General features: G+C 63.8%; 47 protein-coding genes and 1 tRNA gene. 28 read left to right on the top strand and 20 right to left on the bottom strand.

The window, feature by feature from the left end; genetic code table 11:
* Nucleotides 1–408: 408 nt before the first annotated feature.
* The 3 genes from GC162_11785 to GC162_11795 all read right to left on the bottom strand — a co-directional run bounded on the left by GC162_11785 (nt 409) and on the right by GC162_11795 (nt 5310).
* On the bottom strand, nt 409–2325 hold the full coding sequence (locus GC162_11785) for an ATP-binding cassette domain-containing protein (GenBank protein ID MBI1369319.1): 1917 nt from the start codon (nt 2323–2325) through the stop codon (nt 409–411).
* A gap of 6 nt (nt 2326–2331) precedes the next feature.
* On the bottom strand, nt 2332–3639 hold the full coding sequence (locus GC162_11790; protein ID MBI1369320.1) for a hypothetical protein: 1308 nt from the start codon (nt 3637–3639) through the stop codon (nt 2332–2334).
* Nucleotides 3640–3921: 282 nt separating this feature from the next.
* The gene (locus GC162_11795; GenBank protein MBI1369321.1) at nt 3922–5310 is read right to left on the bottom strand and encodes an AAA family ATPase; all 1389 of its coding nucleotides are present in this window, start codon (nt 5308–5310) and stop codon (nt 3922–3924) included.
* A 151-nt stretch (nt 5311–5461) separates the two neighbouring features.
* On the opposite strand from GC162_11795, the gene GC162_11800 reads away from it, so the two are divergent.
* Complete coding sequence (locus tag GC162_11800; GenBank protein MBI1369322.1) at nt 5462–6616, top strand: MFS transporter; 1155 nt, start codon at nt 5462–5464, stop codon at nt 6614–6616.
* A 256-nt stretch (nt 6617–6872) separates the two neighbouring features.
* Nucleotides 6873–9449 (top strand): hypothetical protein, encoded by a 2577-nt coding sequence (locus GC162_11805; protein MBI1369323.1) that lies wholly within the window; start codon nt 6873–6875, stop codon nt 9447–9449.
* Between the two features lie 19 nt (nt 9450–9468).
* Here GC162_11805 and tmk read toward each other — a convergent pair whose 3' ends face one another.
* Both tmk and GC162_11815 read right to left on the bottom strand, forming a co-directional pair.
* Nucleotides 9469–10134, bottom strand: a complete 666-nt coding sequence (gene tmk, locus GC162_11810; GenBank protein ID MBI1369324.1) for a dTMP kinase — start codon at nt 10132–10134, stop codon at nt 9469–9471.
* A gap of 137 nt (nt 10135–10271) precedes the next feature.
* Complete coding sequence (locus GC162_11815) at nt 10272–10919, bottom strand: hypothetical protein (GenBank protein ID MBI1369325.1); 648 nt, start codon at nt 10917–10919, stop codon at nt 10272–10274.
* Nucleotides 10920–11070: 151 nt separating this feature from the next.
* Here GC162_11815 and GC162_11820 point away from each other — a divergent pair, with 151 nt between their 5' ends.
* Complete coding sequence (locus GC162_11820) at nt 11071–13320, top strand: DUF4159 domain-containing protein (GenBank protein ID MBI1369326.1); 2250 nt, start codon at nt 11071–11073, stop codon at nt 13318–13320.
* Nucleotides 13321–13345: 25 nt separating this feature from the next.
* Nucleotides 13346–14050 carry a hypothetical protein gene (locus tag GC162_11825; protein MBI1369327.1) on the top strand — a complete coding sequence of 235 codons (705 nt, stop codon included), beginning with the start codon at nt 13346–13348 and terminating at the stop codon, nt 14048–14050.
* An 88-nt stretch (nt 14051–14138) separates the two neighbouring features.
* On the opposite strand, the gene xylA is transcribed toward GC162_11825, so the two are convergent.
* The gene (xylA, locus tag GC162_11830; GenBank protein ID MBI1369328.1) at nt 14139–15452 is read right to left on the bottom strand and encodes a xylose isomerase; all 1314 of its coding nucleotides are present in this window, start codon (nt 15450–15452) and stop codon (nt 14139–14141) included.
* A 199-nt stretch (nt 15453–15651) separates the two neighbouring features.
* Between xylA and GC162_11835 the strand changes: the two genes are divergently transcribed.
* A tRNA-Lys gene (locus tag GC162_11835) sits at nt 15652–15724 on the top strand.
* A gap of 43 nt (nt 15725–15767) precedes the next feature.
* Here the strand turns inward: GC162_11835 and GC162_11840 are convergent.
* Together GC162_11840 and GC162_11845 are read right to left on the bottom strand one after the other, a co-directional pair.
* Complete coding sequence (locus GC162_11840; protein ID MBI1369329.1) at nt 15768–18758, bottom strand: protein kinase; 2991 nt, start codon at nt 18756–18758, stop codon at nt 15768–15770.
* 78 nt (nt 18759–18836) lie between these two features.
* Nucleotides 18837–19574, bottom strand: coding sequence for a sigma-70 family RNA polymerase sigma factor (locus GC162_11845; protein ID MBI1369330.1), 738 nt, complete (start codon nt 19572–19574; stop codon nt 18837–18839).
* Between GC162_11845 and GC162_11850 the strand changes: the two genes are divergently transcribed.
* The 3 genes from GC162_11850 to murQ are packed head-to-tail and all read left to right on the top strand — an operon-like array spanning nt 19500 to nt 23223.
* Entirely contained in the window at nt 19500–21233 is a 1734-nt protein-coding gene (locus GC162_11850) for a sodium/solute symporter (protein ID MBI1369331.1), read from the top strand. The genes GC162_11845 and GC162_11850 overlap by 75 nt on opposite strands.
* On the top strand, nt 21230–22321 hold the full coding sequence (locus GC162_11855; GenBank protein MBI1369332.1) for a hypothetical protein: 1092 nt from the start codon (nt 21230–21232) through the stop codon (nt 22319–22321). The genes GC162_11850 and GC162_11855 overlap by 4 nt, the downstream gene beginning before the upstream one ends.
* Nucleotides 22318–23223 (top strand): N-acetylmuramic acid 6-phosphate etherase, encoded by a 906-nt coding sequence (murQ, locus tag GC162_11860; GenBank protein MBI1369333.1) that lies wholly within the window; start codon nt 22318–22320, stop codon nt 23221–23223. Before GC162_11855 ends, murQ begins: the two co-directional genes overlap by 4 nt.
* Here the strand turns inward: murQ and GC162_11865 are convergent.
* Nucleotides 23205–23909, bottom strand: coding sequence for a methyltransferase domain-containing protein (locus tag GC162_11865; GenBank protein MBI1369334.1), 705 nt, complete (start codon nt 23907–23909; stop codon nt 23205–23207). The two genes, murQ and GC162_11865, sit on opposite strands and share 19 nt — an antisense overlap.
* Nucleotides 23870–24475 carry a redoxin domain-containing protein gene (locus GC162_11870; GenBank protein ID MBI1369335.1) on the bottom strand — a complete coding sequence of 202 codons (606 nt, stop codon included), beginning with the start codon at nt 24473–24475 and terminating at the stop codon, nt 23870–23872. The genes GC162_11865 and GC162_11870 overlap by 40 nt, the downstream gene beginning before the upstream one ends.
* A gap of 51 nt (nt 24476–24526) precedes the next feature.
* Between GC162_11870 and GC162_11875 the strand changes: the two genes are divergently transcribed.
* Genes GC162_11875 through kdsA form a run of 3 tightly spaced genes read left to right on the top strand, consistent with a single transcriptional unit; the run spans nt 24527 to nt 27765 of the window.
* Complete coding sequence (locus tag GC162_11875; protein MBI1369336.1) at nt 24527–25810, top strand: hypothetical protein; 1284 nt, start codon at nt 24527–24529, stop codon at nt 25808–25810.
* Nucleotides 25811–25812: 2 nt separating this feature from the next.
* On the top strand, nt 25813–26943 hold the full coding sequence (gene proB / locus GC162_11880; GenBank protein MBI1369337.1) for a glutamate 5-kinase: 1131 nt from the start codon (nt 25813–25815) through the stop codon (nt 26941–26943).
* A 3-nt stretch (nt 26944–26946) separates the two neighbouring features.
* Entirely contained in the window at nt 26947–27765 is an 819-nt protein-coding gene (gene kdsA, locus GC162_11885; GenBank protein ID MBI1369338.1) for a 3-deoxy-8-phosphooctulonate synthase, read from the top strand.
* Nucleotides 27766–27767: 2 nt separating this feature from the next.
* On the opposite strand, the gene GC162_11890 is transcribed toward kdsA, so the two are convergent.
* From GC162_11890 to GC162_11900, 3 genes are read right to left on the bottom strand one after another with little or no spacing between them, the layout of a single operon-like run.
* Nucleotides 27768–28502: a peptidase M50 gene (locus GC162_11890; protein ID MBI1369339.1), complete on the bottom strand. Its 735-nt coding sequence runs from the start codon at nt 28500–28502 to the stop codon at nt 27768–27770.
* Entirely contained in the window at nt 28499–29434 is a 936-nt protein-coding gene (locus tag GC162_11895; protein ID MBI1369340.1) for an ROK family protein, read from the bottom strand. Before GC162_11895 ends, GC162_11890 begins: the two co-directional genes overlap by 4 nt.
* Nucleotides 29435–29437: 3 nt before the next feature.
* Nucleotides 29438–30412: an acetyl-CoA carboxylase carboxyltransferase subunit alpha gene (locus GC162_11900; GenBank protein MBI1369341.1), complete on the bottom strand. Its 975-nt coding sequence runs from the start codon at nt 30410–30412 to the stop codon at nt 29438–29440.
* Here GC162_11900 and GC162_11905 point away from each other — a divergent pair.
* Both GC162_11905 and GC162_11910 read left to right on the top strand, forming a co-directional pair.
* Nucleotides 30302–31387: a prephenate dehydrogenase/arogenate dehydrogenase family protein gene (locus GC162_11905; GenBank protein MBI1369342.1), complete on the top strand. Its 1086-nt coding sequence runs from the start codon at nt 30302–30304 to the stop codon at nt 31385–31387. The two genes, GC162_11900 and GC162_11905, sit on opposite strands and share 111 nt — an antisense overlap.
* Nucleotides 31377–32180 (top strand): pyrroline-5-carboxylate reductase, encoded by an 804-nt coding sequence (locus GC162_11910; GenBank protein ID MBI1369343.1) that lies wholly within the window; start codon nt 31377–31379, stop codon nt 32178–32180. Before GC162_11905 ends, GC162_11910 begins: the two co-directional genes overlap by 11 nt.
* Here GC162_11910 and GC162_11915 read toward each other — a convergent pair whose 3' ends face one another.
* Genes GC162_11915 through GC162_11925 form a run of 3 tightly spaced genes read right to left on the bottom strand, consistent with a single transcriptional unit; the run spans nt 32181 to nt 33902 of the window.
* Nucleotides 32181–33038: a DUF3472 domain-containing protein gene (locus GC162_11915; GenBank protein ID MBI1369344.1), complete on the bottom strand. Its 858-nt coding sequence runs from the start codon at nt 33036–33038 to the stop codon at nt 32181–32183.
* 28 nt (nt 33039–33066) lie between these two features.
* Nucleotides 33067–33636, bottom strand: a complete 570-nt coding sequence (gene wcaF / locus GC162_11920; protein MBI1369345.1) for a colanic acid biosynthesis acetyltransferase WcaF — start codon at nt 33634–33636, stop codon at nt 33067–33069.
* 8 nt (nt 33637–33644) lie between these two features.
* A complete protein-coding gene (locus GC162_11925; GenBank protein ID MBI1369346.1) occupies nt 33645–33902 on the bottom strand; it encodes a NifU family protein in 258 nt (85 codons plus the stop codon).
* On the opposite strand from GC162_11925, the gene argH reads away from it, so the two are divergent.
* The 4 genes from argH (at nt 33849) to tsaE (ending at nt 38205) form a co-directional block, all read left to right on the top strand.
* The gene (gene argH, locus GC162_11930) at nt 33849–35909 is read left to right on the top strand and encodes an argininosuccinate lyase (GenBank protein ID MBI1369347.1); all 2061 of its coding nucleotides are present in this window, start codon (nt 33849–33851) and stop codon (nt 35907–35909) included. The two genes, GC162_11925 and argH, sit on opposite strands and share 54 nt — an antisense overlap.
* Nucleotides 35910–36202: 293 nt before the next feature.
* Entirely contained in the window at nt 36203–36586 is a 384-nt protein-coding gene (locus tag GC162_11935; protein ID MBI1369348.1) for a hypothetical protein, read from the top strand.
* A 12-nt stretch (nt 36587–36598) separates the two neighbouring features.
* A complete protein-coding gene (gene thiL, locus GC162_11940) occupies nt 36599–37543 on the top strand; it encodes a thiamine-phosphate kinase (GenBank protein ID MBI1369349.1) in 945 nt (314 codons plus the stop codon).
* The gene (tsaE, locus tag GC162_11945; GenBank protein MBI1369350.1) at nt 37525–38205 is read left to right on the top strand and encodes a tRNA (adenosine(37)-N6)-threonylcarbamoyltransferase complex ATPase subunit type 1 TsaE; all 681 of its coding nucleotides are present in this window, start codon (nt 37525–37527) and stop codon (nt 38203–38205) included. Before thiL ends, tsaE begins: the two co-directional genes overlap by 19 nt.
* Here tsaE and GC162_11950 read toward each other — a convergent pair whose 3' ends face one another.
* Nucleotides 38206–38679, bottom strand: coding sequence for a transcriptional repressor (locus GC162_11950; protein MBI1369351.1), 474 nt, complete (start codon nt 38677–38679; stop codon nt 38206–38208). It lies immediately after the preceding gene.
* Between the two features lie 348 nt (nt 38680–39027).
* Between GC162_11950 and GC162_11955 the strand changes: the two genes are divergently transcribed.
* Together GC162_11955 and cyaB are read left to right on the top strand one after the other, a co-directional pair.
* Nucleotides 39028–40110, top strand: coding sequence for a hypothetical protein (locus tag GC162_11955; protein ID MBI1369352.1), 1083 nt, complete (start codon nt 39028–39030; stop codon nt 40108–40110).
* A gap of 1262 nt (nt 40111–41372) precedes the next feature.
* Complete coding sequence (gene cyaB / locus GC162_11960) at nt 41373–42197, top strand: class IV adenylate cyclase (protein MBI1369353.1); 825 nt, start codon at nt 41373–41375, stop codon at nt 42195–42197.
* Here cyaB and GC162_11965 read toward each other — a convergent pair.
* Nucleotides 42187–43500 carry a hypothetical protein gene (locus tag GC162_11965; protein ID MBI1369354.1) on the bottom strand — a complete coding sequence of 438 codons (1314 nt, stop codon included), beginning with the start codon at nt 43498–43500 and terminating at the stop codon, nt 42187–42189. The genes cyaB and GC162_11965 overlap by 11 nt on opposite strands.
* On the opposite strand from GC162_11965, the gene GC162_11970 reads away from it, so the two are divergent.
* The 5 genes from GC162_11970 to grxD all read left to right on the top strand — a co-directional run bounded on the left by GC162_11970 (nt 43499) and on the right by grxD (nt 46521).
* A complete protein-coding gene (locus tag GC162_11970) occupies nt 43499–43876 on the top strand; it encodes a hypothetical protein (GenBank protein ID MBI1369355.1) in 378 nt (125 codons plus the stop codon). The two genes, GC162_11965 and GC162_11970, sit on opposite strands and share 2 nt — an antisense overlap.
* Before the next feature lie 73 nt (nt 43877–43949).
* The gene (locus GC162_11975; protein MBI1369356.1) at nt 43950–44813 is read left to right on the top strand and encodes a hypothetical protein; all 864 of its coding nucleotides are present in this window, start codon (nt 43950–43952) and stop codon (nt 44811–44813) included.
* Between the two features lie 43 nt (nt 44814–44856).
* On the top strand, nt 44857–45834 hold the full coding sequence (locus tag GC162_11980; protein MBI1369357.1) for an alcohol dehydrogenase catalytic domain-containing protein: 978 nt from the start codon (nt 44857–44859) through the stop codon (nt 45832–45834).
* 86 nt (nt 45835–45920) lie between these two features.
* Complete coding sequence (locus GC162_11985; protein MBI1369358.1) at nt 45921–46202, top strand: BolA/IbaG family iron-sulfur metabolism protein; 282 nt, start codon at nt 45921–45923, stop codon at nt 46200–46202.
* Entirely contained in the window at nt 46195–46521 is a 327-nt protein-coding gene (gene grxD, locus GC162_11990; protein ID MBI1369359.1) for a Grx4 family monothiol glutaredoxin, read from the top strand. The genes GC162_11985 and grxD overlap by 8 nt, the downstream gene beginning before the upstream one ends.
* Before the next feature lie 121 nt (nt 46522–46642).
* Here the strand turns inward: grxD and GC162_11995 are convergent, their stop codons facing one another.
* Complete coding sequence (locus GC162_11995) at nt 46643–47851, bottom strand: hypothetical protein (protein ID MBI1369360.1); 1209 nt, start codon at nt 47849–47851, stop codon at nt 46643–46645.
* A 217-nt stretch (nt 47852–48068) separates the two neighbouring features.
* On the opposite strand from GC162_11995, the gene GC162_12000 reads away from it, so the two are divergent.
* Nucleotides 48069–48737, top strand: a complete 669-nt coding sequence (locus tag GC162_12000) for an HAD-IA family hydrolase (protein ID MBI1369361.1) — start codon at nt 48069–48071, stop codon at nt 48735–48737.
* 166 nt (nt 48738–48903) lie between these two features.
* Here the strand turns inward: GC162_12000 and uvrB are convergent, their stop codons facing one another.
* A complete protein-coding gene (gene uvrB / locus GC162_12005) occupies nt 48904–50997 on the bottom strand; it encodes an excinuclease ABC subunit UvrB (protein ID MBI1369362.1) in 2094 nt (697 codons plus the stop codon).
* A 310-nt stretch (nt 50998–51307) separates the two neighbouring features.
* Here uvrB and GC162_12010 point away from each other — a divergent pair, with 310 nt between their 5' ends.
* The 3 genes from GC162_12010 to GC162_12020 form a co-directional block, all read left to right on the top strand.
* A complete protein-coding gene (locus GC162_12010; protein MBI1369363.1) occupies nt 51308–53491 on the top strand; it encodes a glutamine synthetase type III in 2184 nt (727 codons plus the stop codon).
* A gap of 140 nt (nt 53492–53631) precedes the next feature.
* The gene (locus tag GC162_12015; protein ID MBI1369364.1) at nt 53632–54171 is read left to right on the top strand and encodes a sigma-70 family RNA polymerase sigma factor; all 540 of its coding nucleotides are present in this window, start codon (nt 53632–53634) and stop codon (nt 54169–54171) included.
* The coding region (locus GC162_12020) for a hypothetical protein (GenBank protein MBI1369365.1) at nt 54164–54756 on the top strand (593 nt) is incomplete at its 3' end. The genes GC162_12015 and GC162_12020, both read left to right, overlap by 8 nt.

The raw sequence follows: 54756 nt of genomic DNA on the forward strand, positions 1-54756 counted from the left end.
AAGGTGTGTTCCGATTCGGCGCCTCTTATCAATGCGAGTGCGGTCGTGGACTGACAAGATTCACCCCCACCCAACCCTCTCCCTCGGAGGGGGAGGGCTTCTGACACCCCGCCCTTGAGGGCGGGGCTGGGGGAGGGTGAGGCGCATCAGTTAATGACGGTTCCGATTCGGCACACCCTATCAATTCGATCGCGGCCATGGACTGACAAGATTCACCCCCACCCAACCCTCCCCTCGGAGGGGGAGGGCTTCTGACTCCCCGCCCTTGAGGGCGGGGCTGGGGGAGGGTGAGGCGCATCAGTTAATGATGGTTCCGATTCGGCACACCCTATCAATTCGATCGCGGCCTTGGACTGACAAGATTCACCCCCACCCAACCCTCCCCCTCGGAGGGGGAGGGCTCGAACATCACGCCGGGTTTTCGATCGTGTCGATATCGAATGCTTCGCGCTGGCGCTGGACCATCTGGGTGTAGAGGCCGGACTTTTTGATAAGTTCCTCGTGCGTGCCGCGCTCGACGATTTCGCCGGCGTCCATGACGACGATCATGTCCGCGTGCGTCACGGTCGAGAGGCGATGGGCGATGACGAACGTGGTGCGTCCGCGGAGCAGGTCGGTCATCGCGGCCTGGATGAGCTGCTCGGATTCGGTGTCGAGGTTGCTCGTCGCTTCGTCGAGGATAAGAATCTGCGGATCGGCGAGGAAGGCGCGCGCCACGGAAAGACGCTGGCGCTGCCCGCCGGAGAGCTTGACGCCGCGCTCGCCGATGATCGTTTCATAACCTTGGGGCAGATCACGGATGAACGCATCGGCGTTCGCCCGGCGGGCGGCGTCGATGATCTGTTCGTCCGTCGCGCCGCGCCGGCCGTAGGCGATGTTCTGCGCGACGGTGCCGTCGAAAAGGAACACATCCTGCTGCACGACGCCGAGGAGTTGGCGGTAGGTTTCGAGCTTGAAGCGACGCAGGTCGATGCCATTGCAGGCGATCGCGCCGCGGGTGGGGTCCTGAAAGCGGGCGACGAGGTCGGTGATGGTCGTCTTGCCCGCGCCGCTGGAGCCGACGAGGGCGATGACGCTGCCGCCGGTGACGTGCAGATCGAAATCGCGGATGACGGGGCGATCGGGATCGTAGCCGAACCAGACATGGTCAAAGCGAAGCTCGCGCACCTGTCGCGGGGCGGGGACCGCATCCTCCGCATCGGGCTTGTCGACCGGCTCGGCGAGCAGGTCGAAGACGCGCTCCAGCGCGGCCAAAGACTGCTGCGTTTCACTCATGGACTCGACGATGCGCAGCACCGGGCCGAGCAGGAAAAAGGCGTACCACTGAAATGCGAAGATTTGTCCGATGGTCGTCGGGCTCGCCGCCCCGGTGCCCGCATCGCGAATCACCAGGTATCCGCCGTACCAGACGACGACGATGCTGATGACGGGCATCATCACGCCCCAGCCGGCGCCGACGAGCGTTTCGAGCACGCGGGCCAGGAGCGTCTTGCGGACGACGGTGTGATGTCCGGCGGCGTAGTCGTGGCGTTCGTGGGCTTCGCGTCGGAAGGCGCGGACGACGCGGATGCCGCCGAAGGATTCGACGACGCGCCCGTCGACTTCCTCGCGGTCGCGCCGCATGGAGCGATAGATGGGGCGGATGCGCCGGACCCATGCCATGTGGATGAAAATCAGCGGGGGCACGCACAACGTCGCCGCCAGCGCCAGCCGCCAGTTCCATGCGAAGATGATCGCCAGCGCGACGATGACCTGCACGATCGCCACGCCGGGCGAGACGATGACGAGGTTCAGCAGCCGCGTCACGCTGTCGACATCGCCGGAGAGCCGCGACGTGACGCCGCCCTGTTTGGTGTTGTGCAGGACGGCCAGGGGCAGTTCGAGCATGTGGTCGAAAAGCCGCTGGCGCAGGCGGTGAATGATCGCCATGTTCAGGACGCTCATGCGGATGTTGCGCCACGAATCGAGCGCCTGCGCGATGAGGATCGTGACGATGATGGCGGACCCGAAGACATTGAGCCGCCAGATTTTCGTCGCGGCGTCCAGGTGATCGGCGAGGACGGCGTGATCGATGATCTGCTGCGTGAGGACGGGGCGGATCATGCTCAAAAGCGCCGACGCCACGGCGAGGATGAAGATGAAGATCAGCCCGCTGAGGAAAGGGCGAAGCCATTCGATGTACTGGCGCAGGTAGCGGCGGCGTTTGGCGCGCCGGTCGGCGGGCAGGTCGTCGATGACCCGGCCTTCCTCATCGAGGTGGACCCGCGTGCGGCGCTGCGCCAGAAACTGGGAATAGCGCTTGCGTGAACTGGGCGAGCCGTGCATGACGCATCATCCCTCACTGGGCGGCGATGCGTTGTCACCACCACCGCCGCCGTCACCGCCGCCGTCCCCCGAGCCGCCCGACGCTTCAGGCCCGCCGGGACCGCCGCCGCCGCCGCGCCGGCGACGTCGACGACGACGGCGCTTCTTCTTGGGCGCGCCTTCGCCGCCGCCGGGCTGACCTTCGGCGGGCAGCGTTTCGCCGGTTTCATCAACGGGCAGTTCGGCCGAGGATTCGCCTTCGACGGATTCGACTTCCTGATCGCGCAGCGGGGCGCCGGGCTGGGGACGGCGCGGCTCGCGCCGGGGGCGCTCGGGTTTGTCGCGGCCCTGCGGAACCTCGCGCGGCTTGTTGGGGTCGCGGCGATCGCCGCCGGGCGCGTCCTTGGCGATGCGTTCCAAACGCTCCAATGGATACGCCTGACGCACGCCGGTCGATTCGAGCTCCAGCAGGACAAGCTGCGTGAGAATCTGCGTGCTGATGACGAAGCCGGGCCCGTCTTCGCTCATCATGCGCGTGTTGCGATGCGGCAGGCGCTTGCGAAGCTCCTCGTAGGTTTCGTCCTCGTAGCGGAGACAGCACATGAGCCGCCCGCAACGCCCGCTGATCTTCGACGGGTCGAGCGTGGCTTTCTGCACCTTCGCCGATCGCATCGACACGGGCTTGAGCACCTTCAGGAACTGCTTGCAGCAGCAGTGCTGACCGCAGCGTTCGTAGTCGGCGACGATGCGCGCTTCGTCGCGGGCGCCGACCTGGCGCATCTCGACGCGCACATGAAACTCGGCGGCGAGGCGGCGGACCAGCTCGCGGAAGTCGATGCGGTTCTCGCTGGTGAAATAGAACACCACGCGATCGCGTGCAAACAACTGCTCGACATCGACGAGCTTCATCGGCAGGTCCAGATCGCGGATGATCTGCCGCCCGGCTTTGACGAACTTGTGCTTCTCGGCCTCGATGCGCGATTGCTCGTTGAGGTCTTCGACGGTGGCGACGCGGAGGATTTTGCCTTCGTTGGAGAAGGGGTACTGCTTGCCGCCGGAGTTTTCGATGTACTGGAGCATCTGGGAGCGCGAGATGCTCGACCCGCACCCGGAGTTGGGGCAGGTGACGGTGAGCATCTCGGCCATTTCGACGCCGCGCGTGGTGCGGATGATGAGCTTGGTGCCGCAGCCGAGGACGAGTCCGCCGTCGTAGGGGAACTCGCCGATCTGTTTGAGGTAGCCGTAGCGGACGACGATGCTCTTGGGCGGTTCGAGCTTGGCGATGGCTTGGGCCTCGGCCTCTTCGCTCATCACCTCAAGGGGATAGATGGGCATACTGCTGGATTCCGCATCGAGCGCGACGCATCACGCACCGGTTGCACGGCGGCGGGGGGTCGGGCTCGTTTGTCGTCAGGGCGTTTTTCAGGTCCGCCGGGCGCCTGACACGCTTCGGCGGTTCCAAACGCACGGGAAGAGCATTCATGGCTCAACGGGGTTGCTCGGGTGCCACGGCTTGGCTCTGCAAGCCGTGCCGTCCTGCGGGCACGGTTTGGTCGAAGACGCCCAAACCGTGGCACCCGATGCCGACGAGACCGTCATGCTCAGCGGGCCGGTCAATCATCGGCCCGCGGGTTGGCGTCTGCATTGGTCGGACCATTCTATCGCCAGATGATCGAGCAGCAAAGGCAGCGACACATTCGAGTTGAGATTCCGTTCGGCGATCTGGATCAGGTCGATGCCGACAAGCCAGGGATGGGCGGCGGCGTCGGTCAGCGGGGCGGAGCGATGATGAAGCGATTGGCGGCAGATTTCGCCGACGACGCCGAGCATCAGGCGGACGGCCATCTTGTTGGCGGCGTCCTTGGAGGCGTTGTCGTGGTTCTTGACCCAGGCCTTGGCGAATTCCTCGACGCGGGTCGCCATCGCTTCGCCCATGTCGGGGGCGCCGCGCCCGGCGGCGATGGCGTTGATCATCGGACTGATCGTCTGCTGCCATTCGTCGAGCCCGTATTCGGCGGCGAGGGCGGCGCGGCCGAGACTGCCGCGGGCGAACTTCGCCACCCATGACTTCTGGGCCGGGCTCATGGATTGCGAGAACGGCTGCTGATCGAGCCAGCGCTCGACGACTTGGTGATCGAGTTCGGCGAAGGCGACCCGCTGACAGCGGCTGCGGATCGTGGCGAGCAGGCGATCTTCCTGCGATGTGACGAGGATGATGAATGTGCCGGGCGGGGGCTCTTCCAGGCACTTGAGCAGGGCGTTCTGGCCGGCGTCGTTGAGCAACTCGGCTTCGTCGAGAATGAACACCTTGTTGTGATTGAGGGCGGCGGAGCGGTAGGCGGGCTCGATCAGGTGCAGGCGGACGATGTCGACGGGGATGCTGGTCAGTTTGCGGTCGCGGGTCTGTTTGTCGTCGGCGTAGAGGGCGAGTTCTTTGGTGACGATGTGCAGATCGGGATGGGCGGCCTGCTCGGTGTTGAAGATGCGACAGGATTTGCACACGCCGCACGCTTCGAGGCGGCCGGCAAGGTCGGTCTGCGGATCGTGACAGAGGAGGATTTTGGCGAGGGCGAGAGCGGTCGTCGCTTTGCCGACGCCGGGCGGGCCATGAAAGATCCACGCATGGTGCATGCGGCCGCTGATGAGGGCGGCTTGGAGGACGTCGATGGCGCGCTGATGTCCGAGGATGGACTGCATCGGGGCATTGTAACGGAAGCGACGGATGTGGTGCGCACCGGCGTGACCCAAACGCGCACGGGCGCGGCAAGGGGCGATGTAAGTCCTGTATCGACGCGCATCGGGACGTCGTCCGTCACCGCGCCCGTGCGCACCGTGCGCGCGGTCGGTGTGAAAGATGGTCATAAAGATGCGAAAATGACGGGGATATCGAGGGGCGCCCGCGATGGGTGAAATTCGACTTGTTGCCGCGCCGGTGCGATGCGGGCGGTTTGATCCGGTAGGGGGAACCCGCTGCGTTGAAGCGGGGCGGGCCGATGGGGACGGCATATCATGGTGGGCGATCAGGAATTGATCGCCCTGCCGTGTAACCCGCCGCGTGTTGGTTCATCGAAGGTTTCTCCGGTTGACGAGTTGCGAGTTGTTTTAGAAAGGCCCGATGATGGGTGCTGATGGTTCTGTTTGCGTGAATGAGACGGCGATGGAGCGGCCGGCGGAATTGAGCACGCTGGCGGGGATGGGCCCGCTGGTGTCGATCGTGTTTTTAGGGTTCATGGCGATCGCGATTCCGCTGGCGCCGCTGTCGCTTGAGGTGCATGACCACCTGGGTTTCGCGGCTGGGATCGTCGGCTTGACGATCGGATTGCAGTCGCTGATCACGGTGATGAGCCGGCATACGGCGGGGTCGCTGAGCGACCGGCTGGGGTCACGGACGGTGGTGTTGATGGGGCTGCCGATTGCGGTTGCGGCGGGCGGGGCGTACATGGTTTCGACGTATATGGCGGGGGCGGCGGCGCTGATGTGGATCATGGCGGGGCGCGTGCTGCTGGGTATTGCGGAGAGTCTGTTTATCACTGGGGCGATGACGTGGGGGATTGCGCGGATCGGGCCGCACCGGACGGGGCGGGTCATGGCGTGGCAGGGCATTTCGATGTACACGGCGTTGACGATCGGGGCGCCGCTGGGCTTGGCTTTGCAGAGGCATTTCGGGTTTGAAGCGGTGGCAATGGCGGCGATGGGAGCGCCGCTATTGGCGATGGCGATCGCGGGGATGACGGGGGCGGCTCCGATCGTGCCGGGCAAACGGGCGCCGCTGCATCACGTGATCGGCATGATCTGGCGGCAGGGCGTCGTGCTGTCGCTGGCTTCGATTCCCTTCGCGGCGGTGATGACTTTCCTGACGCTTTACTACACCTCGCAGGGCTGGGGCGGAGCGGGGCTCGCACTGGCGGGGTCGGGCGTGGGGTACATCGTGATTCGCCTGTTTTTCGCACATTTACCCGACAAAGTCGGCGGCGTGCCGGTGGCGAGCGTGTCATTGATGGTGCAGGCGGCGGGGCAGGTCGTGCTGCTCATCGCCCCGCATCCGGCCGTGGCTTTCGTCGGCGCGGTCATCACCGGCTGCGGCGTCTCGCTGATCTTCCCGGCGATGGGGGTCGAGGCGACGCGCCACGTCCCGGCGGCACAGCGCGGTCAGGCCGTCGGCAATTTCATCGCCTTCTTCGACATCGCCATGGGTCTGACCGGCCCGATTGTCGGCCTGCTCATCGCCACGCCCCTCGGTTACCACAGCGCCTTTCTCACCGGCGCCCTTTCCGCCGCCGCCGCGCTGATTCTCCTCAAAAAAACTCACTGATGCTCGCCCGCACCCGGCTGTTTCCCGCCGGAAAATTGTCGAGAAATCACCAAGATTTCTATTGCAAGCGGGCGCTGCCGCCGGTTAATCTGGTGGGTGCGGAACGAAACATTTTTTTGAGGCCATTGCAAATCCATGTTGCCGGTTCATCGGGCGTAGGGCGCACGAATGGTGTGTCGTCGCCGGTGTGTGCATGCTCGGCGGCTGGTGTGACGAGGTCCATGAGAAACCCTTGGAAGGCACAGGAGATTCAGACATGAAAAGCTCGCGGAAGTTCAAGGTGTCGCTGCTGGTCTGCACAGTGGCGTGCATGGGGACGTGGAATCTGCAAGGTGCGGTGCGGACATGGGACTCGGGTTCGACCGGCGACAATGACTGGTTCAGCGCCCCCAACTGGGACGGGCCGGACTCAATCCCCAGCTCCTCCGACACCGCCAACTTCGATGGCACCGCGACCGGCGGAACCGCCGGCGACTTCGCCTCCGTGACGGGGTTCAGCAACGTCGACAGCAGCGCGACCGTACAGAAGCTGACTTTCGGCGGCACCGGCGCAGGTTCCTCGACGACGCACAACCTCACCATCAGCTCCGGCCAAACGCTGACCGTCAACGGTGATGCGAACGGCTCGCTGGATCAAGCCGACTTCACCGTGGGCATGGACCTGTCCGGCGCCTTCACCACGCCGGACAACAACGTCAATGTGACGATCACCGGCACCGGCGGAAAACTGCAGGTCGGCGCTGTCGCGACCCATACCGCCGACGTCGTCATCAGCCGTCGCTTCGCCTCGACCGGCAACGTCAATACGACGCTGAACATGTCGGGCCTGAGCACATTCGAGGCCAACGTCGATGCGTTCTCCGTTGGCATCGCCGGCTCGACGTCCTCCGCGGCGAACTTCGCCGTGACGCTCGCCGGCTCCAACACCATCAACGCCAACCTCATCGACATCGCCAACAGCGATAACGCTGGCGCGGGCAACAGCAATACGTTCAAACTCGGCACGACCAACGTCTTCAACGCCGACAACATCTTCATCGGACACCGCAAGACCGGTCTGACCGCCAACTTCAACACCGGCCTGACCAACCCGACGCTTTCGATCAACAACACCGCCGGCTCCGGCGCGGCGAATCTGTTCATCGGCTACAACGATGTGAACACCGGCACGACACCCGTCTCGACCTTCGACACCTCCGCCGGGACCCTCACCGCCTCGCTCAATCAGGTGATCATTTCCCGCCACGGCAGCGCCGGCGGCTCGGGCAACTCGACCGCGACATTCAAGATGGGCGCCGGCTCCGTCACCGCCGGCAGCGTCATCCTCGCGCAGACCAGCGGCAGCTCGTCCCCCACCAGCACCAAGGGCACGCTCCAAATGGTCGGCAACGGCAGCACGTTCAACGTTACCGGCGATGTCACCGACGGCGGCGGCTCCAGCGAACTGTTCGTCGATCAGGGCGCGATGACCATCGGCGGCAATCTCTCGGTCGATACGCTCCGCGTCGGATACAACGGCACCGCCAACGGCAACTCCGGCTCCCTGACCGTCACCGGTTCGACCGTCTCCGTCGGTACCGGTTCGCAGACCCTCGACATCGGTCGGCGCGATGTCAACCTGGGTACAGGGACCAGCGAAGCCTTTGACGCCGTACTCGACCTTTCCGCGGTCACCACGTTCACCGCCAATGTCAATCAGTTCCGCGTCGGCACCAACAGCGACAGCGGCGGCGGACAGCGTCGCCCCAGCGCGACGGTCTCGCTCGCTGCGAACAGTACCGTCACCGCCAATTCCATGACAATCGGCTACAGTCAGTTCGTGGGCGGAACGAACGTCGCGATGCACCTGGGCGCATCGACGACTTTCAACGTGGACACCATCGACTTGGGCGGGTCCAAGTACACAAGCGTGATGGACTTCCTAGCGGGCGGATCCACCGTCACCATCAATGGCAAGGCCGGTGCGGGCAATCGCGCCAATATGTTCATCGGTTGGCAGGATACAGTCACCGGCGGCGGCGCCAGCGGCAACTTCAAAGGCGCCGGCAGCAACATCAACGCTTTCCTCAACAACCTGACCATCGGTGAGAAGCCCAATTCCGCCACCGGCACCACGCAGGGCACGATGACGTTCGCCGCCGGCCTCATTGATGTGAACACGCTGACCCTCGGCAAGCGCGATGACGCGGGTTCGAGCGGCATTATCAAAGGCACTTTCAACTTCACCGGCGGAACCCTCAAGGCCGGCGTCATCACGCGCGGCAACGGCAACGGCAACAACGCCTCCGACGTCGCCGCCTTCAATTGGACCGGCGGAACGCTGCACGCCGACACGTTCGGCTCCGTCGCGCTTCCGTTTAATCTGGTCCAGAACGGCGGCATTCTCGCGCCCGGCAACAGCCCCGGCATGACCGCCGTCTTCGGCGAATACCACCTCAACAATGCCAACAGCGCGACCTACGAAGTCGAAATCAACGGCTATGACCAGGGCGACCAGACGCTCGCCGACGATATCGGCTATGACTTCGTGTCCATCAGCGACATCGCCGTCCTGGACAGTATCGTCAAGGCGGTGCTCACGGACGGGTTCAACCCCGTGCTCGGCGATCAGTTCGATGTGCTGACCGCTACGTCGGTCACGATCGGCAGCAACTATTCGCTCGACACGTCGATGGCGCAGCTTACGCCGGGCCTGTCCTGGCAATGGGGCGTCATCAGCGGCGGCAACGGCGAGATTCTGCGGCTGGTGGTCGTGCCCCTTCCGACGGCGGGTCCGATGGGGCTGGCGCTGCTGGGCGCGGTCAGTGCGATGCGCCGCCGGTCGCGGCGCTGAGGCATTTGCAGCAGGGCGATTATCGGGATGGCCACTTGCCGGCGCGGGCGGCGATGCGGCTGCACAGATGTTTGAACACCGTGTCGGCGTCGGGGCGGGCGTCGATGACGAGGTAACCGTCCGGGTCCGCCGCCGCCTGATCCAGGTATCCGCGGCGAACCTTGCGATGGTACTCGGCGCCTTTGAGCTCCATGCGGTCCAGCAGCGGATTGAGCCGCCGCGCCGCCGTCGGCTCGTCCACATCGAAAACGACGACAAGGTCAGGCCAGTGATTGCCGACGGCGACCTGGCCCACGTGCATGATGTCCGCCACGGGAATCCCGCCGGCGGCGCCCTGATAGGCGAGCGTGGACGAGATGAAACGGTCCGCCAGCACGCAGGCCCCGCGCTCGATCGCCGGGCGAATGCGCTCGGCCATGAGTTGAGCGCGGCTCGCCATGTACAGCATCATTTCGCAGCGCAGATCCATCATGTCGTGCTCGGGATTGAGGAGCACGTCACGGATGTGCTCGCCGATGAGCGTGCCGCCGGGCTCGCGCACTTCAACGACCGGGACGCCGCGCTCGTCGAGAAACGACGAGAAACGACGAAACTGCGTGCTCTTGCCGGACCCGTCGGGCCCGTCGAACACGAGGAACTTGGAGGCGAGCATCGATGACCAGTCCGGGTCACTCATGGCGGGCATTGTAGCGATCGGTCATCCGATGAAAAGCGCCGCCTCGCCCCCGATTAGCCGCGAGCCGACGGCGAGCGCTCCGTCTTTATCGGCGTCTGAATCGCCACATGCAAACCCCGCCGCGAGCGACGCCGCCAAACGAGGAGTCATTCACCGAGTTTTTCGACTTCCTTCATCGCGCGTCGCGCGCCGTCGAGATAGGGCAGCCCGCTGAGGATGGTGGCGATGACGGTGGCGTAGACGAAACCGTCGCGGGTCCATGCCGCTGCGGGATTGTTCGTCGGGTCGAGCCAGATGATGAACAACACGGTGGGGATCGTCACGGATTGAAGCACCATCTTGAGCTTGCCGAAGATGTTGGCGCCGAACTTGGCGCCTTGTCCTTCCAGTTCGCCGCGGACAGAGGTGACGAACAGTTCGCGGGCGAGGATGACGACGACCATCCACGGATACACGCCGCTGATCATGGTGAACAGTTCGCCCTGGGCGGCCCTTTCGGGGATGACGAAGTGCGGACCGGCCAGAAGCATGAACGCCCCCATGACCAGCACCTTGTCGCAGAACGGGTCCATGATCCGGCCGAATCGGCTTTCGACCTTCCACCGACGAGCCAGAAATCCGTCGAGCCAGTCGGTGATGGCGGCCAGAATGAACAGGATGCCCGAGGACCAGAGCACCAGCGTCGCCTCGTCGGCGACGGTGTCGGCGAAATGGTACTGATTGAGGACGACAAAAAAGACCGTCGCCAGTACGAGTCGCAGTAGCGTCAAGAGATTGGGTAATTGGCGGTACATCGGGGAACCTGGGGCAATGTCAAGCGTCTAGGGGAGTATACCCGCTGTACTGTACCCGATTTCCATTTTGGGTGGTGGCGGTTCCGACGTCTTGTCGTATAATGGGTTAACTGGATACTCATCCCGGTACTTCGACCACGATTGGGAAGCTATGAACCAAAAACTCGTCGCCAGCGTGATGCTCGTCGCCGCTCTTCTTGCCGGTCCCGTCCACGCTCAGCTTGTCACCGACGCGCAGATTGCCGACGGCATCGAGAAACTCAAGCAGCGACTTTACGCATCACAGAACAAGAACGGTTACTGGGACGGCGACCAGCCGGGCAATGATCACGTCACGGGCATTAACTACGGCGGCACGACGGCACTGATCACGTATGCGCTTCTGACGAGCGGCGAAAGCTATCAGAATCCGAAACTGCAGCGCGCGATCGAGTTCCTGGAAAAGTGCGACATGAAGGGAACCTACGCCGTGTCCTGCCGGGCCCATGTCTGGTCGCATATCCCCCCCGAATTCAACAAGTACCTGCAGAAGGACCTCTACTGGCTTCAACAGGCGTCGCACGAAGTGAGCACCGGCGGCATCAGTTGGCGATACCAGATCGACTCCAAGGACTGGGACAACTCCACGCATCAGTACGGCACGCTGGGCTGCTGGGAAGCGGCCAAACGCGGCAACGCGGTCGGGCAGGCGCTGTGGAGCGGGGCGGAAAAACACATCATCGCCTCGCAAAATGACGACGGCGGATGGGGCTATCAGCAGGGCGATACCCGCACCTCGATGACCACCGCCGGTCTCGTCACGCTCTACATCACGCAGGATTACCTGCACAGTCAGGACTTCCGCACCGTCGGACGCGCCCGGCAGCACCCGCTTCAGGCCATCATTGACAAGGGCCTCGCCTGGCTCGACAAGAACTTCAAGCCCGGCGTCAACGTCGGCGGCAACCAGGAAGCCTACACCATGTACGGCATCGAACGCGTCGGTCTCGCCTCCGGCCGCAAATACCTGGGCGATCAGGACTGGTATCAGGGCGGCGCCAATTGGATTCTCAGTCACATGGGCTCCGGGTCCAACGCCGCCTTCCAGTTGCTCTTCCTCGTCCGCGGCCGCGTGCCCGTGTTCATCAACAAACTTGAAATTCCCGACGCCGACTGGAACAACCGGCCCCGCGACATCGCACGCCTGACCGAATGGGTTTCCGACGAAGTCGAAAAGGAAATGCTCTGGCAGGTCGTGCCCATCACGCGCGCCCCCGAAGACTGGCTCGACGCGCCGATTCTCTATCTCGCTTCGCACACCGCGCTGGACCTCAAGCCCGAACAGATCGCCAAGATCAAGCGCTACATCGACCTGGGCGGCATGCTTGTCACCACCGCCGACAACAACAGCGTCGAGTTCACCACTTCGATGCGCAACATGTTCAAGCAGATGTACCCCGAGTATCCGCTTCAGGCGCTGTCGAAGGAGGATGAGCTGAACGACGTGGTGTTCCAGGTCGATGCGAATCGGCTGGGCGTGCAGGCGGTGGACAATGGGATTCGCCATCTGATTCTGCATCTGCCGCGCGACGTGTCTTGGACGCTGCATTCGTCGAGCATGGTCGATCCGACGCCGTGGCAATTCTTCGCAAACGCTTATTACTACGCCACGGAAAAGGGCCGCACGCGCAATCGCCTCGAGCAGCACTTCGTCAAGAAGGAAGGCGGCAACGGCGGGGCGGAAATCGTCGTGGGCCGCGCCAAGTATGCCGGCAACTGGGACCCCGAGCCGCCGGCGTGGGAAGTGCAGACCAACTTCATGCACAACGCCTCCAAAGCGACGATCAAGTTGCAGGTCGTTGATCTGGACAAGCTCCCGGACCGCAACACCGTGCCGTTCGTGCATGTCGTCGGCACCGATGCCGTGCAGTTCTCCGATGCACAGGCGGCGAGCATCACCAGCTACGTCAAATCCGGCGGCGTGATCTTCTTCGAGAACGCCGGCGGACGCGGACCCTTCGCCGATTCGGTCATGCAGATGCTCACCAAGGCCTTCCCCAACGATCGCGTGCGTCCGATCAATCTCGACTCGCCGGTCATCAAAGGCGGCGGCATCGGCGGCTTCGACTCCTCCGTCGTCGACTATCGCGCCTATGCACTGCTTCGCATGGGTAAGGTCGAGACGCCGCGCTTTCTGGCGATCAATATCAATGGTCAGCCCCGCGTGATCGTCAGCGGCGAGGACCTCACCGAAGCCATGCTCAATCAGCCCGTCTGGGGCGTGTTCGGCTACAACACCGAATCGGCACAGAAGCTGATGACCAACCTCGTGCTCTACGCCAAGGCCGGTCCCCAGAACGCCGAACCCGCGCCCGCCGCCCCTGCCAAGTCCGAAGACGGCACGAAGCCCGCCAGCAAGTGATTGCGTCTGACGAAAGGTAGCTCCCATGCCCCGGACGTTCCTGTTGATGTGCGCGCTTGTCGCGTGTCTGCTTCTGGTGACCGCTGCTCATGGTGCCGGCAAAGATCCGCAGACGCGCCTCCAGATGTTCCAGAAGCAGCTCAAGGATGCGCAGGAGGAACTTGACCGGCTCCTCAAAGAGCAGAAGGATCTCCAGAACGGCGCCAACAAGCCCGCCGCCAAACCGGCGGACACCGAGGAAGTCACGCGGGCGACGCAGGAAGTCGAGAACGCCAAGAAGGCCTACGAGGACAAGCGTCGCGCCATCGCCGATCAGGCGATGACCACGGACGAGTACAAGGCCGCCGCCAAGGAAGCCGCCGCCGCGCAAGCCAACTACGACAAGCTCAAAGCGGATTCGAATGCGAAGCCGGCGGATGTGGCGGAAGCGATGCGGCTCTCTCTGACCGCTTCCGGCAAGGCGAACAAACTCATCGACGCCGCCATCGACGCCGACCCCGATGCCAAGCAGACCATGGAGAACTTCGCGCTGGCGCGCGCGAAACTGAACACCGCCAAGCGCCACGCCGTCGCCGACGCCGTCCAGAACTCGCCCGCCGCGCGTCTGAAGGATCTTGACCGCCTCATCGAAAACAAGCAGACCGCCGTCGAAAGCTACCAAAAGAAAATCGCCACCCTGGAAAATCAGTTGAAGGCCGGCGGCAACCAGGCCAAACAGAAAAAGAAGTGATCTGCCGCATCGACCCCCAATGACAACCCTCCGATGAAGCCGCGCCGCGTCTTCATCGGAGGGTTGTGGCATTCGGACGATCCGCCGTTCAGCGGATGTATTCGTTGATGACGTTCTCGATGAGTTCCTGTCGGCCGGACGGGACGACGACGTCGTTGTGCTTCATCGCATGGGCCTCGAGCTTGTCGAGCGAGAGCTTGCCCTTCTCAACCTGTTTGCCGAAGGCCGTGTCCCACGCCTTGTAGCGTTCCTTGACGAAGCCGTCGATGACCTTGTCCTTGATCAACGCCGCGGCGATCTTCAAGCCGCGGGCGAAGGCGTCCATCGCGCCGATGTGGGCATGGAACAGATCGACCGGCTCGATCGACTGGCGGCGGACCTTGGCGTCGAAATTCAACCCGCCCTGTTTGAACCCGCCGCTCTTCATGATCACGTACATCGCCATGGTCGTCTCGTACAGATTCGTTGGGAACTGGTCGGTGTCCCAGCCCAGAAGCGTGTCGCCCCGGTTGGCGTCGACGGAGCCGAGGATCTTGTTCTCCGCGGCGTAGACCAGGTCGTGCATGAATTCATGACCGGCGAGCGTGGCGTGATTGGCTTCGATGTTCAGCTTGAAATGATCGACGAGGCCGTACTTCTGCAGGAACGCGTGGCACGCCGCGGCGTCAGAGTCGTACTGATGCTTGGTCGGCTCCTTGGGCTTGGGCTCGATGAAGAACTGTCCGCGGAAGCCAATCTTCTTCTTGTAATCGACCGCCAGGTGCAGCATCGTCCCCAGATGATCCAGCTCGCGCGACATGTTCGTGTTCAGCAGCGTGTCATACCCCTCGCGCCCGCCCCAGAACGTGTACCCCGCTCCGCCGAGTTCGAGCGTGGCGTCCATCGCGCGCTTGACCTGCGCGCCGGCGTGCGCGAAGGCATGAGGCGTGGACGAAGTGGCGGCGCCGCTCATGTAGCGCGGATGGGTGAACAGGTTCGCCGTGCCCCACAGCAACTTGACGCCGGTGTCTTTCTGATACTTCTTGGCGAGTTTGACAATGTGGTCAAGTCGCTTGGCCGATTCGGCGACGTTCTTGCCTTCGGGTGCGATGTCGCGGTCGTGGAAACACCAGAAGGTAACGCCGAGCTTCGAGATGAACTCGAAATTGGCTTGCATGGTCTGTTCCGCCGCCGTCATCTCGTCAGCGGCGTCGAGCCAGGCCATCTGCCTTGTGCCCACACCGAACGGGTCGCCGCCGGTGCCCTTGAAGGAGTGCCAGTAGCAGACGGCGAAGCGCATGTGGTCCGCCATGGTCTTGCCCGCGACTTTCTCCTTGGGGTTATAGTGCTTGAACGCCAAGGGGTTCTTGGAATCGGGACCTTCGTACTTGATCTTCGAAACGCCGGGGAAATATTGGGCCATGTTGCCTCTCCTGAATTTGATAGCGATGATATGAAATCGCGAAGGCCCGTATGTTAGTCACATTGAATTTGCCTTGCAAGGGCGGCGTGAGCGGGTTGGCGGAAATTGTTGCAATGCGTATACTGCCACGCTCGCCGCGACCCCCGCAACGGAGCGCCGCCGCGACGATCGCCGCAACACCCCATGAATCAACCACTTGGGGCGGGTAGCTCAGTCGGTAGAGCAACGGACTTTTAATCCGTTGGTCCTGGGTTCGAGTCCCAGCCCGCCCATTTTCTGTTCCTCCGCCTTGCTCGATCCGCCGCGACCGGGCGTTCATGGGCGCTCCGGCCCGTTCCTTTCGGGTGACTTTTCTTGCGGCGCGCCCTCCAAATATCCTTTCACCAGCGCCACACGGCCGTCCCACAGCCCGGCGAACACCGTGTGCGGCTCAGTTGCAGCCGCGATCGACTCGATCGGCAGCGCGGAAAATTCACCGGCATGCTCGCCGACTTTCAGATTGACCCACGAAATCAACTGACCGCTCACCGCATGCAGTTCCACGATCTCCCGATCCTGCGCGAGCCAGATTGATTTGCCATCGCGCGATGCGCAGGCCGCGGTGTATCGCCCCGGCGCGATGCGGACGGACGGAATCGCATTCCAGGTCTCCCCGTTCTTGAGCCACCGCAGCAATTCGCCCGACGGCAGGGCGACGAGCAACGTTTGCGGATTGGGCAGCATCACCTGCGCGAACGAGAAGTCCGCGCTATCACGGAACTGCCACGTCAACGACTGCTTGCCCGTCTGCGTGTCGAACACCGCCAGCTTGTAAGGCCCGGTGGAGTTCCACGCATTGTCGCGATACACCATGTTGCTGGACGTGACGGCGATCGCTTGTCCATCAGTGCTCGCGGCGACGCTGCGCACGTTGCCGAAGAGCGAATCGGGCGCGGGATAAATCGAAAGCTGCCCGATCGGCTTGTCGGCGGTCAGATCGTGAAGCATCATCGCCGTATCCGCATTGGTCAGATAAGCAAGTTTGCGGCCTTCGTCGTACAGTGCGATGAAGCGCACGGCACTGTTGGTTTCAATGCGAAGCTGCGGGGGTTTCATGTCGCGCATCATGGCATGCAGCACTCCCGTGTTCCCGCCGGCGAAAATCTCAGGCGACGACGGCGACATCGCCAGACTGAACAGCGAAGCGCGTCGCGGATCGCTCTGCGCCAAAGGCGACACCATCGTGCCGACGACCTTCCCCGTCGCATCGCGCTCAAACACGCGCCCGTCGGTCCCCGCCGAGACAAGCGTTTGCCCATCCGGCGAGACGGCCACGCATTTGACGGACGAAGTGTGACCGGTGAAGTAGGTGACGTTGCCGTCGACTTCAATGGTCGCGGCGGTTGAAGCCGCCGTGACGCCGTCGTCCGTCATGGACAGTCGATAGACGAAGAAGGCCCCGAGTCCGCAGACGACCAGCATGGCGATGAAGCGACCGATCGGGAGGGGGCGGCGGTTCTTTGCCGCGGCGACCCATCGCATGTGCAGCACCATGTACGCGAGGAACAGCAGCACCGGACCCAAGATCAGCAGTAGCATGCTCGGCCACTCCACTTCGGCAGGGACCGACATGGTGACGATGAACGCCGCGATGACGAACAGAGTGGTGAGGATGAACATCGGGATGCCGACGGCGGGGCCGTATCCGGGCTGCGGCGACATGAAGAAGCGAAGGCCCGCGGCGGCGGGGTGCTCGCCGGGCGCGACGGGTCCATTTGATGACGCCGGGGGCGCGGGCGGATTGGATCCCGACGATGCACTTCGCCATGCCGCGCGACGCAGCTTGATCCAGTAAGCGATCAGCGCGATGAGCGAGCCGAGCACCAGAACGAGGAATGCGATCTGAATGGCTTTGGCGTCGTCGGCGCCGGGCGTGATGCCGGTGACGGCGTAGATTCGGTCGAGCGTGGGCTGCGGGTTGGACATGAACAAGATGAGCGGGATGCCGACGAACATGAACGCGAAGGCGCTCAACAGAAGCAGCGCGGGGCGGGCCGCGCGCGTACCACGACGGCGGATCGCGATCCAGGTCAACAGCCCGAGCACCGGCCCGGTGAGCAACAGGATGAACACCGCGCCAATATGCAGGAACGTGTTGAACACGATGCTGAAGGCGATGTACCCCATCAGGCCGATCGCCGCGCCCATCCACCGCCGCGCGGGACTGACCCCGGGCTTGTCCAGATGCTCGGGCACGAAGAACTCGCGGGCCGCTTCGCCGACCGTCATCTGGCCCAGCGGCTTGAGCGGCGCGGGAGCGGGGGCGGGCGTACGACTGACCTGCTCGACATCCGTCTTGATCTGGCTCGCATGCTGATAACGCCGGACGGGCTCGCGCTCCAGCGCATGGAGCACGATCTCGTCGAGCCGCACGTCGACCTGCACGCGCTTGCTTGGCGGATCGAAGCGGCCCATCGGGCGCTCGCCGGTGAGCATCTCGTAGAACACGACGCCCAGCGAGTAGATGTCGGCGCGGTGATCGACGGCCGCGGAGGCCTGCTGCTGCTCGGGCGCCATATAGGCGGGGGTGCCCATGACATGATGCGTCTGCGTAAGCGTTACATCCGTCGGGCCCAGGCCCAGCAGCTTCGCCAGGCCGAAGTCAGCGATCTTCACCCGGCCGCGCGTGTCGAGGAGGATGTTGTCGGGTTTGATGTCGCGGTGGACGATGCCTTCGTCATGCGCGTACTGAAGCGCTTCGCAGACCTGCGGGACGATCGCCAGCGCTTCGGTCGGCGGGAGCTTGCCTTCCTTGATCACCTGCCGCAGCGACACGCCGTCGATGAACTCCATCGCGAAGTAGTAGAGCCGATCCTTCGTGGCCGGCACATCGACGTGACCAGCGTCATAGACGGCGACGATGTTGGGATGTCCGAGCCGGGCCAGCGCCTTGGCTTCACGACTGAAGCGTTCGGCGAAGGCCGGGTCGCGCCCGAAGCTCGGCGGAAGAATCTTGATGGCGACAAAGCGATCGAGCGCCGCCTGTCGGGCCTTGTACACCGCGCCCATGCCGCCGCGACCCAGCAGTTCGATCACCTGAAACTGCGGCAGCAATTTGCCGAGGGTTTCGGGCGTCGGGGGCACGAAGTTCTGCGTGTACGCGGCCGACTCGACCGATTCGTCACCCCGGCGGGTGGGGGCATCGGCCGGGTCGCCGGCGCCGGAGTCAAGTGCATGTCGCAAAAGGTCTTGCGGACCGAGCCCGGCGAGGGGATCGGGGACGGGGTTGTTGGAAGCATGGGTCGGATCGGAATCGTTTTCAGTCATGACGGGCCTCCTTCAGGCATGTCGTTCACACATGTCTGACCCGTTTCGCCAAGTTCGTTACACCCCGCCGAAGGATTTTCATCGCTGCACCGCCATCATCAATTGTCGAATCTCGCGGTCGACCTCCGCCTCGCTCGCGACCGTCTCGGCGATCAGCCCGCGCAGGTGCCTGCGAAACTTCTCGCGCATCCGATGCACCGCCACGCGCACCGCCACATCGGTCATGCCCATCGCCTCCGCCGCCTCGCTGTAAGGCCGATCGGTCGCCCCATCCATGTAAATCCGCAGCGCCTCGAACTGCGCGATCTTTCCCGCCGCCGCCATCTCGCTTTTCAAATTGTTCATCGCCGCTTCGAGCACCGTCATCGCCCATCCCCGTTCAAACACGCGCTCCGCCGTCTCGTCGTGCGACGGCTCAAGCCGATAGCGCGATTCGCCGTCGTCGATGTTGAAGTCCAGCGGGCGGGCCGTCTGTCCGCCGCCGCGTTTGATCGCCCGTTCGGATCGCCAGTGGTTCAATAGAAAATGAGTCATCGCGCTGAGCAAAAACGAGCGGAATCGCCCGCGGTCCGGGTCAGCCATGCTCAGGTCATGCTTTTCGATCAGGCGTGCGAAAAACGACTGCGTCAGATCGCGGGCGTCCTCCGCATCGACGCCCTTGCGGCGGACGAATGCGTACAGCGGATACCAGTACAGCATGCACAACTGCGACAGTGCCGCGCGTGAAGCATCCTGCGGCTCATGGGCCGCCGCCAGCACCAGACTCCATCGCGTCGTGGTGAACCGCTGATTGAATACCGCCGACGACTCGGACATGTGACGAAATCCTCAATTGGATTCCGCCATGATGGTAGCAGCGGGGCGGTCGGCGGGGTAGCCTCCGTTTTTTCGACCGGGGCCGGCGCATTGGCCGATGACAGACGCATGTTGGTGCTTGGAGCGTTCGCGAATCTGGACTGGGTCGTGCTCGGCGGGTACTTTGCGCTGCTGGTCATCGCAAGTCTGGCGTTCACGCGCCGCGGGCAGGCGGACACGACGGACTACTTCCTTGCGGGGCGGCGCATGCCGATGTGGGCTGCGGCGATGAGCGTCATGGCGACTTCGCTCTCGGCGGCGACGTTCATCGGCGCACCCGAGGAATCCTACGCCGGCGATCTGACCTACCTGTGCACCTACCTCGGCCTCGTCGCCGCCGCGATCATCGTCGCCGTCCTGTTCATCCCCGTGTTCTACCGGCTCAACGTCACGACCGTGTACCAACTGCTCGAACTGCGGTACGGACCTGCGGCGAAGATGACCGCCAGCGGAATGTTCATGATCGGGCGCGTCTTCGCCAGCGGGGCGCGGCTCTACATGGGCGCGATCGCCGGTTCGCTCATCGCCTTCAGCGACATCACGCCGACGCACCTGTGCATCGCCATCGCCGCCATGGTCGTCATCGGCTCGATCTACACGCTCATCGGCGGCATCGAAGCCGTCGTATGGACCGATGTCATCCAATCCTTCGTCTTCATCGGCGCGGCGATCGTCGCCATAGTCATCCTCGTTCGACTGATCCCCGCCGACACGTCGCAGATCGTTCACGCCCTGACGCATCCGGCGCCGGACAAGCCGTCGAAACTGACGCTGGTCAAAGTCTTCGACGGGTTCGGCGCGGCGGGGCGCTACTCGCTTGTCTCCGCCTTCGTGGGCTTCACGCTCATCGGCATCGGCTCCTACGGCACGGATCAGGACCTGACCCAGCGCATGCTCACGTGCCGCTCCGCCCGCGCGGGCAGTTGGTCCGCCATCAGCGGCGTCGTCTTCAGCGTGCCGGTCGCGCTGCTGTTCATGATCGTCGGCCTGCTGCTTTGGGTCTATTACCAGCGCCCGGACCTGATGGGCGACGCCGCGCCGGCTTCGATGCCCGCCACGGATCGACAGGTCTTCCTGAGCTTCATCCTTGATCACATGCCCGCCGGCGTGAGCGGACTGATGATGGCGGGTCTTTTCGCCGCGGCGCTCTCGAGCTTGAACAGTGAACTGAACGCCATGTCATCGACGATGATCAGCGACTTCTACCGCCCGCTGCGTCCCGGCAAAACCGAGCGGCATTACCTGCGCGCCGGCCGGCTCGGTGTGCTGCTGTGGGGCGCGGCGCTGGGCGCGTTCGCCGTCGTCAGCGCGTACTGGCAATCGCATGGCGGTAAGACGCTGCTGGCGTTCGCGCTGAGCGTCATGACCTTCGCCTATTCGGGCCTCGTCGCCGTGTTCTTCACAGCCCTTCTGACCAAGCGCGGCTCGACGGCCTCCGTCATCGCGGCGCTGGCGACCGGGTTTATCGCGGTGCTCGTCATGAACCTTCAGCCGTGGAAATCGATGGGCTTCCCGGCGATCGACCTGGCGTTCCCATGGCAGATGCTCATCGCGACGTCGCTTGCCTTTTGCGTCTGCCTTCTCGGTTCGCAGGCCCGCGATTATGATGGGCCCCCATGAGTACTCGACTGATCGCAGGATGCATGACCGGCACGAGCATGGACGGCCTGGACATCGCGCTGGTGCGCGTGCACGGGAACGGACTGGACATGCGCATCGAAACCGTGCGCACCGAAAGCCAATCGCTGCGCTCGCTGGGCAAGCTGCTGCGCGGCGTCGCCTCGCAGAAAGCCAAGCCCATCGGCGATGCCGCCCGATACGCCTCGATGCTTGGCCTGACCCATGCGCTGATGCTCAAACGCTTCATCGGTGACGACAAGGTCGACTTCGTCGTCGTGCATGGACAGACGGTTTATCACGAAGCGCGGGTCACGATGCAGCTCATGAACCCGCATCACATCGTGCAGGAACTGAAGCTGCCGGTGGCGTTCGATCTGCGCGGGGCGGACATGGCGTCGGGCGGATGGGGCGCGCCGATTACGCCGCTCGCCGATCACATCCTCTTCCGCGACGCTGCCGAGACGCGAGCCGTCGTGAACCTTGGTGGATTCGCCAACTTCACCTGGCTGCCGGCGACGAAACAATCGGGCGAGGCGGCCTTGAGTTCGATCCGCGGCGGGGACATCTGCACATGCAACCAACTGCTCGATTTCATCGCCCGCCGCTGGCTCAAGAAGCGGTACGACAAGGGCGGCGCCGCGGCGAAGCACGGGATCGTGCACCCCGAAGCGGAGCAGATGCTCATGACGCTCTTGGAGGAGCAGGCCGACGGCGGCCGCTCGCTGGGCACGGGCGATGAAGCCCGCGACTGGGCCCGCATGTTTGAAGCCAACTGCAACGGCGAGGACCTGGCCGCCACCGCCTGCGCCGTGCTGGGCCAGATCATCGGCGAGGCCATCACCGACGCCGACCGCGCCATCCTCGCCGGCGGCGGTGCCCGCAACACGACCCTCGTCGACGCCATCACCGCGCACACCCGGCCGAAGATCGTTATGAGCGATGCCTTTGGTGTCGATCCGCAGTACCGCGAGGCGATCGCCATGGCGGTGCTCGGCGCTTTGGCGCAGGACAACGTGCCCATCACGCTCGCGCAGGTCACCGGCCGCGACCCCGATACGTTTCCACGCCCGTGCTGGATCTATCCATGACCCGACCGCCCGATCGCTCGCATCTGCTCACCGAGCAGCGCAATCCGCGCACGATGTCGCTGCACACGATGAGCGTACGCGACATCGTGCGAACGATGCGTGAAGAGGACGCGGCGGTGCTCGAAGCGATGGCGGTGGCGGAGACGTCGCTGGCGGCGCTCATCGAGGACGCCGAGCCGCGCTTCGCGGCGGGCGGACGGCTGATCTACTTCGGCGCGGGGACATCCGGCCGCCTCGGCGTGCTCGACGCCTCCGAAGCCCCGCCGACGTTTCAGATTGATCCAACACGCGTCGTCGGCATCATCGCCGGCGGCGACACGTCTCTCCGCCGCTCCAGCGAAGGCAGGGAGGACGATCCCGACGGCGCCGCGGCGGAACTGATTGCACTGAAGCTGACGAAAAATGACACCGTCATCGGCATCGCCGCCGGCGGCACGACGCCGTATGTGCTCGGCGGGTTTCGCCATGCCGCGCCCGCGCTGCGGGCGATGATCGTCTGCACGCCCATCGACAAGCCGGCGGGTGTCGATCATCTGATCGTTTTGCCGACGGGCCCCGAGGTGTTGACCGGTTCGACGCGCCTCAAGGCCGGGACGGCCACGAAGCTGGCGCTCAATGCGATTTCGACCACGCTGATGATCCGCACCGGGCGGGTGTACGAGAATCTCATGGTGGACGTGCGGGCTTCAAATGCCAAGCTGCGCGATCGGGCCGCGCGTATCGTCGCCGCGCTGACCGGCGTGTCGCGCGAGCGGGGGTTCGAATGGGTCGATGCGGCGGGCGGATCGGTGAAAGTTGCGGTCGTGATGCAACGACTCGGCGTCGATCGCGCGACGGCGGAGTCGAAACTGGCGTCCTGCGGCGGGAAACTGCACGAAGCCCTTCATCGCGGCACGGTCTGAAGCACCATGTGCCGATCCGTCTCGACGACGACTTCGACGCCGGTCATACCCGCTTCGGCGGCGAGTTGGCGCAATTCGTCCGGTGTCAGCGCCGCATGAAGCGACTCGGCGAGGAGCCGGCGCTGGTCGGGCGTGTTGATCGAAAGCGGGGCGTGCTCATCGACGAGTGCGGCGAGTCGCGCAGCGGTCGGGGGGCGGAAGAGGTCGCGAATGACCAGCACGCCGTCCGGCCTGAGTACGCGCCATGCCTCCCGCAACATCGCGAGCGGCTCGGGAATGTGATGCAGAATCGTGTTGCTGAAAACGACATCGAACGCGCCGTCCGGATGCGGCAGCGCCTTGACGTCCGCCCGCTCCGCGGCGATCCGGTCCGCCAGATTCGCCGCGGCGATGCGACGAGCTGACATTTCGAGCATCATCGGTGAAAGATCGACGCCGACGATCGTGCAGTCGGTGATCGCCTGTGCGACGCCGATCGTGATATGTCCGCCGCCGATGCCCAAATCGAGCATGCGCCCGTGCGCTTCGAGCGAACGCAGACGCCGCACGATCGCTTCCGTCGGCTTGGCATGATCCATGGCGTCATATTCGCGCGCTTCGACGGGATCGTCCATCACTTCCGGCTCGAGGATGCGATGCAGCATACTCATCCGCCGAAGTACGCCGGCGCGTTGCCGGCCTTCCATTTGATGTTGCAGCCGACGCTCGGGTAGTGCGGCTCGGGCACGCTCCTGCCGGCGAGCACGGCGTCGGCGGCGCGGCGCAGGTCCGCGCCGGTGGGCATGTTCTTCGACGAGTCGTACACACCCGAGGAAATGCGCGTCGGGCGTGTATCGTCGAACTGGCCGCGATAGGCGAGCTTGTGGTCCTTATCGAAAAGGAAGAAGTCCGGCGTGCACGCGGCCCGATACTCCCGCGCGACGTCCTGCGATGCGTCGTACAGATAGGGGAAGGTGTACCCGCGCTGACGCGATTCGGCCGCCATCATGTCGGGCGCATCGTCGGGATAGTTGGCGACGTCATTGGCGTTGATCGCCACGATCGCCAGTCCATTTTTCTGGTACTCGCGCCCGAACTCAGCAAGTGCCGAGGCGAGATGTTTGACGAACGGGCAGTGATTGCAGATGAACATCACCAGCACGGGTTTGCCGGCGAAGTCGGACAACTTGACGACATTGCCGTCGACATTCGGCAGGGCGAAGTCGGGGGCGGGCGTGCCGAGCGTGAGCATCGTCGATTCGGTTCGGACCATTGCTGAGAACCTCCTTTGTTTGATCATAGCATAACCGCTTAGAATGGCCCCATGTCATTCGGCAACGACATCCTCTACTCCGTCGGTGCCACACTGAGCAGTCCGCTCTGGGGCTACCGTCTTCTGCGCACTGGCAAATGGCGGACTGATTGGGCGTCGCGCTTCGGGCACGCCCCCGCGCAAGCGCGCGACGGGCGCAAGACGCTGCTCATTCACGCGGTGTCGGTCGGCGAGGTCAATGCGATCCGCCTGCTTGTCACGCAGCTTGAAGCGCACGGCGATCAACTCAAGGTCATCATCAGCGTCACGACGGACACGGGCATGGCGCGGGCGAAGCAACTCTTCGGCGAACGTCATGTCGTGGTGCGCTATCCGCTGGATTTCACGTCGAGCGTGCGGCGGTTTCTCGAAGCGGTGAAGCCGGACGCGGTGGCGCTGGTGGAGCTGGAGGTTTGGCCGACGTTCGTGGATGAATGTGCGAAGCGCGGGGTGCCGGTGATGGTGATCAACGGACGACTCAGCGCGCGGAGCTACAAGCGTTACGGCATGGTCCGGCCGCTGCTCAAGCCGACGTTCGCCAAACTCGCCGCCGCGGCGGCGCAGGATGCGGATTATGCGGAGCGGTTCGTCGGCATGGGCGTCGCGGCGGAGCGCGTGACGGTGACGGGGACGATGAAGTGGGACACGACGAAAATCGTCGACACGCTGCCGGGGGCGGACGCGCTGGCGGCGACGCTGGGCATCGATCGGAGGCGGAAGCTGATCGTGTGCGGCTCGAGCGGGCCGGGCGAGGAGAAGCTGTTCATCGAAGCATTGAGCGGCCTGGGCGATCCGCCGGCGCAGATTCTCATCGCGCCCCGCAAGCCCGAGCGTTTCGACGAGGCGGCGGCGGCGATGGGCAACCCGGTGCGGCGCCGCGACTGTCAAGATGGAACCACGCGGCCGATCGACGCGCGGGGTGTGTTTCTGCTGGACACGATCGGGGAACTGGGCAGGGCGTATGCGCTGGCGGATGTGGTGGTCATCGGGCGGAGCTTCTGTCCGCTGCACGGATCGGACATGACGGAGCCGATCGCGTTGGGGCGGCCGGTCGTGATCGGACCGAACGTGGAGGATTTTGCGGATATGATGGCTAAACTTGTGGCCGGCGGCGGCATCGTGCAGGTCGCGGAAGGGACCTCGCTCAGAGCGGCCGTCGAACGTCTGCTCGATCCGGCGACGGGATTGGCGCTGGCTCAGCGCGGGCGCGACGTGCTCAAAAGTCAGCAGGGCGCGACGCGGCGGAATGTGCAGATGATCCTCAAGCAGATGAAGCTCATCAGTGCGGAATCGTAGATATGTCATCAAGTGAGATTCGCCAGCAGGTTCTCGTCGGCGCCAAGCGCATCGTGATCAAGGTCGGGTCGCAGATCCTGACCAATGCGTCGGGCGGATTCGACACGCGCTACATGAAGCGGCTCGCCGAGCAGATCGCCGAGTTGATCGGACAGGGATGCGATGTGACGCTTGTCAGCTCGGGCGCGGTGGCGATGGGTCGGAAGATTCTGAATCTCGATAAGCGGCCGAAGGACGTCGGCGTGCTTCAGGCCGTCGCCTCCGTCGGGCAGACGGGATTGATGAACGCTTGGCACGAGTTCTTCGCCGAGTACGGGCTCAACATCGCTCAGATGCTTCTGACGCGGGATGATGTCGAAGATCGCAATCGGTATCTGAACATCCGCAATTGCCTGACGGAACTGCACGAGATGCGGGCCGTGCCGATCATCAATGAGAACGACACGGTCAGCGTGGCTGAACTTCGGCTCGGGGACAACGACGTGCTGGCGGCTCTGGTGGCCAACGCACTGTGCGCCGATGTACTGATCCTGCTGAGCGTCATCGACGGTTTGCAGGACGAGAAGGGCGAGGTGCTCGACGTCGTCGAAGACGTCGCGGCGGCGCGCTCGTTGATCCGCTCGGGCAAGAGCGAGATGGGCACCGGCGGCATGCATACGAAACTCGAAGCGGCACGCATGGTCACCGATGCCGGCGAGGCGGCGGTCATCGCCAACGGGCGTGCCAAGGATGTGATCCGACGGATCATGGCCGGCGAGACGGTCGGCACGCTGTTCGTGCCAGCGCAGCGACGCATGGCGCCGCGCCAGCGCTGGATCGGACAAGCCGTCCGCCCGGCGGGCGTCATCATGGTCGACGAAGGCGCGGCCATGGCGCTGATCGAACGCAACAAGAGTCTGCTCGCCACGGGCATCATCGACGTCGTCGGCCAATACCAGAAGGGCGACGTCGTGGTGATCCGCGACGCGCGCGGCCACGAACTGGCGCGCGGCCTGACGAACTACAACTCCGACGAAACCCGGGCGATCATGGGAAAACGCACCACGCAATTCGAAGACATCCTCGGCCGCCGGGCATACGACGAGGTCGTGCACCGGGACAACATGGCGATCACCTCCACGCGAACAGGATGAGGCATGAAGCAAACACTGCGCATTGGTGAATATCAGGTCGGACCGTCGCAACCGCTTCTGGTGATCGCGGGGCCGTGTGTGATCGAATCGCTCGATCAGTGTTTGCAGATCGGAGCGGCGGTCCTCGAGCGGTGTGCGGAGCGGGGGCTTTCGTATGTGTTCAAGGCGAGCTTCGACAAGGCGAACCGTTCGAGCATTCACAGCGCCCGCGGCCCGGGGCTTGAGGAGGGTCTTCGGATTCTCGAACAATGCCGAGAGAAACTGGGCGTTCCGGTGACGACGGATATTCATGAATCATCGCAAGCGGCGGCGGCGGGGCAGGCGGTCGATGTGATTCAGATCCCGGCGTTTCTGTGTCGACAGACCGACTTGCTCGCGGCGGCGGGGGCGACGGGCAAACCGGTCAACGTCAAAAAGGGCCAGTTCCTTTCGCCGGCGGAAATGACGAACGTCATCAGCAAGCTCACCGAGTCCAAGGCCGCGGGCATCATGCTCACCGAACGCGGCACGTTCTTCGGATACAACCGCCTCGTCAATGACTTCATCGGCCTTGGCGACATGCTCGATCTGGGCTACCCCGTCTGCTTCGACGTAACGCACTCCACACAGCAACCCGGCGGGCAGGGGCACACCAGCGGCGGGCGCCCCGATCGCGCGCCGCTGCTGGCGCGCGCGGCCGTGGCGGCGGGCGTGCATTCGCTGTTTCTGGAGACGCATCCGAATCCGCCCAAGGCGCTGAGCGATGCGGCGACGGTGCTGCCGATTCCGGTGGCGCTGAATCTGCTCGATGAGGCGGCGAAGCTGCGGGGGGCGATGGCGTAAGGTCATGGATACTGCTGCGATCGCTCGTACTCTCGCAAATGGCGCGCATAGTTGAGGGCGCTGTACGACTGCATGCCCATGAAGAAGCCGATCAGCCCGAGCCATAGTTCCTCGGCGTAAAGCGCGAGGCCGACGAGCGCGGCGGCGCCGAGGATGCCGATGACCGCGGCGATCATCAGACTCCGTCCCGCCCCGACGAAGAACCAGATGAGTGAACGCAGAATCTGTCCGCCGTCCAGCGGATAGATCGGCATCATGTTGAAGATCAGCAGCGCGAGATTGATCATCGACATCTCGTAAACCAGGCGGGCAGTCATCGGCTGATCGAGCGCGACGGTGAGCATGGCCAATCCGTACAGCACCGGCACGAGGACGACGTTGACGAGCGGCCCGGCGGCGACGGACCAGAGCGTCGCGCCGGGGCGGGGGGGCGGCTGCACGAACGCCAGCCCACCGAGCGGCCAGAGCACGATCCGCTCCGCCTTCCCGCCGACGGATTTGCACGCCAGCGCGTGACCATATTCGTGAATCAGCACGATCAGGAACAGGCACAGATATTCGAGGATGTAGTAGACAAGCGGCTCGCGGATTTCGCCTTCGGACATCGCGCCCGACTGCATGCGGTTGATCTGATACACCGCCGCCAGCAGCCAGCTCCAGTGCACGAACACATCGACGCCTAACTTGCGGAACAGCAGGAGCGAGCCGTTTTGAGTTTGTAACCGCGATGGATTCATGCGAGCGCCTTATCCGAAATCGCCGCGGCAAGGGCGGCCAGATCCTGCACGCGGTCGCCGAGCAGGGCGACGTCGATCGTGCACGCTTCATACGACCGCGCCATCGCTTCGGTTTGCGCTGCGGCGCGCGTGGGGCGAAGTATCAGTTCGCCCAGCCGAATCGCCAGCGAGCCCAGACTGATGCGACGCGGGTTGAGAATGTCGATGAGGATCGCGCAGGCGTGGCCGAGATGCGTGCCCAGTTCCGTCACGATCTGAATCGCCACCGCGTCCCCCGCCAGCGCGGCGTCGCCGACAATGCGCCCGTCGACATGCTCATGTTCATCGAGCACGGTCGGCGGATGCGGCTTCGCCAGCGCGATGCGGGCGAGCGAGCCCAGGGCCTTACCACTGGTGAATCCTTCAACGGACCCGGCCTTGCGGCAGCCGACCGGGCCGGCGTCGCGCAGGCGGACGTGCCCGATTTCGCCGGCGAGGTTGGAGACGCCGCGATGCAGCCGGCCATCGAGAATCAGGCCGGCGCCCTGGCCGGTGCCGCAGGTGAGGTAGACCATGTCGCTTACCGCCCGACGGCATCCCCAGTGCCACTCCGCCATCGCGGCGGCGTCGGCGTCATTTTCGAGATTGACCGGTATCCCCAACGCCTCGCGCACGCGTTCCACGACCGGCACATCGACCCAATGCGGCAGATTCGCCGGCGACTGAATTAATCCGCGCTTGCGGTCGAGCGGGCTGCCGACGCTGACGCCGGCGGCGGCGGGACGATGCGATCGGCACCACGGGCGCGCTGCGTCGATGAGCGATGCGACCGTCGTGTCGGGATCGGCAGTGTCGATTTGATGACGCTCGAGAATGCGGCCCTCGACATCGCCGAGGACGACGGCGGACTTGGTCCCGCCGATGTCAAACCCGAGCAGCAGCGGGGCGTCCATCGCTCAGACCTGCGCCGTCTGTCCGACCGTGCGGAACTTCTCGTAGCGGCGCTTGACGAGGTTGTCGATCTTGAATCGCTTCAGATCGCGCAGCGCGGCGACGAGCCACTTCTCGACCTCCGCCGCCGTCGACGCCGGGTCGCGATGCGCTCCGCCGAGCGGTTCTTCGATCATTTCGTCCACGACGCCGAGCTTCATGTTCTCGCGCGCCGTCAGATGAAGCTGCTCCGCCGCATCCGCCGCCTTTTCGCCTGTTTTCCAGAGAATCGCTGCGCATCCTTCGGGGCTGATCACGCTGTACCAGGCATATTGAAGCATCGAAATGCGGCCGCCCACGCCGATGCCCAGCGCTCCGCCGGAGCCGCCTTCGCCGATCACCACGCACGCGACGGGTGTCTTGAGCCGAGCCATCTCGCGCAGGTTGTACGCGATTGCCTCCGCCTGTCCGCGCTCCTCGGCCCCGATGCCCGGATACGCGCCAGGCGTGTCGATAAACGTCACCACCGGCAGTCCGAATTTCTCAGCGAGCTTCATCTTCGCCATCGCCTTGCGATACCCCTCGGGGTGAGCGCATCCGAAATGACAGGCGATCTTCTCCTTGACGTCCTTGCCCTTGTTATGCGCGACGATCAGGCACTTGTGCGGGCCGATGCGGCCGAAGCCCGTGATGATCGCCGGGTCGTCGCCATAGCGCCTGTCGCCGTGCAACTCGGCGAAGTCCTTGACGATCGCGCGGATGTAGTCGATCGACTGCGGGCGACCCGGATGGCGCGCCACCTGCACCGTCTGCCACGGCGTGAGCCGCGCATAAGTCTTCTTCATCAGCGTCGCGTGACTCTGCCGAAGCTTCTTGATCTCCGCCGCGAAATGACCGTCCGCGTCGTCCTGCTTCTCAAGTTCAGCGATCTGCTTTTCAAGCTGCACCAGCGGCTTTTCGAACTCGAGCTGGTAGCTGCCTTCGTACGTTCCAGCGGGCATGAGCGTCTCCATCGAGGCCGCCTCACCACCCGTCGCATCGCGGCGGCGGATCGGCTAGCATGGCCCATTCGTGCGGGTATTATACCCGACCTAAGGACCCGTATGACGTTACCCGCATTCAAGCAGATCACCATCGTCGGCCCGGGGCTGCTGGGCGCTTCGATCGGCCTGGCGCTCAAGCACGCCGGGTTCATCGGGCGCATCGTCGGCGTGGCGCGCTCCCAAGCGACGCGCGACACCGCCCTCGCCCGCAACTGCATCGACGACGCCACCGACGACCTGCTCGCCGCCGCGCGGCACAGCGATCTGATCCTCCTCGCCACGCCCGTCAACACCATCATCCGCCAACTCTCCGAACTGCGCGACGTCGATGCGATCATCACCGACGTCGGTTCGACGAAACGCAGCATCGTCCACGCCGCTTCGCAGGTGCTCAAACATCCGGAGCGCTTCGTCGGCTCGCACCCGATGGCCGGCAGCGAGAACACCGGACCCGAACATGCGCGGGCGGATCTGTTCAAGGGAAAGCCGGTGATCATGACGCCGAGCCCGGCGACGGAGGAAGCGACGATGCGCGGCGTCGAGCAACTCTGGAAGTCGCTGGGCATGCTCGTATACAAGGCCGCGCCGGAGCTGCACGATCAGATGGTCGCGCACATTTCGCATGTTCCGCATGTGATGGCGGGTCTGCTCGTGCTGCTGGCGGAGCAGGGGGGCGGGCTGCATGTCGCCTCGACCGGGTTCACCGACACGACCCGCCTCGCCAGCGGCGACCCGCAGCTCTGGGCCGACATCCTCACAGACAATCGCAAGCAGGTCGTGCGGGCGCTGGACGAACTGAGCGCTTTGATCGACGATCTGCGCCATCGTCTGACCGACGGGCAGCGCGAGCCGGTCTGCGAACTTCTGGAAACCGCCCAGCGCATCCGCAATCGCTGGCTCAAGGAAAACGCGGAGCGAAATCATGGAATATGAACTGGGCATCATCGGCGGAGGCAACATGGCCGAGGCGATCGTCCGCGCCGCCGTCGACCGCGGCGTCCTCGATTCGAAAAAAGTCATCGTGTCCGACCCCGCCGGGCAGCGGCGAAAAGTGTTCGACGCGATGGGCGTGCTGGCGGTCGAATCCAACCAGCAGGTCATTCTCGACGCGGCCCAGATCATGCTCGCCATCAAGCCGCAGATGCTTCCGACCGTCGCCGCCGATTTGCAGTCGCTCGATGCGGAGCGCCAGATTGTCATGTCGATCATGGCGGGCATCACGACGAAGAAGCTCGCCGCAACGGTCGGCAAGAAGCTGCGCATCGTGCGCGTGATGCCCAACACGCCTTTGATGGTCGGCATCGGCATGTCCGGAGTGGCGGTCGGCGTGGACGCGAACGAAGGCGATGACCTCTTGGCGATGCAGATTTTCGGCGCGTCCGGCGAAGCGGTGCGGCTGGCAGAGGACGCCATCGACGCCGTGACCGCTGTGTCGGGGTCCGGTCCCGCGTATGTGTTCTACCTCGCGGAGGCGATGACCGAGGCGGCCAAGTCGCTGGACCTGCCCGACGATGTGGCAGCATTGCTCACACAGCAGACGATTCTCGGCGCGGCCACATTGATGCGCCAGTCGCCCGACACGCCCGCCGAACTTCGCCGCAAAGTCACCAGCCCCGGCGGCACCACGCAGGCGGCCATCGAAACGATGGACCGCCATCAGATCAAGGCGCACATCATCGAAGCCATCCAGGCCGCCGCCGCCCGCTCGCGCGAACTGGGCAAGTGATCACTCCAGCCCCGGCAGATCGGCCGGGGGCGCGCCGAATGTGTTGGCGGGTTTGCTGATTCTGCCCCAAAGTTTCGTGTGCAGGTTCTGCGTCGCGCCGCCGGTGATGAGTCGGTACCAGCCCTCGGTCAGGCCGGCGTCGATGTTCAGGGCGGGGTTCGAATCGCCCGTGAACTGAGCTTCGGCGCACGGGTGCCATTCGTTTTTGGCATCGCGGACCCATGTGCGCGTGAACCGAGCTTCGCGGGCCAGCTTCGCCGACTCGAAATTGCGCCGAAAGTCCTCGACGAACGAGTAGTACCCGTTCATGAGCCGCCCGCCAGTGATGGTGGAGAACGTGGCCATGTGCTTCCACGTTTTCGTCTCGGGCATGAAGAAGTAGCCGCTGTACACGGTGCGATCGCTGTCGGCGGCGGCGGTGACAAGGAAGTGGTACGTCTCGCCGATGTTCCAGTCGTAATCGAACATGCTCTTGCCGCCGGTGCCTTCGCCGCCGAATCGGCTCACGCGCACGTTCTCGCCCTGCGCGAGCACCTGCACGCGTACTTCATCCGGGACCGAGCCCGGGTCGTTGCCTTCGTGCTTGTCCCAGACGGAGAAGATGGCGATCTTCTTGCCGTTGGCCAGTTCCTGAAAGCCCATGTATCCCGTCGACCAGCCCGCCGCCATGAAGTACGAGCCGGGGGCGGACTGCATGATCTTCATCTCATTGAAGAAGGCCGTGCCCGTCGGGGCCTTGTAGAACAGATGGATCGAGCGGCAGGCGCGCTGTTCCGGCACCGGCTCCGCACGCACGACGCTTGTCCACGCCACCGCCGCCGCCAGCACGTACATGATCATTTGCCTCGTCATGTTCATACAGACCTCACGCCGCCGGCGAAGTTCCTTACGCGTCGGGCCGAATTTTTCGTTCGCCGACTTTCTCGGCGGGATTGCCGCGGTAGATGCCGTACGCCTGCGTGTCCTTGGAGATGACGGAGCCGGCCGCGGCAATCGAGTGCGATCGCATGATGACACCCGGCCCGACGAGCGCTTTCGCACCGACCCAGACGCCGTCCTCGAGCGTGATTGATGCGAGGCGCAGCCCGAACGCCGGATCGGTCCAGTCGTGATTACCCGTGCACAGATACGCGCCCTGGCTGATGCAGCAGTTGGAGCCGACGGTGATAGTCACGATCGAATCGAGCCATGCGTCTTCGCCGATCCATACGTGATCCCCGATGACGAGCCGCCAGGGATATTTGACGTTGACGCCCGGCTTGATGACAACGCCTTGTCCGATCTTCGCGCCGAACAGACGCAGGAGCGCGACGCGCAGCCCGCTCGATGGATGCAATTTGGTATGGATGAACAGCGCGTTGACCAGAAACCAGATCGACCGCTTGACGGCCCCCGCGCCGGGGTCGTAGTTGCTGTTGTCGTACCGGGCGAGTTGAACTTTGGGGGCGTCGGCCATGGGTCAGATCAGTTCACCGCCACGACCGACTTGACCTCCGGCACGCGGGCCGTGAGGTTCTTTTCCACGCCGTGCTGAAGCGTCATGGAACTCGACGGGCAGCCGACGCATTCGCCGTGGAAGCGGATCTGCACGACGCCGTCGTCGGTGATGTTGACCAGTTCGATGTCGCCGCCGTCGGATTGGACGGCGGGGCGGATGAGCTCAAGGACATGCTCGACGCGCTTGCGGAGGTTGTCGGAACTGGGAACCGTATCAGCGCTCATATGAGTCGAGTCCTTTCGAGCATCCCCCGGCCCCCGGATGCATCAGCCGGCGGGCATTTGACGCCGGGGCATTTTAGATCGTTTCGCAGGCAAGAGCCAGTCGCCGCCTCGCGGAGTTTTGGCCGGTCCGCTATGATGGCGAATCTTATGAGCAGCACGCAAAAACCCTGGGAACACGCCAAGAGCGGCGGGTCCGAACACGACGCCCTTGCCGCCCGGTTCGTCGAGTCCCTGTCCTACGACACGCGTCTCTACAAGCACGACATCGCCGGCTCCATCGCCCACGCCCGCATGCTCCAGCATGTCGGCCTCATCTCCGCCGACGAACTTTCCGCCATCGAGCGCGGCCTCGGTGAAATCCAAAACGAAATCGAAGCCGCCCAAGTCACCGGCTGGCCCGGCTGGAGGATCGAACTCGAAGACGTCCACATGTGCATCGAAGCAGCCCTGATCGAAAAGATCGGCGACCCCGGCCGAAAACTGCACACCGGGCGGAGCCGCAATGATCAGGTGGCGACGGATATTCAGTTATGGATCGAATGCGAAAGATGCCAGATTCGATCGGACATCGAACGTCTCATTCGCGCATTTATCCGATTGGCTATCGATCAAGGTGATATTGTCATTCCTTCATATACACATCTTCAGCGAGCGCAGCCAATTGTTGTCGGCGGCGAAGCGGGGGCTTGGAAAGAAGCATTTGAGCGATGCCGCTGTCGATTTGAAAATTTGAGTTTCGACTATTCTCCGCTCGGCTCAGGCGCGATTGCCGGTTCGTCGTTGCCGCTTGACCGGGAGTTCGCAGCGAAACAGATGCGGATCGGAATAATGGACCTCGTAACGGATAACAGCATCGAATCCACAGCATCAAGAGATAACGTCCTCGATTTTGCATATGCCCTGTCGATGACCAGCATGTGGCTCTCGCGCTGGGCGGAACAGTGGATCATCTACATGACCGCTGAGTTCGGCACGCTCTCCATCGGCGATGCGTTCACGACCGGCTCGTCGATGATGCCGCAGAAGCGCAATCCCGACATGCTCGAACTCATCCGCGGGCGGTGCGGGAATGTGTACGGCCACCTCGTGGCGCTGCTGACGATCTGCAAGGGCATCACCATCGGTTACAACCGCGACCTGCAGGAAGACAAGCGCCACGTCTTCGCGGCGTACGACACGGTGCGCGACTGCCTTCAGATGGCGACGGCGATCGTCAAGTCGGCCAAGTTCAAGTCGCCGGACATGAGCCGGGGGTTCATGGATGCGACGTCGCTGGCTGAGTATCTCGTGACGAAGGGCGTCCCGTTCCGCACCGCTCATCAGGTCGTCGGCTCCCTCGTGCGGCACTGCATCGAAAACAACATCACCCAACTGTCCGACCTGTCCGTCGACCAGATGAACCGTTTAGCGACGCCGCTTGCGGCGGGCTCTCCACCAATCGACAAAATCGTCTACGACTGGCTCGGCGCCGAGAACGTCGTCAAGCGCTATCAGACCTACGGCAACGCCGGCCTGTCGGGCTACCGGCAGCAGCTCGACGAATGGAAAAAGCGCCTCGGCGGTCATGACGAATCGCCCGCCCCCGAAAAATCGCTCTTCGGTGAAGACCTCAAGCTCGACGATCATGATGCCGCGCTCATCGCCGCGTATGAACAAGCGGGGCGGACGCTTGACGATCTTCCCTACACCGACGAGTTCGAAGCCATCTATAAATCGGCGGCGGGGGGGCGCGACCGCTCGGCCGTGTTCCATCGGCTGCATAACCTCCGCAAAGCCGGCAAACTTCCGAAGCTCGGCCGGACGGCGCAGGCGGCCCCGCTCGTCACCGATGAGCAGCAGACCATCCTCATCGAACTCGTCACCGGCGCGATCGGCAAGCTCTCGCTGCGCGATCAGCTTCCCTTCACCGACCAGTTCCCCGCCATCGTCGACGCCTTCAACGCCCGCACCGGCCTGCAGTTCAGCCCCTATCAAGTCTGGCGCGTCGTCGCCAAACTCGCCAAATAAGCCGCTTGCGGCTTGGCAAATGAGCTAGCGGTTTACTTGCGGTCAACCATTTGACTTTTTCTCATCACCCTGCGTAACCTTGTCTCTCAACCATGCATCGGAAAGTGACGATGAAACGTAGCTCGCAAATTTCGACGCTCTGGCACGACACCGCGATGGCCGTCTTGGCGCGCCGTGTCTGCCGCATGGACTGTACCCGCTCGTAGGACCCGATTGAATCACCGATCAATCAACGCCCGCGAGCTTCAAAACTCGCGGGTTTTTTAATGCTTTCGCCTCAAAGGAGGCCCACCATGACCGCACTGCTCGACTCCATCACGCTCAATCGCCAGGCCATCCGGTTCCTTCTGGACCGTCGCGCCGGCCGGCTTGTTTCCGATCTGCACACGGGCCAGGAACCCTTGGTCACCAAAATCACCTATCGTCCCGGCGAACGGGGCTCTTTCGTGACCGATGTGCCCGCCGACACCGCTCATGCCGCGCTTCTGCGGCGGGGCGGCAGGGCGACTCTGCACATCGTCGCCCCCAAAGGCACGCACGACGGACTCTGGCACGTCGAGGCACAGGTCGAGATTCAGCCCCTGCGCGAATCCGACGGCCGGCTGCACGTGCAGCTCTGGCCCACGCACCTGACCGCACGCACGCACCAGCCCGCCCCGGCGATGGCCGTCGCCTGATTCGGTTCGCGCATGGCGTACAATGGACCCATGCGCGAACTGGATCTGCTCAAGCACGTCTACGCCGCCAACAAGCGGCTGCCGCGGCAGGTCGTCATCCCGCCCGGTGATGACATGGGCGCGATCCGCCTCGGCGGCGAGACCGTGCTCGTCACCGTCGATCAGGTCATCGACGGCGTGCATGTAAAACTTGCCGACACGCCGCTCGAATTGGTCGGCCGCAAGGCGGTCACGCGCAATCTGTCCGACGTCGCCGCCATGGCCGCCAAGCCGCTCGGCGCGGTCGTGGCGGCGGCGCTGCCGCGCGGGTTCGGCGAAGCGAATGCAACGAAGTTGTTCGACGCCATGCGTCAGACCGCCGAGGGGTACGACTGCCCGCTCGTTGGGGGCGACATCGCGATGCACGATGGGGCGCTGACCTTGAGCGTGACCATCTTCGCCGAACCGGCGGGCATCGATCCGATCCTGCGAAGCGGGGCGAACGTCGGCGATGCCGTCTGCGTCAGCGGAAAGCTCGGCGGATCATGGCGCGACGGCGCCCGGGCGCATCTGGAATTTGAGCCGCGCATTGAGCTGGCGCGGCGGCTCGCCGGCGATGCGGCGACGCGGCCGAGCAGCATGATCGATCTTTCCGACGGACTGGCCAGCGACCTGGCCCGTATCTGCGAACAATCGAACGTCGCGGCCGTGATCGATGCGGCGAAAATCCCGACGCGAAAGCAGGGGGGCGACGCCCTCGCGGCGGCGCTGTTCGATGGTGAGGACTACGAATTGTGCTTCACGCTCAGCGAACAAGCCGCCCGCGCCCTGCCCCATGAAATCGCCGGCGTGCCTCTGAGCATCGTCGGTCATATCATCAGCGCAGCGGACGCCCCGCACGAGGGCCGCATCTGGCTGACGGAAATCAACGGTGAACGACGACCGCTGACGCAGGCGGGATGGGAACATCACACGTGACGATGAGCAAGACATCGACGATTGCATTCACCTCCGACGCCCCGGCGAAAACGATCGCGCTCGGCAGCGCCATGGCGCGGATCGTGCGGGCGGGCGATGTGATCGCATTGGTGGGTGAACTGGGCGCGGGCAAGACGCAGTTCGTGCGCGGGTTCGCTGACGGGCTCGGCATGAACGCCCGGGCGGTGGCGAGCCCGACGTTCGTGCTCATGGTCGAACACGAAACCGACGACCCGAACCGGGCGCTGGTGCACATCGACGCATACCGCATGGACACTTTATCGGACCTTGAATCCATCGGCTGGTCGCCAGAGCTTTTCGATACGGCGGTGACGCTCGTCGAATGGGCCGATCGTATCGAGCAACAGTTGCCGGTGGATCACCTGCGCATCGAAATCGAACATACCGGCGAAACCACACGGACGATTTCGATCAGCGGCTCCGGCGCCTGGGCGGACCGATTCGATGACGTTCGCGCCGCGGTCGAGCCGCTTTGCCAAACGACGCCGTGTCCGACGTGCAAAACGCCCGTGACAATCGCCGCGGCGACGTATCCGTTCTGCGGCGAGCGGTGCAAAATGGCGGATTTGAACAAGTGGTTCAGCGGGGCCTACATGGTCAGCCGTCCGCTCAAAGCCGAGGACGACGAGTTGGACGTTTGATCACGAACCGGCGGGTTTGACGCCGTAGATGATCAGCCGGTGACCAGCGGGCTCGAGTCCGTGTTCGCGACAAATCTGGTCCCGCAGCGCCTCGAGCTCGGGGCTGTGAAACTCAATGACTTCGTCGGTGTCCATGTTGACCAGGTGATCGGTCGGCTTGCGCCCATAGATCAACTGGTAATGGGCCAGCTTCGAATCGAGGAGCACCTCCTGAATGATCCCAGCTTCAACGAGGTGCTTGATCGTGCGGTAGATCGTGGCCTTGGAGACATGATGCCCGGCGGCATGCATCTCGAACATGAGCTGCTCGGCTTCAAAGAGCCCATCCTTGGCGAGGACGGCGTCAAGAATCATCGCCCGTTCGGATGTGAACTTGAGGCCGCGTTTTTTGAGGAACCGCCGAAAGATGCTGCACAGCGGCGCGACGATCAACGCGTCGCCGGCTTCGGGTGGCTGATTGGAGGGATTTGTCACCAAGATTCAAAGTCCGATAATCACTGTTATGTTAAATCGGGGGGCACAACGGCATGAGGGCTGAGCCATGCCGTTGACACAGTGTATCGAGTGCGGTCGGACGATCAAACACTACGACGGGGGCGTGCTGCGTCAGGTCCGGTCGAATCGGCGCTATTGCTGCCCGGCTCATCGACAGCGGGCCTACCGCCGGCGGCAGCGTGAACGACGGGAAGTTGTGAACCGCCGGGGCGAGTAGTCTTGATGAAACTCGCCCAAGCTGACACGGAGGTCAGGCCGACCATCGCCCGCCGCCATAGGTGCGGATCGTGGTGGTGTACGCACTGCTGCCGCCCGAAGGCGTGGGTGGTGCGTCGTCGGATTCGTGAAGTCGCGGACCGGTGGCAGAACACGCGGCTGATCACCCTGACGGTAGATCGTAAGCGCTGGGCGTCACCGCGTACCGTGTGGGAGCAGGTCGCGTTGAACGCCCTCGTGCCAAGGCTGATGCGGCGACTGGGCATCAAGCGATGGGTGTGGGTGCTTGAGTTTCAGACCAAAACGGGTGAAGGATGGCCACACTGGCACGTCCTCGCCGACGTGGGGTACGTCGAATACGCGGAAATTCGCCGGCTCTGGTGGGGGCTATGGGGCATCGGCAACATCGATGTGCAGAAAGTGAACGCCGCGTCAGGAGCGTGGTATCTGTCGTCGTACCTCACGAAGGCGTCCGCCGCCCCGCCGTGGGTGCTTGCGATGACACGACCGGTCAGGCGGATCGCCGCGAGTAGGCTGGTCGGTCGCATCACGTCGACGACTGCGGAAGAACGTGCGATCAGTGGTGCGGATGGCAGCGTGCCGGACGTGTTCGAGCGGGAGCATCCGCCGACCGATGCGTTGCGGTCGAGGCCGGATCGTCGTGGCAAGCCGCTGCTATGGAAGCTCGCGGAGTGCGGTCGGGGATGGATGGTGAGACTCGATGGACGGTGGCAATGGTTCACCGGCGGGGCTGTACCGAAGCACGTAGAGCGTCTCGCTCGTGACTTTGTTGTGATGGAACCGGCAGAAGCAATGAAGCGGGTCACTTCGCGGCATAGGGCGAGCATGACTCGTGGTTTGATCGAGGCTGCAGCGGCTCGTGTGTGGGACCGGGCAGTCCGAACGTTCTCAGACGCGGAGGCGATGCGGCCGTTGTCACCGTGGGAGCTTCCGTGGTCAAGGCTGCGACCGCCACCGGACCGTCCGCCAGACACGCCGCCGGAGCCGCGTCTGTTCGAGGGGGCGACAGGATGGATCGCAGAGCACAGGAATGCAAGGGGGCGATCACGCCGCGGCACAGATCCGCTTCAGGTCGCAGGAGCGGGCACAATTCACACCAACGAGGCAATGCGACGGCCTCATGCGCACACGGAAGGCACAAATGAACAGGTCAAGCATCGAATTGCGACGTGAGGTTGAGGACGTTATCCAGCGGGGGCGTCTTTTGCTCCCGGAGGTGCAGTATCGATACCTAGCTGCGGTGGCGTACAACGGCCTAACAGCGACGGACCTCGCGGTCCTCCTGTGCCCGTCGTGCCCGAAAGTCCGCCGAGTTCAAATGATGATCCGTGGCATCGTGCGGAGACTCAAAAGCCCGGACGCCCATGCACTCGTGAGGTGTGCAAGTAAACTGACAGCGGAACAGTGGGAAGTTGCAAGGCAGCACATCGTGGGTCGGGAGACTCTCCGGTCTACGGCGGAAAGCTTGGGGCTGACCCTCTGGCGGGTCCGCACGCTAGTAACTGAGGTGCGTGAGGCAATCGCAGGGGAACGCAGGAGGAAAGCCACGCAGGCACAAATAATGCGGCGGCTTCACGACGACTGATCGGGGAGGCGGTTCACGTGGGCTGCTGCCGCGAGCGACTCGCGGCATCACGTGGGCTCCTGCCGCGAGCGACTCACGGCATCTGCCGCGTAACAGGCCCGCCTGTGCTTCGCTCCGGCGTGGCCAAGCCCCGCCTCCGCGACTGTGTCGCCTGCCGCTCGCTTCAACGGCACTTCGCGGCGGGGTAATCCTCAACGCGGACCATGCTCATCGCGTTGTCCGCCTCCTCCTCCGCACGGTGGTCCCCCCTGATCGAGTGCCGAGCACTCGTGCGTCGCCAGAGCGACGCGGGTGCTTTTGGGGCCAGCCCCAATCTGCTGTGCCGAGCTACGCAGACCAGCACCGGACCCACTCAAGCATGAGTGAGTGGGTCCGCTCAACTGATCGGTTGGGTACACCGCTTCGCTAGGTGAAGCACCCAACCGATCAGTTGAGCCATCAGGGGGGACGCCGATTCACCTCATCATCCCGGAGGAGGAATCGGTGAATCGGGTGCGGAGGAGGATGCTACGGCTTCAAGCTCCGTTCCGCCCTCCGGGCGGCGCTACCGCCGCGAGGATCGCGGGCCTGAACGCCTCGCCGGCGGGCTTCTCATTCTCCTCCGTGGTGACACGCCCTTGTCATCCCCGCCGAACGCCAGCAGCGAGGATGGGTGGTAACATCAGGCAATGCGGTTTGCCCTCGCCCTCATCGATATCGTCTTCAAGACTCTCGCGTGGCTATGCGGTGAACGCGGTGCGTTCGACCGCCCGCCACGCGGGCGAACCCGCCGCTGGCAAAATCGCTGGTCCAAAAGCAACCAGCGACGACGACGCCAACCGCAAAGAGGATGGGTTGATTCGGCGGACAAATGCCGTTACGATTAGTGCAGCCAAGTCACATCGACTCAACATCCGGTATGCCGTTACGGATGTTCACCCCGCATCACTGTTATGTTAAATTGGCCAGCAGGGCACAACACGGTTTTTGCGGGGTTGGGCCCGATTCTGTCGTTTTGCGATCCCGGGACGTTGGATCTACCAGGGGTTGCAAATGTGGACGCAGGCATGATACTCGTCCGCAAGGATGGATGCCAACAGTTGCATCATTGTTACGGAGTCACGCGGACATGGGCATGGAAATCGAAGCGAAGATGCGGCTCACCGATCGGCTGGGCATGATCGGGCGGATTCGACAAGCGGGCGGGACGCTGGCGGAGGAGCGACTTGAGTGCAACATCTTCATGGACACGCCCGGCGCGGCCCTTCGCAAGACGGATTGCGGGCTGCGCGTGCGTCGGGAGACGCCCACGGACGGCTCGGGGCCGTCGCGTGTGATCATCACGCACAAAGGCCCCCGGCTGCCCGGCCCCCTCAAGCAGCGCGTCGAGACGGAGCTTCGCGCGGAGGACGCGGAGGCGTCGGTCGCCCTGCTGACGGCGCTGGGTTTCGTCGAAACGGTGCGCTTCGACAAGCGGCGTCAGAGCTGGCGGCTCGAGGGCTGTTCGATCGAACTGGACGAACTACCGAGGATCGGATCGTTCATCGAGATCGAAGGTCCGGACGAGGCGACGGTGATGAGCGTGCGCGAGAAGCTCGGACTCAGCGACGAGCCCATGATCCGCGAAAGTTATGCGGCGATGGTGCACGCGTATCTGAACGAGCAGCCGGCGGGGAGTCGCACACTTACTTTTTAATTCCGCAGGTTTGGGCGACGAATTTCTTGAAGCGGTCGAAGAGGTCGATGGCGATGGGGCCGGGTTTGCCGGAGCGGACGGGGACATGGTCGAGTTCGATGACGGAGGCGACTTCGCTGGTGGTGCCGACGGCGATGATTTCATCGGCGCGGCGCATGCGGTCGGCGTGGAAGTATTCTTCGCTGACGGTGTAGCCGGCGTCGCGGGCGAGGTCCAGGACGATGCGGCGGGTGATGGAGTCGAGGATGCGTCCGTCGAGGGGATGGGTCAGAAGGTGACGGCCTTCGGTGATGATGACGCCGCGGGCGGAGGCCTCGGTGACGATGCCGTCGGATCGGATCAGGATGGCTTCATCGCAACCGTCATCGACGGCGGCCTGCGTGTCGAGGACATTGGCGAGGAGCGAGATCGCCTTGATGGAGCAGAGCGCCCATCGGGTTTCGGGGCGTGTGATCGCCTTGAGCGGGGTCACAGGGGCGTCCGCGCTGTAGGCATGTTGCGGATAGGCGATGGCCAGGACGGTCGGGCGGACGGGCGGGTTGGGGAACTTGTGTTTTCGGGGGGCGGCGCCGCGCGTGACCTGCCAGTAGACGGAGGCGTCGGCGAGGTTGTTGCGCTTGAGCAGCTCGCGGCTGACCTGGTCCAGCGGCATTTCGCCGGCGGGGTAGGCGATGCGGATTTCGCGCATGCTGGCGTTCATGCGCTGCATGTGCTCGCCGATGGCGATGGGCTGCTGGTTATAGAAGCGCACGACTTCGTAGACGCCGTCGGCGTACATGAACCCGCGGTCTTCGACGCTGACGGTGGCCTGGTCTTTGGGTAGCCATTGGCCGTTGAGGTACACTATCATGCTCATAGGTTTAGAGGATATCCCGTCGATGGGCAAAGGTCGATTCCGCAAGTCGCCGTGGTTCTGGCCGATCGTGCTGGCGGTCATGGTGCATACGACCATGGCGAGCTGGCTGATCTGGCAGCGGTTCATCATGCCGGAGCCAAAGGCGGTCGGACCGCGCACGGACATGCTCGACCTGTCGGCGGCGAGCGAAGACGCGCACGGCAACGGACAGATTGAACAGAAGCAACTCGGCAGCGCGATCGAGGCGGGCGTGGCCAATGCGTCGGCGATGAGCGATGTGCAGAAGAAGGTCACCATCGAGGAGAAGGCGGCGTGGCTGGAGCGCAACGCCAGTCCCGAATCGGTGCAGCAGATCAGCGAGCTGGTTAAGAAAAGCGTCAACGCCCCGGACCGGGCGTACGAGCCGCTCGATCCGCCCCCCGCCGGTGCGTTCGATTTTGACAGCATGCTGCCGTACTCATCCAAGCGTCAGGTCGGCGACGACAAGATCGAGCGGAGCGTGCAGGTGTGGGTCGACAAGGACGGCCGATCCATGACGCAGACCGTCCGCCGCACGGCCGACGCCAACGGCGTGATGCATGAATACCGCGGGACCTATTCGACCGACGGCAAGCTCTTCGAATCCGAAGTGCCCGTCAGCGGCAACGGCACGGCCGACTCGGTCATCGAGACGATGAGCAAGTCGCCGATGCTGCATCAGCTTTTCACCAACGGATTGCTGCCGGCTCTCGAAGCCGTGCGGACGAAGCAGGAGGCCAAGCCGTCCGCCCCATCCCAGACACCCGAGGCGTCGGGGTCCCCCGCCGGAACGGACAAGCCGTAGAATTCGCGGCCGCCGTTCGTGCATTGGCGGCGTCGGGTGATTACAATCGGCCTCACGACGACAGGAGACACCGATGCGTCAACGCATCCTGATTGGTTACATCTTCATCATGCTCGCCGCCGCCCTGCCGGTCGGCTGCTCCAAGTCGGCTTCGAAGGACGAAGGCATTTTCGCCGGCTTGATGCCGCCCAAGCCCGCCGACGTCGCGCGCGATGCGTTCAACGTCACCGACCCCGACAAGCGGCGGCGCAGCGTGAACCTGCTTTCCAACGCCCCCTTCGGCGGCGAGGCCCCCTACCTCAAGACGTACCGGCTTCTCGTGGACGACCCGGACCCGACGGTGCGGGCGGCGTGCCTGCGGGCGCTGGGCAAGCATGGACAGATCAGCGATGTGCCCGCCATTCTGCCCTACCTCAAGGACAAGACGAGCTTCGTGCGATGGGAAGCCGCCAAGGCGCTGCAACGCCTGCACAGCCCCGACGCCGTCGACCCCCTGCTGACGACGCTTCATGAAGACGACGACCCGGACGTTCGCACGGCGGCGGCTAACGCGCTGGGTCAGTACCCCGAGCCGCGCGTTTTCGCCGCCCTCATCGGCGCGCTTCAGGATGAGGACTTTACGGTCGTGACCGAAGTCGTGCATTCGCTGGAAGTACTCACCGGTCAGGACTACGGCGAAGACGGCGCACAGTGGCTTTCATGGTCGCAGCATCAGGACAAGCATCTGTTCGCCGGGCAGGAGGCGTATTACTACCCGCAGTTCGTGCGCCCGCCGACGATCTGGGACAAGATCAAGTTCTGGAAGTCGCGCAAGGTCGTCGTGCCGACGCAGCCGACGGGCATCGAGCAGGCGAATGATCCCTTGGTCGGCCCCCCCGCCGCCCCCGCCGCTTCCGCCGCCGATCCCGCGGCTGGTCAAAGCACGGTCGCCAAATAACCGATAACAGTTCCACCCGCGAGTCACACACGGAGGATGGTTCGTGCGCGCATTGGTTTTCGACGGTCAACACGCCAAGCTCCAGCCCAAGCACCCGGACCCGACGCCGACGACCGGCGAGGCGATCATCCGTCCGCTCAAGGTCGGCGTCTGCTCGACGGATCTGGAAATCTGCCGGGGCTACATGGGATTCACCGGCGTGCTCGGACACGAGTTCGTCGGCATCGTCGAAAGCGTGCATCCTTCTTGCAACGACAAGGCCAAAGCCCTCGTCGGCAAGCGCGTCGTCGGCTCCATCAACTGCGTCTGCGGTACGTGCGACATGTGCAAGGGCGGGCTGAGCAACCATTGCCGCAACCGCACCGTGCTGGGCATCGCCGGACGCGACGGATGTTTCGCCGAGCGGTTCAGTCTGCCGGCCGTGAATCTCTTGCCCGTGCCCGATCGGCTCGATGACGATCGCGCGGTGTTCACCGAGCCGCTCGCCGCCGCGTGTAATGTGATGCAGCTCCTCTGCGTCGAGTCCCGACCGTTCATCACCGTCCTCGGCGACGGCCGCCTCGGCCTCCTCACCGCGCAAGTCATGAGCAAGCTCAACGCCTCCGTCCGCCTCATCGGCAAGCATCCCGAAAAACTCGCCCTCTGTGAAAAGTGGGGCATCAAGCATCGCCCGCTCGACGACCTGGCCCTCCGCGCCGATCAGGATGTCGTCGTCGATTGCACCGGCTCGGCGACGGGGCTCGAAACCGCCATGAAGATGGTCCGCCCCCGCGGCAAGATCGTGCTCAAGACCACCGTCGCCGATCAGAAGAACGTCGATCTCTCGCCGATCGTCATCAACGAGATTCAACTGCTCGGCTCGCGCTGCGGGCCTTTCCCCGATGCCCTGTCCATGCTCGCCGCCGATCAGATCGACGTCCTGAGTCTCATCACGCGCCGTTACAAGTTCGACGAAGCTGAAAAAGCCCTCGCCGCCGCCGCCCAGCCCGGCGCGCTGAAGGTGCTCATCGAATTCGACTGAACGACGGGTTGACCCCGCCCCCCGTTTTGCGAGCGGGCTTGCCCGCTGCTTGCCCCCCGCTTCGACCCCCCTATGATTGTTTCGTCATGAACGAAATGATCGCCGATCTCATTCGCCAATCCCTCCCCGATGCGACCGTCCACGTCGTCAGCCCCGATGGCGTCCACTTTCAGGCCCTCGTCATCAGCGCCGCCTTCGAAGGCCAGCCCCTCGTGCGACAGCATCAGACCGTCATGGCCGCCCTCAAGGACGACTTCGACTCCGAACGCGTCCACGCCCTGGCCCTCAAGACCTTCACCCCCGAAAAATGGCGGCAAAACCAGCACCTTTACGCACAGCTTACCCGCGAGGAATCCAAAAATGGATGACGCCACCAAACAGAAAATCGAATCCTACATCAAGGACAACCGCGTCATGCTCTTCATGAAGGGCACGCCGACCTTCCCCCAATGCGGATTCAGCGGCCAGGTCGTCGCCATCCTCAAACACCACGGCGCCCAGTTCGGCGCCTGCAACGTCCTCGAAGACATGAACATCCGCCAGGGCATCAAGGAATTCGCCAACTGGCCCACCATCCCCCAACTCTACGTCGAAGGCCAATTCATCGGCGGCTGCGACATCGTCACCGAAATGCACCAGAACGGCGAACTCAAATCACTCCTCGAAGGCGCCGAATCCGGCTCGTAAGCGAGCTTCGCTCGAAATGACCAATGACAAAATCCCAATGACCAAGGTAATGACGAATGTCTCAATGTAGGAGGCCGCAGGCCGTTCCTCCATTGGTTATTGGTGCTTGGTCATTGGTCATTCATTTCTCATCATGCAACTGCATGATGCGGCCCCGCATCGCTTCCGTGAACTTCACATTCCGGCGCGACATCACTGTCTGAGCGACTTCGCAGAATTTATCGAGCTGGTAGTTCTCTTCGCCGTCGTCAGTGATGAAAGCGAATCGCTGAACACACTTAGGCGGGAACTTGGCGGTGGCGAGCATTGCGCCGGTGTGGATGCATGAGCCGGTCAGGAGGCGGGTGCCGATGGCGGTTTTGACGTGGTCGCCGATGATGGAGCCGAGGTGGGTGAGACCTGTGTCGAGCGCTTGACTTCCGGGGGCGGGGTCGATCTGCATGCGGACCGGACCGTAGGTGTTTTTGAGATTGCTCGTCACCGTGTCGGCGCCGAAGTTGACCCATTCGCCGAGGTAGCTGTTGCCCAGGTATCCGCTGTGGGCCTTGTTGGCGTAGCCCTGAAAGACGGAGTGATTGACTTCGCCGCCGACTTTGCACTGGGGGCCGATGATGGTGTGGCCGCGGATGTGGGCGTGATTGGCGATGGCGGAGCCGGGACCGATGTACCCGGGCCCGACGAGCACGCTCATGGACCGGATCTCCGCGCCGTCGTCGATGCAGACCGGCCCGGCGCTCGTGTCGAACACGACATGCGGATGCACCGTCGTGTTCCGCCCGATCAGCACCGGGTTCCCCCCCACCACCGTCACGCGCGGCGACGGCTCCCCGTCGAGCCGCCGAAGTCGCTTGGCCAGCGTCGTCAGATCGTGCTCCAGATTCATGTCCGCATACGTGAGTATCTCCCACGGCCGGCGAATCAGCGGCGCATCCTCCACGATCGCGCTCTCCAACTCATCGAGCGCCGCCGCGCCTTCGGCCAGAAACGCCTCGGCCGTCCGGCGATCGACGCGCGCCGCCAGCACGATGTCATCGCGGTCCGTCACGAGCGTGTTCATCCGCGCCGGCAGCTCGAACGTCAGCCGCGTCAACCGACCATTGATAAGCATGAACGACGCGCCGTCGGGCAGGCGGTTGACCGGCAGGCCGTGGCGCGCCGCCAGCAACTGCGTCATGCCCGGCGGCGCGATCAATGCCGCCGCATGCGTACCGATCTGCTCGACGAGCCGCTCGCTCGTGGTCAGCGCCCCGGTGCGCAGCTCGAAACTCGCCCGCAGATCACACAGCGGACCGAGCCGCTCACCGTCATCGAAAAGAATCAACCCGTCCATATGCAACCTTATATCGGATATTCGCCGGCTCGGCCTCTGATTAACCTCTCCCTCCGGGAGAGGTCGGCCCGCAGGGCCGGGTGAGGGTGCGCCCACACACAGACCGCATCCGCAACGTAGCGCGCCCTACTTCGTGGCCCCCCTCACCCCGGCCCTCTCCCGGAGGGAGAGGGAGTTGTGCCTACCCACGCTCCGCCGATTCGCATACACTCCCCGCATGCTCGAAGCGATTGTCTTTGATTTCGACGGCGTGATTGTCGACACCGAACCGCTGCACTACCGGGCGTTCCTGCGCGTCCTGGAACCGCGCGGGATTCAATTCGACTACGACGCCTATCTCGAAAAGTACATCGGCTTCGACGACCGCGACGGCCTGCGCGCCATGTTCGAGGATCATGACCAGACGCTCGACGACGCCGCGTCGCTTTCCCTCCGGCGCGACAAGGCGCACGCCTTCGACACGATCGTCGCCGAGGGCGTGACGCCCTTCCCCGGCGTGCTGGAACTGATCCGCGCCGCCGCCGCCGCCATGCCCATCGCCATCTGCAGCGGCGCCCTCCGTTCCGACATCGACGCCATTCTCCCGGCACTGGGCGAAGGCGAAATCCCGGACCTTTTCCGCGCGATGGTCACCGCCGATGACGTCGCCCGCTCCAAACCCGACCCCGAAAGCTACGCGCTGGCCGCCCGGCGACTGGGCATCGACCCGGCGAAGTGCCTGGCCATCGAAGACACCCCCGCCGGACTCGAATCCGCCCGCGGCGCCGGCCTCCGCACGCTCGCCGTCACCCACAGCTACCCCGCCGACCGCCTCCGCGCCGCCGACCGCGTCGTGACATCCCTCGATGACGTGACCCTCGAAAAACTCCGCGGGTGGTTTGATTGATGGGGTTTTTCTCACCTCTCCCTCTGGGAGTGGTCGGCCCGCAGGGCCGGGTGAGGGTGCGCCCAAACACTGACATCATCCGCAACGAAGCGCGCCATACTTCGTGGCCACCCTCACCCCAGCCCTCTCCCGGCGGGAGAGGGAGTAAGCCGCCCGTTCAGGTTCATCATCCCTTTTTCGCCCGATTCTTCTTCGTCTTTTTGATGACGCGCGTGCCGGGGGTGCCGGCTTTGGGATGGGCGGGTTCGATGTCGCCTTTGCTGATCGGGCCCTGGTCGGGGGTTTCCTGAATGTGCTTGATCCGGTCGCGCAGCGCGGCGGCCTTCTCGAACTGGAGCGCCTCGGCGGCTTCGAGCATCTCGGCTTCGAGCATGGCGATCAGCTCGGTGCGCTCGTACTCCGGCTCGTCGGCGTGGATCGCTTCGCGGGCCGTCTTGTGGGCGCGCAGCTCCATGTCCAATCCCTGACGAATCGCCTTGCGGATCGTCTGCGGCGTGATGCCGTGCTCGGCGTTGTACGCAAGCTGCTTCTCGCGACGCCGCTCGCATTCGTTCATCGCCTTGCTCATCGCCTCGGTGATCTGATCGGCGTAGAGAATCACGGTGGCGTCGACATTGCGGGCGGCGCGGCCCATCTGCTGAATCAGCGACGTCGGCGAACGCAAGAATCCCGTCTTGTCCGCGTCCATGATCGCCACCAGCGCGACCTCCGGCAGGTCGAGGCCTTCGCGCAGCAGATTGACGCCGACGAGCACATCGTACTCACCCAGGCGCAGATCGCGCAGAATCTCCACGCGATCCATCGTCTCGATCTCGCTGTGCAGGTAGCGGCAGCGCATGCCCTGCTCGGTCAGATACGCGGACAGGTCCTCGGCGAGGCGCTTGGTGAGCGTGTTGACGAGCACGCGCTGGCCCTTGTGCGTAAGCGTCTTGGCGGTCGCGATCAGATCGGGGACCTGCCCCTGCGCCGGGCGGACTTGGATCGGCGGGTCGACGAGGCCGGTCGGACGGATGACCTGCTCGACGATCACCCCGGCGGAATGCTCCAGCTCGTAAGGCCCGGGCGTCGCCGACACGAAGATTGTCTGCGGCGTCATCCGCTCAAATTCATCGAATTTCAGCGGGCGATTGTCCATCGCCGAGGGCAAACGGAATCCGTGGTCGACGAGAATGCGTTTGCGGTTCTGATCGCCGTTGTACATGGCGCGAATCTGCGGAATCGTGGCGTGCGATTCGTCGATGAACAGAAGCCAGTCGTTGGCCGGGAAGTAGTCGAGCAGCGTGTAGGGCCGGCTTCCGGGGGCGCGCCCGTCCAGATGCCGCGAGTAGTTTTCGATGCCCGAGCAGTAGCCCACTTCCTGCATCATCTCCAGGTCATATTTCGTGCGCGCCATCAGCCGCTGCGCTTCAAGCAGCTTGCCCTGCGAGCGGAGGTGCATCACCTGCGCGTCAAGTTCGGTGCGGATCGAGTCCATCGCGATGGCGACCTGCTCTTCGGGCATGACATAGTGCACGGCCGGGTAGATGAACAGCTTGCTCTCGGAAGCGAGCAGTTCGCCGGTGAGCGGATTGACAAGCTGGAGGGCGTCGATCTGGTCGCCGAAGAGTTCGATGCGGTAGGCGTATTCTTCGTAAGCGGGGTGTACCTCGACGACGTCGCCGCGCACGCGATAGGTGGCGCGTTTGAAGTCCGTGTCGTTGCGGTTGTACTGCATGTCGTTGAGCGTGCGAAGCAGGTCCTGTCGGTCGAGGGTCTGTCCGACATCGAGTCGCAGGACGCGGCGTTTGTATTCTTCGGGCGAGCCCAGGCCGAAGATGCACGAGACGGAGGCGACGATGATGACATCATGTCGCGAGACCAGCGAGGTGGTTGCGGAAAGGCGCAGGCGATCGAGGTCATCGTTCCGCGCGGCGTCTTTCTCGATGTAAATGTCGCGCTGCGGGATGTACGCTTCGGGCTGGTAGTAGTCGTAGTAGCTCACGAAGTACGACACCGCATTGTTGGGGAACAGTTCCTTGAACTCTTCGTAGAGCTGTGCGGCGAGCGTCTTGTTGTGCGAGATGACGAGGGCGGGCTTGTTGACGGTCGCGATGACGTTGGCCATCGTGAACGTCTTGCCCGATCCGGTGACGCCCAGCAGGGTCTGCGCCTTGTCGCCGCGGCGGACGCCCTCGGCGAGCTGGCCGATCGCCTGGGGCTGATCGCCGGCGGGCTTGAAGTCGCTGGCAAGGTGAAACGGCTGATCGATCACGTAAGACATCGTCGTGATTGTACACGAGTTACTCACAACGTCGCCCGCCCCGCGTACCCGCACGTTCCTGCCTTAATTGCGCGCAGCAAAACAGCGTAGAATCGCCGATTGCGCGCTTTATGGGCATGATTTTCACACGGTGCGTTCGCACTGAGTTACGGAATTGGGCATTGCCGCGAGGTTTTCCACATCAAAGGGCCCACTGGTCAACGGCTTGACATGATGGCATCATACTTGCTGGCTTGTTCGGTCTGTATTGCTGCGCCTACGAAGCGCGCAAGGTTTCACTTTCACTCATTGCGATTGGAGCATACGTCTCATGAGCGGCAGCACAGCACGCACCTCGGCCATTTCCGCCGTCACCAACTACAAACCGATCAGCGAACCGCTGAACTTCAGCGAGACGCCGTCGAAGGATCTCTTCGGCTGCAACGTGTTCAACACGGCGGTCATGCGCGACCAGCTCCCCAAGGCCGTGTTCAAGAAGCTCATGAAGACCATCGACAACGGCGACAAGCTCGACGAGTCCGTCGCCGACGTCGTCGCCTCGGCGATGCGCGACTGGGCCATCGAGAAGGGCGCGACGCACTATGCGCACGTCTTCTTCCCCCTGACCGGCCTGACCGCTGAGAAGCATGACTCCTTCCTCTCGCCGACCTCCGACGGCAGCGCCATCGCCGAGTTCACCGGCTCGCAGCTCATTCAGGGCGAACCCGACGCTTCGTCCTTCCCCTCCGGCGGCCTCCGCGCGACCTTCGAAGCCCGCGGCTACACCGCGTGGGACGTGACCAGCCCCGCCTACATCCTCGAGAACCCCAACGGCACGACGCTGTGCATCCCGACGGCCTTCGTCTCCTGGACCGGCGAAGCCCTCGATAAGAAGACGCCCGTCCTGCGCTCGATGCACGCGCTCGACGTGCAGGCCCGCCGCATCCTCAAGCTGTTCGGACATGCGAGCATCGCCCGCGTCGTGGCGACGGCCGGCCCCGAGCAGGAATACTTCCTCATCGACCGCAACTTCTTCTTCGCCCGCCCCGACCTCGTCAACGCCGGGCGGACCCTCTTCGGCAAGAAGCCCCCGAAGGGTCAGGAACTCGAAGACCAGTACTTCGGCGCCATCCCCGAGCGCGTCCTGGCCTGCATGCTCGACACCGAGCGCGAGCTCTTCAAGCTGGGCGTCCCCGTCAAAACGCGCCACAACGAAGTGGCCCCGAGCCAGTACGAAATCGCCCCTCTCTATGAAGACGCCAACGTCGCCACCGATCATCAGCAGACGATCATGACGACCCTCAAGCGCGTCGCGCAGAAGTACGGCATGGAATGCCTCCTGCACGAAAAGCCCTTCGCCGGCGTCAATGGGTCGGGCAAACACGTCAACTGGTCGCTGGGCAACTCCACGCAGGGCAACCTCCTCGAGCCCGGCGATACGCCGCACGAGAACGCCCAGTTCCTCGTGTTCTGCGCCGCCGTCATCCGCGCCGTCGACAAGTTCGCGCCGCTGCTCCGCGCCGTCGTGGCCCATGCCGGCAATGACCATCGCCTCGGCGCCAACGAAGCTCCCCCCGCCATCATCTCGATCTTCCTCGGTGATCAGCTTCTGGACATCTTCGAGCAGATCGCCAAGGGCGGCGTCAAGAGCGCCAAGAAGGCCGGGATCATGAACATCGGCGTCGACACCCTGCCCCCCCTGCCCAAGCACGCCGGCGACCGCAACCGCACCTCGCCCTTCGCGTTCACGGGCAACAAGTTCGAGTTCCGAGCCGTCGGCTCCAACCAGTCGATCGCCGGTCCGCTCGTGGCCCTCAACACGATCGTCTCCGACTCCCTCGACTACGTGGCGACCGAACTGGAGAACGCCACCAAGGGCGACCCCAAGAAGCTCAACGCCGCCGTGCAGGAGCACGTGGCGTCGAGCATCAAGGACCACGGCCGCGTGCTCTTCAACGGCGACGGCTACTCCGAAGCGTGGCACAAGGAAGCCGAGAAGCGCGGCTTGCCCAACTTCCGCACCACCATCGACGCCCTCCCGGCGATCACCGATTCGGAAGTCGTCAAGATCTTCAAGAAGTTCAACGTCCTGTCCAAGCGCGAGCTGGAGTCCAGACAGGACATCTACTTCGAGCAGTACGTCAAGGCCGTCAACATCGAAGCGCAGCTCACCGTGCAGATCGCCAAGACCAAGATCTTCCCCGCCGCCGTGCGTTATCAGAGCGAGCTGGCCGTCACCTGTGCGAACCTCAAGGCCGTCGGCTACGAGTTCGACACGGATACGCTCGACAAGTTGACCGCGCTGGTCAAGGATCTTCAGGACTCGATCGCCGCTCTCGAAGCCGCGATGGGTCATCATGGCCACAAGGGCCTCGTCGCCGAAGCCAAGTATTTCTGCGACTCGATCCTGCCCGCCATGCTCAAGGTCCGCTCCGCCGCCGACGAGCTGGAGTCGATGGTCGCCGACGACCTCTGGCCCCTGCCGACCTATCAGGAAATGCTCTTCATCAAGTAAGACGCATTCCGATTCCTCAATCGCAAAAGCCCACGGCGAAAGTCGTGGGCTTTTTTCATGGAAAAATCTTCGCGCCATCGCCGGGAGATTTCCCCCGCACCGGTTTATACATAGGTAGAGGCCACGCATCGAGGCGCGTCATGTCCCTTTCCGACCCGAAAATGAAGCTCTTCACCCGCTGCTGGACGACCGCCCTGCCGGCCGTCTCGGCGTATATCCTTGCGGCGACGCGCGATGCGACCGACACCGAAGACCTCGTTCACGATGTGGCCCAATCGGCCCTTGAGCATCTCGATACCTACGACACGAGTCGGCCGTTCGATGCATGGGTGCTGGGCATCGCCCGCAATCGCATTCTCAATCACTTCCGCTCCCGCCGCCGCGATCGTCATGTCTTCGGCGAGCCCGCCCTGATCGCCCTCGCCGCCGCCTACGAAGGCATTGACCATCACAAGGAAGCCATGCAGCTCGCGCTCGAACACTGCACCGGCTCCCTCCCCGCCAATCAGCGTCAGCTTCTTGAAAAGCGCTATCGCGATGAAGTGCCCGTGCAGGACATCGCCGCGTCGTCAAACACGACGCCGCACGCCGTGAGCAATGCCCTGCATCGCATCCGCCAGAAACTCGCCGAATGCGTCCGACGGCAGATGTCCGCCGAAGGCGGTGTGACGCATGGCTAACCGCCTCGAACTCATCGACGCTTATCTCGATGGCGTGCTGGACGACGAAGTCGTGCGGCAGCTCGAAGCCGACCTCGTCGCCGACCCCGCCCTCGCCCGCCAACTCGCCCAACGCTCCCTCTTCCACGCCCGCCTGCGCGACCTGTACCTCATCGACCGCCGCACCGCGCCCGCCGCCGCGCCGACGCTGAGCGGCGCCTCGCCGCGAAGCGTCTGGTACAAAAAGGGGATCAGGGGTCAGGGATCAGGGATCAGCTTCAAGGCAGGCGTCGCCTTCGCCGCGCTTCTCCTGATCGCCGCCGCGCTCTTGTATGTCTTTGTGCCTTCAACTCCCCACTCCGAACTCCCCACGCCCCACGTCGCCGCCCCCGTCACGTACGCCATGCTCTCAGACGTTTCTCCCGACGCACAATTCGCCGACACCGATCACGCCCTCGGTTCCGACCTCGCCGGCCCGATCAAACTCGTCTCCGGCAAAGCCCAGCTCATGTTCAAATCCGCGGCCGTCGTCGATCTGACGGGCCCGTGCGAATTTGAAATGACCGGCGTCAACCGAGGGCGGCTGATGCGCGGCGGACTGAGCGC

It is taken from the genome of Planctomycetota bacterium, assembly GCA_016125255.1.
Lineage (GTDB): Bacteria > Planctomycetota > Phycisphaerae > Phycisphaerales > Zrk34 > RI-421.

Excerpts from the sequence above, each read along its gene's own strand:
- GC162_11785 (MBI1369319.1), bottom strand. The coding sequence starts at position 2,325 with ATGCACGGCTCGCCCAGTTCACGCAAGCGCTATTCCCAGTTTCTGGCG.
- GC162_11790 (MBI1369320.1), bottom strand. The coding sequence starts at position 3,639 with ATGCCCATCTATCCCCTTGAGGTGATGAGCGAAGAGGCCGAGGCCCAA.
- GC162_11795 (MBI1369321.1), bottom strand. The coding sequence starts at position 5,310 with ATGCCGTCCCCATCGGCCCGCCCCGCTTCAACGCAGCGGGTTCCCCCT.
- GC162_11800 (MBI1369322.1), top strand. The coding sequence starts at position 5,462 with ATGGAGCGGCCGGCGGAATTGAGCACGCTGGCGGGGATGGGCCCGCTG.
- GC162_11805 (MBI1369323.1), top strand. The coding sequence starts at position 6,873 with ATGAAAAGCTCGCGGAAGTTCAAGGTGTCGCTGCTGGTCTGCACAGTG.
- tmk (MBI1369324.1), bottom strand. The coding sequence starts at position 10,134 with ATGCCCGCCATGAGTGACCCGGACTGGTCATCGATGCTCGCCTCCAAG.
- GC162_11815 (MBI1369325.1), bottom strand. The coding sequence starts at position 10,919 with ATGTACCGCCAATTACCCAATCTCTTGACGCTACTGCGACTCGTACTG.
- GC162_11820 (MBI1369326.1), top strand. The coding sequence starts at position 11,071 with ATGAACCAAAAACTCGTCGCCAGCGTGATGCTCGTCGCCGCTCTTCTT.
- GC162_11825 (MBI1369327.1), top strand. The coding sequence starts at position 13,346 with ATGCCCCGGACGTTCCTGTTGATGTGCGCGCTTGTCGCGTGTCTGCTT.
- xylA (MBI1369328.1), bottom strand. The coding sequence starts at position 15,452 with ATGGCCCAATATTTCCCCGGCGTTTCGAAGATCAAGTACGAAGGTCCC.
- GC162_11840 (MBI1369329.1), bottom strand. The coding sequence starts at position 18,758 with ATGACTGAAAACGATTCCGATCCGACCCATGCTTCCAACAACCCCGTC.
- GC162_11850 (MBI1369331.1), top strand. The coding sequence starts at position 19,500 with ATGGGCCGCCGCCAGCACCAGACTCCATCGCGTCGTGGTGAACCGCTG.
- GC162_11845 (MBI1369330.1), bottom strand. The coding sequence starts at position 19,574 with ATGTCCGAGTCGTCGGCGGTATTCAATCAGCGGTTCACCACGACGCGA.
- GC162_11855 (MBI1369332.1), top strand. The coding sequence starts at position 21,230 with ATGAGTACTCGACTGATCGCAGGATGCATGACCGGCACGAGCATGGAC.
- murQ (MBI1369333.1), top strand. The coding sequence starts at position 22,318 with ATGACCCGACCGCCCGATCGCTCGCATCTGCTCACCGAGCAGCGCAAT.
- GC162_11865 (MBI1369334.1), bottom strand. The coding sequence starts at position 23,909 with ATGGAAGGCCGGCAACGCGCCGGCGTACTTCGGCGGATGAGTATGCTG.
- GC162_11870 (MBI1369335.1), bottom strand. The coding sequence starts at position 24,475 with ATGGTCCGAACCGAATCGACGATGCTCACGCTCGGCACGCCCGCCCCC.
- GC162_11875 (MBI1369336.1), top strand. The coding sequence starts at position 24,527 with ATGTCATTCGGCAACGACATCCTCTACTCCGTCGGTGCCACACTGAGC.
- proB (MBI1369337.1), top strand. The coding sequence starts at position 25,813 with ATGTCATCAAGTGAGATTCGCCAGCAGGTTCTCGTCGGCGCCAAGCGC.
- kdsA (MBI1369338.1), top strand. The coding sequence starts at position 26,947 with ATGAAGCAAACACTGCGCATTGGTGAATATCAGGTCGGACCGTCGCAA.
- GC162_11890 (MBI1369339.1), bottom strand. The coding sequence starts at position 28,502 with ATGAATCCATCGCGGTTACAAACTCAAAACGGCTCGCTCCTGCTGTTC.
- GC162_11895 (MBI1369340.1), bottom strand. The coding sequence starts at position 29,434 with ATGGACGCCCCGCTGCTGCTCGGGTTTGACATCGGCGGGACCAAGTCC.
- GC162_11905 (MBI1369342.1), top strand. The coding sequence starts at position 30,302 with ATGACCGTCCGCGTCGTCCTGCTTCTCAAGTTCAGCGATCTGCTTTTC.
- GC162_11900 (MBI1369341.1), bottom strand. The coding sequence starts at position 30,412 with ATGCCCGCTGGAACGTACGAAGGCAGCTACCAGCTCGAGTTCGAAAAG.
- GC162_11910 (MBI1369343.1), top strand. The coding sequence starts at position 31,377 with ATGGAATATGAACTGGGCATCATCGGCGGAGGCAACATGGCCGAGGCG.
- GC162_11915 (MBI1369344.1), bottom strand. The coding sequence starts at position 33,038 with ATGAACATGACGAGGCAAATGATCATGTACGTGCTGGCGGCGGCGGTG.
- wcaF (MBI1369345.1), bottom strand. The coding sequence starts at position 33,636 with ATGGCCGACGCCCCCAAAGTTCAACTCGCCCGGTACGACAACAGCAAC.
- argH (MBI1369347.1), top strand. The coding sequence starts at position 33,849 with ATGCTCGACGCGCTTGCGGAGGTTGTCGGAACTGGGAACCGTATCAGC.
- GC162_11925 (MBI1369346.1), bottom strand. The coding sequence starts at position 33,902 with ATGAGCGCTGATACGGTTCCCAGTTCCGACAACCTCCGCAAGCGCGTC.
- GC162_11935 (MBI1369348.1), top strand. The coding sequence starts at position 36,203 with ATGACCGCACTGCTCGACTCCATCACGCTCAATCGCCAGGCCATCCGG.
- thiL (MBI1369349.1), top strand. The coding sequence starts at position 36,599 with ATGGCGTACAATGGACCCATGCGCGAACTGGATCTGCTCAAGCACGTC.
- tsaE (MBI1369350.1), top strand. The coding sequence starts at position 37,525 with ATGGGAACATCACACGTGACGATGAGCAAGACATCGACGATTGCATTC.
- cyaB (MBI1369353.1), top strand. The coding sequence starts at position 41,373 with ATGCCGTTACGATTAGTGCAGCCAAGTCACATCGACTCAACATCCGGT.
- GC162_11970 (MBI1369355.1), top strand. The coding sequence starts at position 43,499 with ATGCTGCCGTACTCATCCAAGCGTCAGGTCGGCGACGACAAGATCGAG.
- GC162_11965 (MBI1369354.1), bottom strand. The coding sequence starts at position 43,500 with ATGCTGTCAAAATCGAACGCACCGGCGGGGGGCGGATCGAGCGGCTCG.
- GC162_11975 (MBI1369356.1), top strand. The coding sequence starts at position 43,950 with ATGCGTCAACGCATCCTGATTGGTTACATCTTCATCATGCTCGCCGCC.
- GC162_11985 (MBI1369358.1), top strand. The coding sequence starts at position 45,921 with ATGAACGAAATGATCGCCGATCTCATTCGCCAATCCCTCCCCGATGCG.
- grxD (MBI1369359.1), top strand. The coding sequence starts at position 46,195 with ATGGATGACGCCACCAAACAGAAAATCGAATCCTACATCAAGGACAAC.
- GC162_11995 (MBI1369360.1), bottom strand. The coding sequence starts at position 47,851 with ATGGACGGGTTGATTCTTTTCGATGACGGTGAGCGGCTCGGTCCGCTG.
- GC162_12000 (MBI1369361.1), top strand. The coding sequence starts at position 48,069 with ATGCTCGAAGCGATTGTCTTTGATTTCGACGGCGTGATTGTCGACACC.
- uvrB (MBI1369362.1), bottom strand. The coding sequence starts at position 50,997 with ATGTCTTACGTGATCGATCAGCCGTTTCACCTTGCCAGCGACTTCAAG.
- GC162_12010 (MBI1369363.1), top strand. The coding sequence starts at position 51,308 with ATGAGCGGCAGCACAGCACGCACCTCGGCCATTTCCGCCGTCACCAAC.
- GC162_12015 (MBI1369364.1), top strand. The coding sequence starts at position 53,632 with ATGTCCCTTTCCGACCCGAAAATGAAGCTCTTCACCCGCTGCTGGACG.